Source organism: Streptomyces albidus (ex Kaewkla and Franco 2022) (genome assembly GCF_013870515.1).
Taxonomy (GTDB): Bacteria; Actinomycetota; Actinomycetes; order Streptomycetales; family Streptomycetaceae; genus Streptomyces; species Streptomyces albidus.
Genome location: NZ_JACBXA010000027.1, coordinates 1 through 42,456, shown reverse-complemented (window position 1 = coordinate 42,456; position 42,456 = coordinate 1). Strand labels below are relative to the sequence as shown.

The window sequence follows — 42,456 nt, the reverse complement described above, 5'->3', positions numbered from 1 at the left end:
CCCGCCCACCTCAAGGCGCGTGCCGAGGAGGCCGCGAGTCGCGAGGGCCTGTCGGTCAACGCGTGGCTGGTCCGGGCCGTGTCGGCGGCGGTCGACGGCGGCACGCGGCCGCGCACGACGCAGAAGACGCAGACCATCGGACAGAACTTCACGGGCTGGGTGCGCTGACCGCGCCTCGCCCGCACCACTTCACCCCACCACTTCACTCACACCACGTCCCACCAGCGGGGACGCCCTGAAGACCCATGAGGACGGGACAGCCATGCCTACTTTCGACACCCCCGAACCGATCTCGGCCACCGCGCATGTGGAGGCCGGTTCCATCCAGTTCACCGCGGGCGACCGCCTCGACACCGTCGTCGAGGTTCGGCCTCGCGACGCGAAGAAGGACCTTGACGTACGAGCGGCCGACCAGACCGAGGTCACCTGCGTGAGCGGCGTACTGAACGTCAGGACGCCCAAGGCCAATCTGCTCGGCCTCGGGCGCACCGGCACCGTCGACGTGACGGTCGAACTGCCCACGGGCTCGCGCATCGACATGACCGGTGCCTGGGCCCAGGTGCTCGGCGAGGGCCGGCTCGGAGAGGTCCGCGTGAAGACCTCGTCCGGCGACGTCCGCCTCGAGACGACAGGTCCGCTGCAGCTGAAGGCGTCGCACGGCTCGATCACCGTGGACCGGGTCGAGGGCACGGCGGAGATCACCACCAGCTCCGGCAGCCTGCGCGTCGGCCTCGTCGACGGGCCCGGCGTCCTGAAGAACTCGCACGGCACCACGACCGTCGGCGCCGCGACGGGCGAGCTGCGGGTGAGCGGTGCCAACGGCGACATCGCGATCGGGCGCGCCGAGGACTCGGTCACGGCCACCACCGCCCACGGCACCCTGCGCGTGGACGAAGTGGCCCGCGGCACCGTCCAGTTGGAGACCTCCTACGGCGCCATCGACGTCGGCATCCGCGAGGGCACGGCCGCCTGGCTGGACGTCAGCTCCACCTCCGGCCAGGTGCGCAACACGCTCACCGCGTCCGAGGCGCCGGAGGAGGCCGAGGACACCGTCAAGGTCCGCGCCCGTACGAGGCACGGCAACATCGACGTCCGCCGCGCCAAGGCCTGACCCCGGAGGCACTCGCCTCAACTCACTCCACTCCACTGCTGTTTCAGCCTTCGAATGGGAGGGCCCCATGCCTTCATCTGTCATGCCCACGTCCAGACTGGGCGACGGTCACCCGTCGCCGGCCGCGGTCTCCACCGTCGGTCTGCGCAAGTCGTACGGCGACAAGACCGTCCTCGACGGCATCGATCTGTGCATCCCGGCCGGTTCCGTGTTCGCGCTGCTCGGGCCGAACGGCGCCGGCAAGACCACCGCCGTGAACATCCTCTCCACCCTGATCAGTGCCGACGCCGGCGACATCCGCGTCGGCGGCCACGACCTGGCCACCGACCCGCAGGCGGTGCGCGCCGCGATCGGCGTCACCGGGCAGTTCTCCGCCGTCGACGGGCTGATCACCGGTGAGGAGAACATGCTCCTGATGGCGGACCTGCACCACCTGTCGAAGCGGGAGGGGCGGCGGGCCGCCGCCGAGCTGCTGGAGCGGTTCGACCTCGTCGAGGCCGCCAAGAAGCCGGCCCAGACCTACTCCGGCGGCATGAAGCGGCGCCTCGACATCGCCATGACGCTGGTCGGCAACCCCCGGATCATCTTCCTCGACGAGCCGACCACCGGTCTCGACCCGCGCAGCCGCCACAACATGTGGGGGATCATCCGCGAGTTGGTCTCCGACGGCGTCACCGTCTTCCTCACCACCCAGTACCTGGACGAGGCCGACGAGCTCGCCGACCGCATCGCCGTACTCAACGGCGGCAAGATCGTCGCCGAGGGCACCGCCGAGGAGCTGAAGCGGATGATCCCCGGCGGGCACGTCCGGCTCCGCTTCTCCGACCCGGCCGCGTACCAGAACGCCGCGTTCGCGCTGCGCGAGGTCACACGGGACGACGAGGCGCTGGCCCTGCAGATTCCGAGTGACGGCAGCCAGCGGGAGCTGCGCTCCATCCTCGACTGGCTGGACTCCGCCGGCATCGAGGCGGACGAACTGACCGTGCACACCCCCGACCTCGATGACGTGTTCTTCGCCCTGACCGGCGCCGACGACAGCGCCGGCACCCCGCCGAACCAGCCCAAGGAGGCTGTCCGATGAGTGCTCCCCTGGCTCCCGCCCGCCCGCTCCGTATCTCCCTCGCAGTGCGCGACTCCTCCACGATGCTGCGGCGGAACCTGCTGCACGCGCGGCGCTATCCGTCACTGACGCTGAATCTGCTGCTCACGCCGGTCATGCTGCTGCTGCTGTTCGTCTACATCTTCGGCGACGTGATGAGCGCCGGCATCGCGGACGGCGGGGCGGACCGGTCCGAGTACATCGCGTATCTCGTCCCGGGCATCCTCTTGCTGACCATCGGCGGCACCACGATCGGCAGCGCGGTGTCCGTCGCCGCGGACATGACCGAGGGCATCATCGCCCGCTTCCGTACGATGGCGATCGACCGGGGGTCGGTGCTCATCGGGCACGTCGTCGGCAGCGTGCTGCAGTGCGTGATGAGCGTGGTCCTCGTCGGGGCCGTGGCGGTGGCCATCGGGTTCCGGGCCACGGATGCCACCCCCCTGGAGTGGATCCTGGCGGTCGGGCTGCTGGGGCTCGTCTCCCTGGCGCTCACCTGGATCGCGGTCGGCATGGGCCTGTCGAGCCCGAACGCAGAGGCGGCCAGCAACAACGCCCTGCCGCTGATGGTCCTGCCGCTCCTCTCCAGCGCCTTCGTGCCGGTCGACGCGATGCCGGGCTGGTTCCAGCCGGTCGCCGAGTACCAGCCGTTCACCCCGGCCATCGAGACCCTGCGCGGCCTGCTGCTCGGGACCGAGATCGGCAACAGCGGGTGGCTGGCCGTGGGTTGGTGCCTTGGGCTGGCCGTGCTCGGCTACTTCTGGTCCAAGTCGCAGTTCAACCGCGACCCGAAGTAGGAGTCAGCAGTACGAGGGCCGGAGCCCGAAGCCCGTCCCGTCGCGAGGGCGGCGTACCCGACACCGCGTCGGCGTACGCCGCCCTGTCGGCGTTCTCCGCCGCCTGCCGGGCCCGTGCCGAGGACGGACACCGCCGGCTCGAACTCGCGCTGCACCCGCAGCCGTTCGCCCTGCGCAATCCGCGGCGTGGTGACGGCCCTGGTCTGACGGGCGCTGTTCGTGGTATCCAAACGCCGCGGCCGGCTCCGACGGGGAGGACGGTCGAGCCACGCACCAGGAGGCGCCGGTTCACCGTCGTGGTCGTCGCGTTGATCGAAACCGTCGTCCTGCTCTCGCCCTCGACCCCGGCCACGGATCGGGGGGCGCGCAATGACCGGGCGGCCATTCCTGTCCTGCCGTAGGAGCCCGCAGTGTCCATAGTCCACAACCTCCGCAACACCGTCCGCCCGGCTCGGCGCCGTCGCGGTGTGGACCTCAGCCATCCCGCCCGCTCACCCCTCGGCAGCTCCGTGGTGAACTGCGTGGTCTACATCGACGGCGTCCGTCAGGCCGGCCACAGCCCCACGGACGAGGCGGTCCAGCTGGTCCGTGAGAAGCAGGGCAACGGCTTCGTCTGGATCGGCCTTCACGAGCCCACTCAGGCGGAGTTCGCCGGAGTCGCCGAGCTCTTCGGTCTCCACCCGCTCGCGGTGGAGGACGCGGTCCTCGCTCACCAACGGCCCAAGCTCGACCGGTACGACGACACCTTGTTCACCGTCCTCAAGACCGTCCGCTACGTCGAGCACGACGAACTCACCGCCACCAGCGAGGTGGTGGAGACCGGCGAGATCATGGTCTTCACCGGGTCCGACTTCGTGATCACCGTCCGGCACGGAGGCCACGGCTCCCTGGGCCCGCTCCGCGAGGGCCTGGAAGCCATGCCCGACCACCTGGCCAAGGGCCCCGCCGCCGTGCTGCACGCCATCACCGACCACGTCGTCGACCACTATCTCGACGTCACCGCAGCCGTTCAGCACGACATCGACACCATCGAGACCGACGTCTTCTCCGACCACCGCGGACGAAGCTCCGACGCGAGCCGGATCTACCAGCTCAAGCGCGAACTTCTCGAACTGAAACGAGCGGTGGCCCCGCTGGCCGGCCCACTGGACCAACTCGCCAAGGAATCCACGCCGTTGGTCGACGAGTACATTCGCGCGTACTTCCGCGACGTCGCCGACCACCTCATGCGAGTCAGCGAACAGATCACCGGGTTCGATGCCCTGATCGACACGATCATGCAGGCCGGCGCAGCGCAGATCACCGTCACGCAGAACGAGGACATGCGCAGGATCAGCGCCTGGGTGGCCATCATCGCCGTCCCCACCATGATCTGCGGCGTCTACGGTATGAACTTCGACCACATGCCCGAGCTGCGCTGGACCTACAGCTATCCGGCCGTCCTCGCGGTCATCGCCGTGGCGTGCACCCTCATCCACCGCGGCTTCCGCCGTAACGGCTGGCTCTGACACACCAGCAGCCGCGCAGACGGCAGTTGGCCATCTTGGCCGTGCGCAACCACCAGGTGAGAACTGCGCCCTGCCCCGTGGGCGTCATGACGTGGCTGTCGCCGGAAGGTCGGGAGGCGCCGGCGAATGGCCGGCCGCGGGCCTCAGCGTGAGGACCATGGTGAAGCCGCCTCCGGGCGTGTCCTCAGCGGCCAACGTGCCGCCCATCGCCTCTGCGAAGCCCCGGGCGACGGCGAGCCCCAGGCCGACTCCCGTCCCGCGCGGTGCGTCACCGTGGCGCTGGAAGGGAGCGAAGATGCGGTCCTTCGCTTCGTCCGGGACTCCTGGCCCTCGGTCCACCACGCGCATCTCCACGCGGTCGGCGATGGCGCTGGCCGAGATCAGCACACGTCGGCCCTCGGGGCTGTACTTGACCGCGTTCTCAACGATGTTGGCGACAGCCCGCTCCAGGAGTCCCGCATCCACGGCGACCATCGGCAGGTCCTCGGGAACGTCCAACTCGACGCTGTCGTCGGGCAGTCCGCCGAGCGCCATGGGCACGACCTCGTCGAGGTCGATCTCGCGGATGAGCGGGGTGATCGTGCCCGTCTGCAGCCGGGACATGTCGAGGAGGTTGCCGACCAGGTTGTCGAGGCGGTCGGCTCCTTCCTCGATTCCGGCCAGCAGTTCGGCCTGGTCCTCCTCGGACCAGTCGACGTCGCCGGAACGCAATGACGTCACCGCCGCCTTGATCCCCGCGAGCGGGGTGCGCAGGTCGTGGCTCACTGCGGCGAGCAAGGCGGTGCGGATGCGGTTGCCCTCGGCGAGCTCGCGGGCCTGCGCGGCCTCGCCGACGAGGCGCTGGCGGTCGAGCACGACGGCTGACTGCGCGGCGAACGCGGAGAGCACACGGCGGTCTTCGGCGGGCAGGACGCGGCCGGTGAGGGCCAGCGCCATGCGCTCTCCGACCGGCACGTCCACGTCAGCGTCGTCGGGCCGTACGGGGGGAGGGGCGTTCCCCACGCTCCCTGTGCAGGTCCAGGGAGCGACGTCGCTCTCCCGCTCCAGGAGCGCGACGGAGTCCATGTTGAAGGTCTCGCGCACCCGGTCGAGAAGTGCCTCGAGTGTGGTTTCTCCGCGCAGCACGCTGCCGGCCAGGAGGGAGAGGATCTCGGATTCGGCGCGAAGACGGGCGGCCTGGTGAGTGCGCCTTGCCGCGAGGTCGACCACCGAGGCGACCGATACGGCCACCCCCACGAAGATCACGATGGCGACGATGTTGTCGGCGTCGTCAACGGTCAGCCCGTGCAGTGGGGGAGTGAAGTAGTAGTTCAGCAGCAGGGATCCGAAGGCCGCCGAGGCCAGCGCCGGCAGCAGACCGCCGGCCAGGGCGGCCGCCACGGTGAGTGCCAGGAAGAGAAGCATGTCGTTGGCGAGGCCGACGTCGGGGGCGACGCCCTTCAGAAGGAGGGTGAGCAGCACGGGGCCGGCGATGCCCACGAGCCATCCCCAGATGACCCGGGAGCGGCCGAGACGCGCGCCGCGGGCCACGGGGAGCCCGCGTCCCTTGGCGGCCTCCTCGTGAGTGACGATGTGGACATCCAGGTCGGGGCCCGATTCGCGTGCCACGGTCGCGCCCACGCCGGGGCCGAAGATGTTCTGCCAGGCCTTGCGGCGGCTGGAGCCGAGGACGATCTGAGTGGCGTTGACTCCGCGTGCGAACTCCAGCAGGGCGGACGGGGCGTCGTCCCCGACGACGTGGTGGAAGGTGCCGCCCAGGTCCTCCACGAGGGTTCGCTGGACGGCCAGTTCCTTGGGAGACGCGGAGGTCAGCCCGTCGCTCCGGGAGATGTAGACGGCCAGCACCTCGCCGCCGGCCCCCTTCTCGGCCAGCCGGGCGGCGCGGCGGATGAGGGTGAGCCCCTCGGGGCCGCCGGTGAGGCCTACGACGATGCGCTCGCGGGCCTGCCAAGTGGTGCGGATGTTGTGCTCGCCGCGGTATTCCTGGAGATACTCGTCGACCCGGTCGGCGACCCAGAGCAGCGCGAGCTCGCGCAGGGCGGTGAGGTTCCCGGGGCGGAAGTAGTTGGAGAGCGCCGCATCGATCCTGTCCGGCTTGTAGATGTTGCCGTGGGCCATGCGGCGGCGCAGCGCCTGCGGGGACATGTCGACCAGTTCGATCTGGTCCGCCCTGCGCACCACCTCGTCGGGGACGGTCTCTCGCTGCCTGACCCCGGTGATGGACTCGACGACGTCGCCCAGCGATTCGAGGTGCTGGATGTTCACTGTGGAGACGATGCTGATGCCGGCGCTGAGAAGCTCCTCGACGTCCTGCCACCGCTTGGCGTTGCGCGAGCCGGGGACATTGGTGTGTGCGAGCTCGTCGACGAGGGCGACGGCCGGCCGGCGCTCCAGGACCGCGTCCACGTCCATCTCGGTGAAGACCGTGTCCCGGTAGTCGATCTCCTGCCGCTGCACCTGCTCCAGGCCGTGCAGCATCACCTCGGTGCGCGGCCGGTCGTAGTGCTCGACGAAGGCGACGACGCAGTCCGTTCCGCGCTCCCTGCGGCGGTGTGCCTCGGAGAGCATCGCGTAGGTCTTGCCGACGCCCGGCGCCGCACCGAGGTAGATCCGAAGCTTGCCGCGTGCCATGGTTCCGGTCCTTGCGGTCGACGGGACGGTTACCGGGGTCGTCTTCTCATTCTGGGCAGCCTGCCAGGATGAGGAGATCTCACGGTTCGAAGCGGTAGCCCATCCCGGGCGCGGTGATGAGGTGGCGGGGGTGTGCGGGGTCGGCTTCGAGCTTTCGTCTGAGCTGAGCCATGTACACGCGGAGGTAGTTGGACTGCTTGCCGTAGGTGGGGCCCCACACCTCCTGCAGGAGGTGTTTCTGGCTGACCATTCGCCCACGGTGGTGGATCAGCACTTCCAGCAGGTGCCATTCGGTCGGGGTGAGGCGGACGTCGTGTCCGCCGCGCTCGACCGTCTTCGCCAGCAGGTCGACGGTGAATTCCTCGGTCGTGACGATCGCCGCGGGGTCGGTGGAGACCACGGTCGCCGTGCGGCGGGATGCGGCCCGCAGCCGGGCCAGCAGTTCGGCCATGGCGAAGGGCTTGGGAATGTAGTCGTCGGCTCCGGCGTCGAGTGCCTCGACCTTCTCGTCCGAGGTCTGACGTGCGGAGACCACCAGGATCGGCACGTGGGTCCAGCCGCGAAGTCCCTTGATCACTTCGATGCCGTCCATGTCGGGAAGGCCGAGGTCCAGCAGTACGACATCCGGGGGACGTGAGGCGGCGAGCCGGAGGGCCGATTCTCCGTCAGGGGCCGAGTCGACGTCGTACTTGCGTGCTTTCAGATTGATCTCGAGAGCCCGTGCGAGCTGTGCTTCGTCCTCCACCACCAGCACCCGGGTCATCGCTGTGCCGCCTTTCTGTCGTGCGCGAGACGCGTGTCGACCAGCTTGCCGGGAGCCGGAGGCCCCAGGCAGGTACCCGGGCCTCCGGTCGCCTTCCGCTGTTGCAACAACGGTCACTTCCCGGTGAGTTCCTTGAGTGCGACGTTGAGCTGAAGGACGTTCACCCTGGGCTCGCCCATGAAGCCGAGGGTCCGGCCGTCGGTGTGGTCCTCGACCAGATTGTTCACCTGCTTCACCTCGAGGTCGTTCTTCTCAGCGACGCGGCGAACCTGGAGATCCGCGTACTGGGGAGAAATGTGCGGGTCCAGGCCCGATCCGGAGGAGGTGACCGCGTCCGGCGGCACGTCGGAAGGCGCGGGTGTGTAGCCCTTCGCGTGGTTGTCCGCGATGACGGCCTTCCTGGCGCCCTCGACCCACTGGACGAGTTCGGGGTTGTCGGCGGATCGGTTGGTGGCTCCGGAGAGGACGATCGAGTACTGGGTGTTGACGCTGTTGGTGCCCAGGCCGTTCGACGGGCGCGGCTGGAACCACTTCAGGTCCGGCCGTGCGGCTTCCTCGGCGTCGGAGGGGTCCTTCTTCGGCAGGTCGTACGTCTGGCCGATGAGTTCGGAGCCGACGACCTTGCCGTCCGATGCGATCTCCGAGCCGTTGGCCTTGTCGTTGAAGACAGTTTGCGCGAAGCCGGTGACGGCGAGCGGGTAGAGGACGCCCACGACCACCGTCAGGACGAGGAGAGCGCGGAGACCGGCTCCGACGAGGCGCGCGGTGTTGCCCAGTGAGTTGTTCATGGCGATCAGCCGATTCCGGGGATGAGTGTGATGAGCAGGTCGATGATCTTGATGCCGATGAAGGGGGCGATCAGGCCGCCGAGACCGTAGATCCCGAGGTTGCGGCGGAGCATCTTGTCCGCGCTGGTGGGCCGGTAGCGCACTCCTCGCAGCGCGAGGGGCACGAGCGCGACGATGATCAGCGCGTTGAAGATGACAGCGGAGAGGATCGCCGACTGCGGGGAGGCCAGGGCCATGATGTTGAGCTTGTCCAGGCCCGGATGGACTACTGCGAACATCGCGGGAATGATCGCGAAGTACTTCGCGACGTCGTTGGCGATGGAGAAGGTGGTCAACGCGCCCCTGGTGATCAGGAGTTGCTTGCCGATCTCGACGACCTCGATCAGCTTGGTGGGGTTGGAGTCCAGGTCGACCATGTTCCCGGCCTCCTTGGCGGCCGAGGTGCCCGTGTTCATGGCGACGCCGACATCCGCCTGAGCCAGGGCCGGCGCGTCGTTCGTGCCGTCGCCTGTCATCGCCACGAGCTTGCCGCCGGCCTGCTCCCGCTTGATGAGGGCCATCTTGTCCTCGGGCGTGGCTTCGGCGAGGAAGTCGTCCACGCCGGCCTCGTCGGCGATGGCGTGAGCGGTCAGCGGGTTGTCACCCGTGATCATGACGGTCCTGATGCCCATCCGGCGCAGCTCGTCGAACCGCTCCCGCATGCCCTCCTTGACGACGTCCTTGAGATGGATGACGCCGAGAACGCGTGCACCGAGGTCGTCGTCCACCGCGACGAGAAGCGGGGTGCCTCCCGCCTCCGAGATCGCGTCGGCCGCTGCGGCCGCGTCGGCAGCCACCAGCCCTCCGCGCTCGGTGACCCAGCTGACGACGGAACCGGCCGCGCCCTTGCGGACCCTGCGTCCGTCCACGTCCACACCGGACATGCGGGTCTGAGCGGTGAAGGCCACCCACTCCGCGTGCACGAGTTCGCCCTGGTCGCGCTCCCGCAGGTGGTACTTCTCCTTGGCGAGGACCACGACCGAGCGGCCTTCGGGCGTCTCGTCGGCCAGCGACGAGAGCTGCGCCGCGTCCGCCAGTTCGGCCTCGGCGACGCCCTCGACCGGGACGAACTCGGCGGCCTGACGATTTCCGAGGGTGATGGTTCCGGTCTTGTCGAGCAGCAGCGTGGAGACGTCGCCTGCGGCCTCGACCGCGCGGCCCGACATCGCGAGCACGTTTCGCTGCACGAGCCGGTCCATGCCGGCGATGCCGATGGCGGAGAGCAGCGCGCCGATGGTGGTCGGGATCAGACAGACCAGAAGCGCGATCAGCACGATCATGGGCTGCTTCTGGCCGGCGTAGATCGCGAACGGCTGCAGCGTGACGACCGCGAGCAGGAAGACGATGGTGAGCGACGCCAGAAGGATGTTCAGCGCGATCTCATTGGGCGTCTTCTGCCGGGCAGCGCCCTCGACCAGTTTGATCATCCGGTCGATGAAGGTCTCGCCCGGCTTCGTTGTGATCTTGATGACGATGCGGTCGGACAAGACCCTGGTGCCGCCGGTGACGGCGCTGCGGTCCCCACCGGACTCGCGGATGACCGGTGCGGACTCGCCTGTGATTGCAGACTCGTCGACACTCGCGACCCCGTCGACGACATCGCCGTCGCCGGGAATGACGTCCCCGGCCTCGCACACCACCAGATCACCGATGCGCAGCTCGGTGCCGGGGACCTGCTCCTCGGTACTGTCACGCAGCCGCCGCGCGACGGTGTCGGTCTTGGCCTTGCGCAGGGTGTCGGCCTGAGCCTTGCCACGGCCCTCGGCCACCGCCTCCGCGAGATTGGCGAAGACCGTCGTCAGCCAGAGCCAGGCGGCGATCGCCCAGCCGAACCAGTCGGTGGGGTCCTTGAGCGCGAAGACCGCGGTCAGTACGGAGCCGATCAGCACCACGAACATCACGGGGGACTTGATCATCACCCGTGGATCGAGCTTGCGGACGGCTTCGGGGAACGACGTGATCAGCTGCCGGGGATCGAACAGGCCCCCGCCGACGCGGCCTTGCTCGGGCTTGTGTCCTGAGGGCACATCCTCGTGAGGCGCACGGGTCGGAGTGACGGTGGACATAACGCCGCGCTCCTCCTGCTTCTGTGTCGTGGTGGTCATGACGCCAGCCCTTCTGCGAGCGGCCCCAGCGCCAGTGCCGGGAAGTAGGTCAGACCGGCGATGATCATGATCGTTCCGACCAGCAGGCCGGTGAAGAGCGGCTTCTCGGTGCGCAGGGTGCCCGCGGTTGCGGGGACCTTCCTCTGCTCGGCGAATGAGCCGGCCAGCGCCAGTACGAACACCATCGGGAGGAACCGGCCGAGCAGCATGGCGAGCCCGATGGTGGTGTTGAACCACTGGGTGTCCGCGTTCAGGCCCGCGAAGGCCGAGCCGTTGTTGTTGGCGCCCGAGGTGAACGCGTAGAGGATCTCCGAGAACCCGTGCGCACCCGAGTTGGTCATCGAGTCTGCCGGAGTGGGCAGGGCCATCGACGCGGCGGTGAAGCAGAGCACCAGTGCCGGCGTGATGAGGATGTAGCAGGCCGCCAGCTTGATCTCACGGGTGCCGATCTTCTTGCCCAGGTACTCGGGCGTACGGCCGACCATCAGCCCCGCGATGAAGACCGCGATGATCGCCATGATCAGCATGCCGTAGAGCCCGGACCCCACCCCGCCGGGGGCGATCTCGCCGAGCTGCATGCCCAGCATCGTGATGCCGCCGCCGAAGCCGGTGTAGGAGGAGTGGAAGGAGTTGACCGCTCCGGTCGAGGTGAGCGTGGTGGCGACCGCGAAGATCGACGATCCGCCCACTCCGAAACGTGTCTCCTTGCCTTCCATCGCACCACCGGCGAGCTCCAACGCCGGGCCGCCGTGGTGGAATTCGGTCCACATCATCAGCGTGGTGAAGCCGAGCCAGATCGTCGCCATCGTGGCGAGGATCGCGTAGCCCTGCTTCAGCGAGCCGACCATCCTTCCGAAGGTGCGGGTCAGCGCCAACGGGATGACGAGGATCAGGAAGATCTCCAGCAGGTTCGAGAACGGGCTCGGGTTCTCGAAGGGGTGGGCGGAGTTGGCGTTGAAGTAGCCGCCGCCGTTGGTTCCGAGTTCCTTGATTGCCTCCTGGGAGGCGACCGCCCCTCCGTTCCACTGCTGGGCGCCGCCCGTGAACTGTCCGACTTCGTGGATGCCGGAGAAGTTCTGGACGGCGCCGCAGGCGACCAGGACGATGGCTGCGATCACCGATACGGGGAGCAGGATGCGGACGGTCCCGCGGACCAGGTCCGCCCAGAAGTTCCCCAGTTCGCCGTTGCGGGTCCGGGCGAAGCCTCGTATGAGAGCGACGGCGACGGCGATGCCCACGGCTGCCGAGACGAAGTTCTGCACGGCGAGACCGCCGGTCTGCACGACGTGGCCCATGGCCTGTTCGCCGTAGTACGACTGCCAGTTGGTGTTGGCGACGAAGGAGGCAGCCGTGTTGAACGCCTGGTCCGGGTCGATGGAGGAGAATCCGAGCGATCCCGGCAGGCTGCCCTGAAGGCGCTGCAGGAGATAGAGGAAGAGGACGCTCACCGCGGAGAACGCCAGGACACCGCGCAGATAGGCAGGCCAGCGCATTCCGATGTCGGGGTCGGCGCCGACGGCCTTGTAGATCCACTTCTCGACCCGAAGATGCTTCGTGGAGGAGTAGACGCCTGCCATGTGGTCGCCGAGGGGACGGTAGGCCAGAGCCAGCGCCGCGACCAGCGCGAGCAGCTGGAGCACACCGGCAAGGAAGGGGCTCATTTCAGGCTCAGAACCTCTCCGGGTGCAGCAGGGCGAAAGCGAGGTAGCCCAGCAGGGCGACGGCCACGACGAGACCGACGATGTTCTCGGTGGTCACAGCTTTGCCACCCCCCTGGCTATGACGGCCACCAGCGCGAAGACCGCGATCATGGTGACGACGAAGGCCACGTCGGCCATCGTGAGCTCCTGGAATAGGTCGGGAAACGCTTGGCTCCTCGATGAAAGCCCCGTCGCCGAACGGGAGCGCCTGGTCTTGACGGGTTCCATACGGCAGAAGGCGCCACTTTGACGCTTCTCTTACGCCGCTCTGCCGACCCGCCGCGACTCGAGCAGGACGGTCGCGTGGTCAAGGGGCCGGTGCGCTGCGATGTCGAGGTCGAGCGCCTCGGGCTGCCGGACGACGAGGTGGAGCTGCGTACGTTCGCAGGTGGCCTCTCCTACGGGCGCCGGCCGCCTTCCGCAGTGCCGGGTGGTTCAAGTCCCGCTGTCCGTATCATCGAATCCATGACCGCTGAGCCCACGGAACCAGTCAGCCGGAGCGTGGTGCGCGCTTCCCATGCGGATCGCGAAGCAGTGGTCGAGCAGCTCAAGGAGGCTGCTGCCGAAGGCCGACTCGACTTCACCGAGCTGGATTTGAGGCTGGAGCAGGCGCTGAGTGCCAAGACTCGCGCCGAGTTGGGGCTTCTCACCGCTGATCTGCCGCCCGAAGTCGTTCCGGATCCGGGAGAGCCATTGGTCCTCGAGGGAGGACTCCACGGCGCGAAGCGTGTCGGACGCTGGCAGGTGCCCGGGCACGTGACGGCGCACGGCGGGATGGGCGGAGTCACGCTCGATTTCACCCGGACCGCCTGCCGGCTGCCCGAGGTCGAGGTGGAAGTGCACGGGGAGTTGGCAGGCGTCACGGTCGTCATCCCCGACAGTTGGGCTGCGGAGACCGGTGGGATGGATCCGGGCTTCGGCGGTCTCAAGGACAAGACGACTCCCGACAGGCTGCCGGGCACACCGCTGATCCGCCTCACCGGCGCGGGCGGCCCGGCGGGTGTGGTCATCCGTCACCCCAACAAGTGGGAACGTCGCAGGTTGAAGCGCAACAAGCCGGAGTGAGCCCACGCACAGGGCCGCAGACGCGACCTCTCGCCTCACGGCAACTCCACCGGTGCTAGGGGGTGTCCGCGAAGTCCCGGCTGGGGCGCGGGGTCTGGCACGCACGCTCCCGGCGTTGTCGGTCGTCGGCGCAGCCCGCTGCGCTCTCCTCCTCCGCCTTGCGATCGCACGCGCCAGACCCCGCGCCCCCCGCCTTGCAGGCGGACGACGCTACTTCGCGGACACCCCCCACGACCCGTTGGGTTCCGGCTTGTGGAAGGTGATCGACCCGGAGGGGCAGACGCGGGCGGCCATCTGCGCGGCCGCGCGGTGGGCGGCGGGCGGCTCGGCTTGGAGCAGGAGCACGCGGCCGTCGTCGGGATCCTGGTCGAATACCTCGGGGGCGGTCAGCGCGCACATCCCGGCGCCGATGCAGCGTTCACGGTCGACGCTCAGGCGCGCCGGACTCATGACTCCTCCTTGTCCCAGGTGACCGGCATGCTCTTCACTCCGTAGATGTCCGCGGTCTCCGAGCGCAGGCCGACCTCTTCAGCCGGTACGGCCAGGCGCAGCGTGGGGAAGCGCTCGATCAGCGCGCGGAAGGCGACCCGCATCTCGACGCGGGCCAGTTGCTGACCCAGGCACTGGTGGATGCCGTGGCCGAAGGCGAGGTGCCCGCCTTGCTGCCTGCCGAGGTCGAGGACATGGGGGTCGGCGAAGCGCTCGGGGTCGCGGTTGGCGGTGTTGTACGAAAGGATCACCGGCGAACCGGACTTGATGGTCCGGCCGCCCAACTCGACGTCCTCCAGCGCCGTCCTCATGAACGTCTTGGCAACGCTGAGGTACCGCAGCAGTTCCTCCACGGCGCCGTCGATGAGCGCGGGATCGGCGCGCAGCGCGGCCAGTTGCTCCGGATTGCGCAGGAGCGCGAAGGTGCCCAGGGCCAGCATGTTCGCGGTGGTGTCGAGCCCGGCTGCCAGCAGGATCAAGGCGATCCCCTTGAGCTCCTCATCGGTCAGATCGCTGTCGGTGAGATCGCTGAGCACGTCGTCTGTGGGGTTCGCGCGTTTGGCTGCCACCAGCTCCGCGAGGTAGTTCTGCGTAGCGGTGTAGGCCGCCATCAGGTCCTCGTCGCTTGTCTCCCCGTTCATGAACGAGTCGACCTGCTCCTGGAAGGACCCCCGGTCCTGGTACGGAACGCCGAGGAGCTCGCAGATGATGACGGCGGGGATGGGCTTGGCGTACGCGGTCACCAGGTCCGTCGGCGGCCCGGTCTTCTCCATGGCGTCGAGGTGGTCGGCGGTGATCTGCTCGATGCGCTCGGAGAGCAGGCGCATCCGCCGCACGGTGAACTTGCCCATCAGCGGCTTTCGATAGCGGCTGTGCTGCGGCTCGTCCATGAGGAGGAACTCGCCGGGCGGCGCCGGCGGGACCTCGAAGTCTCCGTAGTCGATGGTCGGGTGGTGGCGCATGAGCTCCTTGCGCGAGCTGAACCGCGAATCGGCGAGGACCGACCTGACGAGGTCGTATCCGGTGATCAGCCAGCCTGGCTTTCCGCCGGGGAAGGTGTAGCGGCTGATGGGGCCGTGCCGGCGGGCGTCGATCAGCTCCGCCGGGGGGTCGAAGGGGCAGCCGGACTGACGCGCCGTCGGCATCGTCGTGACGGTGTGGACCGATTCACCCATGACCATCTCTCATCTCGCGATAGTACGCGTTTATCACTTCCCGAAAGCTACGGCGCATTCCGAATCGAGTCAATCGACAATGGATCGCTTACGCAGGTCAGCGACGTAAAACAGGTGCAATGGCGCTGCCGTCGAATGCAATGCACCGTTGCAATGAATGAGCTTGAAGGCAATACTGGCGGCATGCCAGGAGGACGGTTGACCCAGCAGGAGCGCCAGCGCATCGCGGCCGGACTCGCCCACGGGCTCTCCTATGCGGAGATCGCCAGGCGGCTCGATCGGCCGACCTCGACGATCAGCCGGGAGGTCGCACGCAACGGCGGCCCCGGTGGCTACCGGCCCGAGCAAGCACATCGGGAGACGGTCCAGCGGGCGCGGCGTGGCACACCGGTGCCCCCGCGCGCGGCCGAAGCGCCGGGCAGCACGGTGGAAGCCGAGATCATCGAGCTGGCGGTCAGGACGGGGCTACCGAGGATGACAGCGCGCGTGCACCTCGACCTGTTGTTGTCCGAGGACGGCAGGCGCACTGCGGCCGAGCTGACCCGCAGGCTGAGGGTCAGTCCCGCATCCGTCTCCGTGGCCGTGAACTACCTGGTCCAGCACGGGTATGTCCGGCGCGAGCGCGATCCGCAGCGGCGTCGCGACATCTACGTGATCGATGACGACGCCTGGTACCACTCGATCGTCATCAGCTCGCGGCAGACGCTCGATTCGGCGCAGGCAGCGATCGCGGGGGCGGAGACGCTCGGGCTCGACAGCCCCGTCGGGCAGCGGCTGACCAGGGCAGGGACGTTCCTGGAGCGGATCAGCCTCGACATGATGGAGTCGGCCGACCGCTGGCGCTCCCTCCTGGCGTGACGAGTCTCCTGGCCCTCTGCCGGGGCGGTGCATGAACGCCGCGATGTCCCGGGTGTGATGGGAGGTCACCGCGTTCGTGAGCACAGGGCTGACGTGGGTCGTTCGCCTGTGCGCTCGTACTGTTCGCGGGCCGAGGTGAACATCCTGCACCCCGCCGAGCCGTCGCCCTTCGCATGACGCGGACCGCCGGCCACCCAGCCACCCTCTACCACTGCGCGGTGAGGAGCGAGTGGCCGCGAACAACTTCCCTTGTCGCGGGCCGCGTTGCGTGCTCTCACCGCGGAAGGGGCAGGGGTGGAACCCCTGTGCCTCACTCGGCACCACCCGCAGAGCCGGCAAGAGACACTGCTGTCCCGGGTGATCAGGTCAGTAGGTGGCTGAGGTGGGAGGCGCGGCGGGCGGCGTCCAGCAGGGCTCGTATCCCGGAGCCGGCTTGGTCGGCGTTCTTCGCGAGTGTCGTGAACGGCAGTCGGGCATCCCGGTGGCCGTCGGGATACTCAAGGCGCAACGTGACGCCGTACCCGTCCAGCGCCACCGGAACAGCGCGCACCAGACCCTTGTCCGGCAGCGGTCGCACGAGGCGCAGCAACAGGGCAACGTCTTCACCGTGGGCGTCCACGAGATGCGTGAGCATGCTCGCTTCGCAGGCGGCCAGGGGGTCGGGCGGCGTGGCCTGCAGTTCGTCCAGTGTCACGTACGAACGCCCGCCGGCGTCCTCGAGGACCGCCTGGCCGAACTCCATGCAGGTGCTCTCCTCGGCGTCCGGGTCGTACGGGGCCGCGAGCACTCCGGCCAGTGTGACTCGGGCCCGCAGCCGGTCCCGTACCGGTGTGGGTGCGATGTCGGTCAGCTCCAGCCTCACCGGGATGCGTGTCCCGCCCGTGGCGAGAGCGGCTTCGGTAGGTGCGTGAAGGTGGAAGTCACCCACCGCCTCCCTTCCGGAGAGCCGGTGCACTTCGGAGTGAAGCCCGTCGCTCACGACCGTCATCGAATGGGCCGCGGCCAAGATCGACCGCACGCGTTCGGCGGGCGTCGGCTCTGTGACGCGGGCACGGAAGGGACGCATCCAAGTTCTCCAAAGGCAGCGGTCTCAGAGGCATGGCCACACTCACGTGGCTTGATTAGGTTAGGCTAACCTAACATTCACGTCGTGGAGTCACGTCAAGGGGCGGCGCACGGCGCGAGTTCCGAAGACACAGCCGTCAACGCGCGGCGGTGACGACTGCGGCGATGGGGGAGCACCAGACCTGCCGTGCTTCGATGGATCCTGAGCCCAGCAGCGTGTCCGGATGTGTCAGTCGGCGGTGGTCGACCCCCCCCGCCGCGCGGTCTCACGCCGGACGGGTTCCGGAGGTCTCCGAGCAGGGAGCCGATCCTGGACAACCTGTCCGCCCACAAGGGCGCCGAGATCCGCCGCTGGGCGATGAAAAACAAGGTCGAGTTGTGCTTCACCCCGACCTACGCCTCGTGGGCGAACCCAATCGAAGCCCACTTCGGACCGCTGAGGCAGTTCACCATCGCCAACTCCCACCACCCCAACCAGACCGTGCAGGCCCGGGCCCTGCACGCCTACCTGCGCTGGCGCAACGCCAACGCCCGCCACCGCGACGTCCTGGCCGCCGAACGCAAGGAACGCGCCCGCATCCGCAGCGAGAAAGGCATTCGCTGGGGCGGGCGCCCCCTCAAGACAGCAGCCTGAACCAATCAGGCGAACCAATGCGGCGGTCACGGCCCTAGGTTGGCGGTATGAGCCTCGACATTCCTGACCAGGTCCGCAAGACGGTCATAGCCGAAGGGAACGAATCCTGGCTGGACGAGCTGCCAGGCGTGCTCGACTCGCTGGCCCAGGAGTGGTCTCTGATGATCGGGTCCAGCTTCGCGGGCGGTCATGCCGCCCTGGTCGTCGAGGTGACGCTTGTTGACGGGACTCCGGCGGCCCTCAAGATCGGTGTGCCAGGTCGGGACGTCGGGCAGGAGGCCATGGCGTTGCGCCTGGCGAACGGAGGGGGATGCGCCAAGCTGTTGGGCGAAGACGTGGGTCGACAAGCCCTTCTGCTGGAGCGCCTTGGGGCTCCTATGTACGACACCGTCGCCGACCCTGCAAGCCGCCACAACTTGCTGTGCGAAGTGGCGGTTCGCCTGTGGCGTCCGATCGGTCCCGACATTGACCTTCCAACCGGTGCGAAGCTGGCTGAGCAGTACGCCGATCGGTTGCCAAAACTATGGGAGCAGGCGGGGCGACCGTGTTCGCCAGCCACTGTGGCGGACGCGCTGAATTGCATGAATCGTCGTCGCCTTGCTCACGACGATCGGTCCGCGGTTCTGGTCCACGGTGATGTCCACGAGATGAACGCCCTGCAGGCGAGCGACGGCAGCTACAAGCTCATCGATCCAGCCGGGCTGCGGGCCGAACCGGCGTGCGATCTCGGCACCATCGTGCGTTGCAACCCGGACCTCGGCGATGACCTCTGGGCGCGGACTGAGCAACTGGCTTCTCGCACGGGCGTGGATGCCACCGCCATCTGGGAATGGGGAACCATCCACCGAGTCGTCAGCGGCGTCTACGCCTGCAGCATTGGCTTTCAGCCCTTTGGCGATCTGCTGCTGGCCGAAGCGGACCGGCTCACGGCGTAGTCACCACACATCCATCCGTCACGACGACCAACCCGGCGAACCTGTGCGGTCGCAGCACCAGACCGGCCGGCTGATGCTCAGCCGGACGGGCGGCGGCCCCAGGCCGAGATCATCGGCGAGGTCGCGAGGTCGAGCCGCCCGGCAGCCACGTTGGCGAGGTGCCGCTCGATCTCCTCGTCCGTGGCGAGGCCCGCGGTGGTGAGCTTGTCACGCACCTGGTGGACGGTGGCCGCTTCGAGGACGTCGCACTGGGGCGAGGCGATGGGGAAACAGGCGTCGGCCTCGACCTCGGCGAGGCCGAACTCGCGTAGCAGCCGCGGCAGTTTGCGTCCGTAAGAGAGGTCCGCGCCGCGCTGCTGCAGCAGTTGGCGGAAACCGCGGCGCAGCCGGTTGGCGAGCTCCTGCTCCGGGCCGTACTCGTCGGGGCAGATCAGCGGCTGCAGAGCGGGATCGGCGTCCTCGATCAGCAGCCGGCCGCCGGGACGCAGCGCCCCGATCATGGAGCGCAGCGCGGCATCCCGGTCCGCGACGTGAACGAGGACCAGGCGGGCGTGGATCAGGTCGAAGGGCCCGGCGGGAGGTTCGTCGAGGGCGACGTCGTGACGGAGTACCTCGGCCCCTCCGGCGGCGGCCGCCTCGGTCCAGGACACGTCGATGTCGGTGGCGAGCACGCGCCCGGAGGGGCCGACGCGTTCGGCGAGCCAGGCGGGGACGGTCGGCCCACCGGCGCCGACCTCCCAGCACTGCCATCCCTCGTCGATTCCGAGCAATTCGAAGTGACGGAACGTGGAGGCATCGAAGAGGGCAGACAGTGCGTCGAAACGTGCACCCGCCTCGACCTGCCGGTTGTCCAGCAGATATCCCTTGTCCTGGGCCATGAGCCGATCATTTCACGGCAGAACGACGGTGCGACGGCGTAGTTCGCGCCAGAGGCGCGTGTCCGGATCCGGGCCTACGCCTCGCGCCGTGCCTTGTCGGCGGCTGCCTGCGCCCGATCCAGGTACTCGGCCATGGTCACGGCGTGGTGGCTCAGTTACAGGCTCGTCGCGCCCCGTGCATAGAGGGCGGCCCCCACGACCCCGAGCGGCACGGACACCGCCAGCATGAGCATCAGCTCCGACCAGACCGCCCATTCCACGGTTTCCGCGGCCCCGTACCCCGTGGCGATCAAGGCCTTGGTGTCCGCGGTGAGCAGGCGCACCAGCACCCAACCCCAGCACACGGCGGCCAGCGACAGCAGCCACAGCCCGATCGACCTCCATCGCCGCGCGAGTCCGGAGAACTCGCTCTGCAACCTGCGCCGGTCCGCATCGATGCTGCGCCGCACATTGTCAGGTGCCCCCACCGGTGACCCACCCCCCTGAATCCGACCGCCGTGGTCAGCCGAGCATACGAGACCGTCAACGCCGGGCGCGCGTCAGGAGGTTGGGCCGGCTGCTCGGTGGCCGGAGCGCAGGCGACGGGCCGTCAGTGGGGCTTGCAGGGCCGTGGCCCTCCGGCGATCGGGATTCCGGTGCGGCGGGCCTGGGCGACGGACGCGGGGGAGTCCTCGCTGCGGGCGGCCTCCGTCGGGATCTCGGCGTCGACCGGGACCGTCGGGCGGTCCGCCGGCGGGGTGTAACCCTCCAGGCGGGCCGTGCCCCACACGTAGGGGTCGGCCTGAGCGCTGCCGAACGGCGACCACGCGAGCCGGGTCTGACCGGTCTTGTCCTGGGTGTCGGAGTCGTAGACGAGAATGTTCGCCGCGAACCGCTCGGGATCCGCCGCGGCAGGCAGTTCCCCGAGAGGGATCTTCGCCTCGACGGTGTAGCCCCGGAACGGCTCGCTGACCTCGGCGGCGACGCGCATGCCGGGCGCGGTCTTCTCAGCGGGGCCCTGACGGTTGTCGGCGTCCCGCTCCGCGGCCGGGCCGCCGTCTCCGGCCGTGAACGGGAAGATCCCGGTCTTGAACGTGACCGCGGTGTCGTCGCCGTTGCCGCGGGGATCGAGCGCGATCTCGACGGAGTCGGTTCGCCAGTGCCTCTTGGCGTCCTCCTTGTCCAGGCGGGTCCCCTCCCGGTCGTCCGTGACAGTGACCAGTACGAAGAGGTCGTCGCCGTGCCGGGACATCTTCGCCGTCGCCGAGCAGTCGGCGTCGCCCACCTCGTCACCCTCCCAGTGCCGCAGGCGCAACTCCGGGCCGGGGTACTCGCCTTCGCCTTCGACGCCGTTCAGCACGGGTGCCACGTCGACTTCGGGAACGGTGGTGGACGGCGCGCCCGGGTAGTCGGGCTGAGAGTTGTTGGCCAGCCAGGGCAGCCCCACCTGACGCGTCCACTCGCGGAACTCGGCGTACACGGGCCGCAGTTCACCCTGGTCCCGCACTCGAGCCTTGACGATCCGGCCCCTTTCCGCCAGCACGCTGAACCAGTCCGAACCGAGCTTCTCCGGGTCCGTGGGAACCTCGGGCGGCATCGCGGCCCAGCCCTGGGTGCGGTACATGCGGCTCGCGTCCCGTTCGACCTGCGCCCAGGACTTCCCGTGCTCGCGCGAGGTGTGCCCTGACCAGACGCCGACGACGGGCAGGCCCGTGTCCGGGTCGGTGTGGCGCTCCTTGGCCGCGTCCGGGCCGAGAAGATCCGAGAAGCCGTAGTTCTGGGCCAGCAGCCGCCGCGGGCGCCACGGCTTCAGCCCCTCGCATGTCAACTGGTCGGGGAAGGCCTCGTGGTCGCCCGCCAGGAAGAACGCCTCGATCGCCAGCCGCGCCGACATCTGGTGCCCGCCGTGCTGGTTGAACGGACGCGGGTCCATCGTCACGACGGTGTGCGGCGTGGTCATGCGGAAGAGCCGGACCATGCGCTCCAACGTGTCCTGCTCGTGCCAGATCCGCTCGGTGAGGGGGGCGGACAGGGTGTACCAGAAGTCCGGCTTGTCGAGGTAGAAGACGTTCTCGATCCCCGCGAGCGCGATCGCGGAGCGCTCCTCGTCCTCACGCAGCATGCCGAGAGGCGCGCCCTCCTCCGGGCCGACAGCGTTGCCGCCTCCCTCTCCCCGGGTGATCGTGACGACACCTGTGCGAAGTCCACGGCGTTCACGCCACAAGCCGAAGGTGGACAGGTTTCCGGCCTCGTCGTCCGGGTGCGCGCTCACGAACAGCACGTCGTGGTGGGCGGGGTGGCGGCGGCCTGTGGCCGTGTGCCGTTCGGCGGCCCTCGCGGCGGGCATCCCGGCCGTGTACACCGCGCCCACCAGGCCGGAGGCCATGACGGCGGTCACGCGCCGCCGAGAGGGCCCCGCCGCGCTTGCTTCCTCGCTCGACTCGACCACGATGCAAACCGCCTCTTCTTCAACCCGCGGACCGTACCGGCCGCAACTCTTGGGCAATCCCCGCTCCACGGCAACCTTCTTACGCGCCGCATCCGTCAACTCGCCAGAGCGCACGCCGAGATCGATCGTCCGGGAAGTTCGGTCCCGCTGACCGATGAGAGACGCCGCCGCGCCGGGTCTGTACCGATTGAATCCAGTTCGATCGAGGCCTCAGGAGGTCGAAGTGTCTGCATCGGTTCTCTACATGTCGGTGTCTCTGGACGGTTTCATCGCCGACCCCGACGACTACCTCGGCGGTGACGACGGCCACCGGCTGCACAACTGGTTCGCTCCGGGCGGGCAGTTCGCCGAGCTGACCGGGCCGGCCGCGGAGCTGATCGACGAAGCGAAAGCCTGCGGTGCCGTCCTCGCGGGACGGCGGACCGCCGAGCTGATGGACCATTGGGGCGGTGATCACAACGGCCTCCCGATCTTCGTTCCCAGTCACCGGCCGCCGGGTCCGGCCGCGCGTTGGGGCTATCCGCTGGTGACGTACGTGACCAGCGGGATCGCCGACGCGATGAAGCAGGCGAAGGCGGCCGCGGGGGAGCGGAACGTGTTCGTGATCGGCGGGTACACGGCCCGGCGGGCGCTGGAGGCCGGCGTGCTGGACGAGTTGCAGATCCATCAGGTCCCGGTGCTGCTCGGTCGTGGCCGTCGGCTGTTCGAGGACCTGCCGTCGCAGATCGAGTTGGACGTCCTCCGGGTGATCGACACGCCGGAGGCCACGCACATCCGCTACCGCGTCCGTCGCTGAGCGGCCGGCCACCGGCGCTCCGTCGGGATCCAACTGCCGTCAAGCGGACGGCAGTTAACCGTTGAAGCCCGACTCCGCCACCTCGGCTTGTACGTTCTTGGGATGTCGCTTAGGTTAGGCTCGCCTAAGTAGATGGCAGCGACGTCCTGCACCCACGTCAAGGAGGCGACGCATGGCGCGAGTTCCGAAGGTCCTCGCCGAGTACGCGCAGCGACGCGGGTTCACCACGAAGGTGACGTCCGTGGAACGCCCCTCTCCCTCGCTCCTGCGCGTCACCTTTCACAGCCCTGCGTTGAGAGCTCGGAGCATCTCGCCGTGCGACGTCACCGCGTTCCGTGTGTGCGACAACGACTTCCGCCACTACACGACCGAGTCACACGACCCTGATGCCGGCACGGCGACGGTCCTGTTCCACGACCACGGCCGTACCGATGCCCCCGGACTCGCCCTGATCGAATCACTCGTCCCGGGCAGCGACATCGTCTGGTGCGGGCTGGACTCCGCGAGGAGCTTCCGCTGGACCTCCCCCCGTACGACGCTCGCCATGGGGGACGCGAGCACGCTGGGGCTGATGGCGGCGCTGACCGAACGCGCGAACGCGGAGGGCGCACGCCTGCTCGTCGCCGTCGAGATCGAGCCGTCGGACTGTGACTACGTCCGCACGCTTCTCCCCGATGCAGTCGTCCTGGCCGCAAGCGATGAGCACGGTGCCGCCCTTGACGAGTGGCTGGTCGACGCCGACGGTCAGATCCGCACACTCGCACCGCAGACCGTTCACCTCGCCGGGCACGGCGGCTCGATACAGCGGCAGCGCGACGCGTTGCGTACACGGCACGGCCTCGACCGACGTGCCATCCGCACTCAGCCGTACTGGGCGACCGGCCGAACCGGACTCTGAACATGCCGCCGCCCGTCGACCGCCCTCCGGTGCGGGGCCGGGCAGCGGTCAGCCGGCGGTGTCGGTCTCGCGCGGGTGGAGGAAGCGGAACCCGGGCGGGGGGTGCATCAGGAAGTCATGGTGGGAGATGTTCCACGCGTACGCCCCTGCCAGCGCGAACACAGCCCTGTCGCCCGCCCGGATTCCGGGCGCCGGCACGTCGCGTGCCAGCACGTCCTTCGGGGTGCACAACTGCCCGGTGAACGTGACGCGGGAGCCCTGCGCGACGGGCCGGGGCAGCGGATGGGGCCAGCGCTCCACCGCCAGGACCTCGGCCGGCTGCTCGTGCCCCTTCGCCGCAGGCGTGCGCAGATGGTGGGTGCCGCCGCGGACCACCGCGAAGTCCTCGCCGTGGCTGCGCTTCACGTCCAGCACCTCGGTCGCGTACCAGCCGCAGTACGCCGTCAGCGCCCGCCCCGGCTCGATCCGCAGGACCGGGCCGGGATGCCGCTCGGCGATGCGGGCCATCCCGGCCCCGAAGGAAGACCAGTCGAAGCGTTCCGCCGGGCGCGAGTAGTCGACGCCCATGCCGCCTCCGACCGTGAGCTCGCGCAGCCGGACGCCGCACCGCGCGGCCAGACGCATGGCTTCGGCGACGACCTCTTCGGCGAGTGCGAGCTGCGCCTCGGCGCCCAGTCCGCTCGCCAAGTGGGCGTGGAGGCCGACCAGTTCGAGCTCAGGCAGCTCGCCGTCGACGAACAGGCTCAGGGCCTGCGCCGCCTGTGCGGGGTCCATGCCGAAGGGCGTGGGCCGGCCTCCCATGGCCAGGGCGCTGCCGTGAAGCGCGCTCGCGGTGACCGGTGGGTTGAACCTGATCAGGACTCGGGGCCGCGTCGCGCTCCCCACGTGATGGCGGGATGCCGCCCGGGCCAGTAGCCGGAGTTCGTGGAGACTCTCCACGTGGAAGCGCTCCACACCGGCGGTCAGCGCTGCCACGATCTCGTCCGGGGTCTTGCCGGGGCCGCCGAAGGCGAGCGGTCCCTGAACGGCGCTGCGGACATGGGCCAGTTCGCCGCCGGAGGAGACCTCGAATCCGTCCGTGAACGGGGCCAGTGTCCGCAGGATCTCCGGCTCCGGGTTGGCCTTGGCCGCGTAGTACAGCTCCACCGCCTGCGGAAGCGCTGCTCGGATCGCGGTCACGTGCTGCCGCAGCGCGCTCAAGTCGTAGATGTAGCACGGGAGTTCATCGGGAGCGAGGGCGAGAGCGGCGTCTCGCGCGGCTGGGGTGAGCAGGCTCAACTCACGGGTCCGTTCGTCACGTTCTCGTCGGTCAGGGGGGAGGGCAGCCGGACGTAACCGGCCTCACGGTCCGGCGAACGCTGCCAGCGCGTGAGCAGATTGGCCTTGGCGGGCAGCGCTTCCCCGGCGAGCAGCGAGCGCAGCAGCGGCGGGTCGCCCAGGTTTCCGGCGCACCGTGCGAGTGTGTGCCGGACGCGCCCCCACAGTGCCGGTTCCGTCTCCGGGTGCAGGTCTGCGACGGCCGAGAGCATGTCGGAGAGGTGGTTGACGAGCAGGCAGTACACGACGCGGTCCCAGCCACGACGGACGTCGTAGGTGAGCATGTGGGCCACTTCGTCGGGCAGTTCGGCCAGCGCTTCGCGGTGCGTCCCGGATACCAGCTTGGTGCCCTCCAGATCGCGGAAGACCATACGCACAGGTGAGCCGTCCCCGTCGACGCAGACGACGACGTTCTGCAAGTGCGGTTCGAGGATGAGCCCGTGGCGGAAGAACGCGGACAGCACGGGCGGGACGACGAGGTCCACGTATCTGCCCCACCAGTCGACGGCGGCGGACGGGCCCGCACCGTCCAGCAGTTCGGCGACGCGCCCCGGCCCGGTGGGGTACTCGTCCGCAACGGCGGCCGCCAGCAGGGGCGTTGCTCCGGCGGGCACGTACGGGCCGAGCCCTTCCCTGATGATCACCCCGAAGCCTTCCAGCAGCGTTCGGTCCACACGGCCGTCGGGGGTGCGCAACGCGAGACTGCGGTAGGCGGGCTCGCGGAGCACGGACGCGTCGGGATGGCGCACAGCCAGATCATCGAGCGTGTGCTTGAGCAGCCGGGTGAGGGCCACGGCACCGGTGAGCTCGTAATGCGCGTTCTTGCGAAGGCAGTTGGTGATGCGCACGTCGAGACTGAACTTCAGGAACGTCTCGCCGTCGTACACGGTCCGCACCGACGCGGTCGGAGTCACCGGAGCGGTTCCTTTGCCCAGGTCGCGCACAGCGCCCGACGAGACGGCAGCGGCGAAAACCGGGTGGCGGTGCAGCAGTTGGAACTGCCAGGGATGTGCGGGCAGTAACCGGAACCCGGGAGGGGCCTCGCCGAGCCGGTCCAGCAGCGAGAGCGCACCGCGCTGCGCGGAGTCCTGTGTGACGAGGTCCTCGCGTACGGCGAGCAGGCGCAGCGGGAAACGGGCGCCCTCCTCGGGCGAGTAGGCGGCCCAGGTTCCCGGGTCGGCGCCGTGGGCCTTGGGGGTGGGGTGGAACCGGTGCCCGAGCAGGAGCGACTGCTCGCTGTCGAGATAGGCGGCCGGGCCGTCGGCGGATTGCGGCAGACGGCAGTACGGCCTCCCGCGGCGGGCGAGCGCGCTGCTGACGGCCCGGTGGCTCGCCGCGACCTGGCCGAGGAACTCGTCGTTCCGGGAGCTGGTGCGCAGAGTGAGTTCGGCGTGCACCTGATCGGCCAGCCGGTGCCAGCCGATCGGAGTCCAGCCCTCGGCCGTGTGTTCGTGCACCGGCCCGGTGAAGCGGTGGGCCCCGATCAAGGACGTGCGGCGCAGCGCCACCCGAAGCTCCACACCTGAGAACGGCAGCCGCAGCAGGAGCCGGCCGTCGACGACCCGGCGTGTGTCCTCGTCCGTCACCTCGCGCAGCACGCAGTTGAGGAGGGTGTGGGCGACGGCCTCGTCGGCGGTGGGCAGCACAGCGGGGACAGGGACCGGCGGGTGGGCCGTGGTGGTGCCGGGCATGGGTGGTCAAGCCCTCCGCAACAGGTAGTTGGGGCCAGTGGTGTAGTGCTTGTTGACGTCGGTGGCGCCGGACCGTGCTTTCGTCAGCAGGGTTCCGGCCGTCACCATGGCTTTGACGGGCAGTTCGGGCGCCTCCAGCACCTTGGAGCGCAGCACGTCGGCGGCCGTACGGTGCTGACCGGCGAGCCGGTCCACGGATTCGGCAAGCCGCCTCCGCACCAGGCCGATCAGGGCCTCACGCGTCGAGGAGCCGTCCCGGCCGAGGCTGAACGCCCAGGCGCCCGCGCACAGGTGCACGGTGACGGTGGTGAACAGGTCGGCGACGGGCCCGTCCTCGGCGACGCGGATACGCGGATCGTCGAAGCCGAGCCCGTCGGCGTCCGCGTCTGCCTCGCTCAGTGCCCTGCGCAGACGGACGGTGTTGATGCGCGGTCCGTCGTTGTCCTTGAACAGAAGCCGAGGTGTGGGGCCGCCGGAGCCCCCGAGGACGAGGGAGACGTTCTGCTGGTGCGACTCCAGGGCGATCCCGTAACCGAAGAGTGTGGTCTGCCAGTCCAGCAGCAGCATCAGGAACGCGTCGATGAGGGCGGCGACGTCTCCGCCGTAGAAGCGGCGTGCCAGCGAGTCGATGACCGGGCGGCCGTCCGGCGCCCGGGCCGCCAGCGCGGCCAGCGGGACGACGACGCAGTCGTCCGGCAGCGGCGGCTGACGACGGATCAGCGCACTCAGCAGTTCATGACCCGCCGTGGCATGGCGGGTCTCGTCAGCGAGCAGCACCCGGCCGCGGAACCGCGGCTCGCGTTCGATCACCCGCTCCAGCAGCCGCTGGCATGCGGCTCCGTCGAGCAGTGTGCCCGGCTGTATCGAGCGACGGTTCAGCCGGCCCAGCGTGGAGGTGGGCAGGGGCAGTTTGACGTGGGTCCCGGGGTGATCGGCCAGAGCGACGGTCCGCATCGAGAGAGTGGGTACCGCCTCCAGATACGGCTCCTCCAGCAGCACTGCCCGCCCGGTCAGGCCGGTGGTGGCCAGGGCCTCCTTCAGCGGACGCCCGACGGTGAGCGGATGCACCGGCAGCAGCACATGGGTCCGTCGCCACCCCTGAGGGAGTTCCGCGTCCCACGGGCCGTTCGGACCGGCCGGGACAGGCAGCCCGAGTGCCCGGGTGCCGCCAGGCCAGGACACGGCGACGTCCGCGGTCGGCAGCGCGAGCCATCGGAGCCGGAAGCGCGGATGGAACTCCGGTGCCCAGGAACGTAGTTGATGCTCCGTCATACCGGGACGGGCACGAGAAGCGGGGTACACCGGGTGATCGGTGCGAGCCGCGAGACTGTCGAAGGCGAGTGACGCGGCAAGACCCTGCCAGCGCGCGGGGTCCGGCCCATGGCGGGCCGTGAGCCGTTCGTATAGTTCGTCGCGGGTCGCAGCGTGCAGGCGGCGCGCCAGGATGTCCGCGCGGCACTCGTCGGCGAAGGCGTCGAAGCCGGGCCGGTCGGCCGGGTCTGCCACAGCGGCGAGTGCGGTCAGCACGTCGGTGACCGTGGTCAGGTCGGTGCCCTCCGCCTCCCGGCGCAGCAGCGGGAGACGGGCCGCCAGCGTGCACTGGAATCCGTCGTGACGTACCGGGATGAGCAGGGAGCCATGGCGGCTGTCCTGGAGCCGGAGCCAGAGTCCGTCTGGAGCGTTGAGCTCGGCCGAACGGGTGCGCAGCCCTGAGACGTCCTCACGCAACAGGGTGCTCAACACCCTCAGCAGCAGCTCCTGTTCCGCCGGGTGAGTGCGCGTCACGGGCGCAGGCCCGGCGGTCACGGGGTGATCTCCCACCGATGCTCGGCGAGGAAGTCCTCAGCGGCCCGGTCCACGGACTGCTGGTCTGGGCCGGTGGTCCGCAGGGCACCAAGGTAGTCGCGGTTGGTGTGGTGGAGGTCGTGGCGTTCTCCCACGTCCCGCAACGGCCGGTACGTCAGCCGCACCCCTCCTGCTGCGTGCACGTCGGAGGCGCTGGGCGCGGCGGTGAGGGTGCCTCCGCGGTCGGCGCACGGCCAGTCGATGCGTGCCGCCCCGCCTGCCCGCGTGGGCAGCTGTGAGGGCAGGAGATCACCCAGGTGAGCGCCGAGTATGTGGTCGAAGAGCGGGACGTCGAGCAGATCCGCGAGCAGCAGATCGCACTGGTCGCCGATGGCGCGGTAGTTGACCTCGATGATGCGTGCGCGACCGTCGTGGACCACGAACTCGGTGTGGCAGGCGCCGAGTCCGACACCTAGCACGCGGAGCTGGGCGAGGACCGCCTCCGTCATCTGCGCAGGGTGCCGGTGCGTGTACGTCATGCGCTGCTCGATGAAGCAGGGCGGCGGCGAGAGCGTGGTACGGAAGCCCCCGAGGTCGTGCAGACGGCTGGCGTCGCCCACGGTCTCGAGGCTGAACAACTCGCCGGGAAGGTACTCCTCCACCACGAGTGCCGCGCCCGGGCGCCGCGCCCGTATCTCCTCGCTCCTCCGGGCCAGTTCCGTGGCGTCCTCGGCGAGGAAGACGTCCTCACTGGCCACTCCCTCACGCGGCTTGACGACGCAGGGGAACGGGGCTTCGAGCGCCGGCAGACGGGATGCCAGGTCGTCCTCGGCGGCGATCTCGGCGGCCCATACGGTGTCGGCGCCTGCCGCGGCGAGGTGGCGGCGCATCTCCGCCTTGTCCTTGGTCCTGAACGCGGCGCGCCAGTCCTTGGCCGGCAGCCCGAAGTAGTCCGCGGCCAGCGCGGCGTGCAACTGCAGATGATCACTGTTGGTGAAGACGGCGTCGGGGGAGCGGTGACCGGAGATCCGGGCGATCACCGACCCGACGTCCCTCACGTCGCAGCCCAGCACCTCGACCTGGGCAGCCCCCGGACCGTCCCCGAGGGAGTGGGTGTGCTCCTGCGGACGGTCGGTGAGCAGCGTGACATGGACCCCCCGCCGTCGGGCTGCCGGTAGGAAGCCGCAGGTGACCGAGTCGGTCGGGTTCAGGGCGAGCAGGTACAGCTGCATGTCGGAACCCTTCCGGCGCTGTTCGACGCGAGCCGGAGCTGAGCTTAAGTTAGGTAATCCTAAATCCGCCAACTCGCCGAGGGGGGTGGAGGGTTCAGGCGGGACTGTGTGAGTAAGGTTCGCCTTACCTGTTGGCGCGGGGTGCTCGTACGCCCGCGCCCGGCATGAACGGCAAGAACTGCAAGGAGCCCCGTTGAACCTGGCCCCGACGTCGGCCTCCGCACGAGGCGTCGAGAGCTGCTTCACGCTGCTCACCTCGACCTACCAGCGCCTGGGTGCTCTGAGCCCCACGCTGAACCTCCACGTCGCACCCCCCGCTTCCGCGGCCGGACAGGACTGGGCGGACCTCGGCGAAGCGGCCCGTCACCCGCAGGTTCTCGAAGCCCTCCTTGAGGCGGAGACGGCCCGGTACGCGACACCACCACGCCCGGACGTGGTGGCCTCCCGCGTTCTGCACCGCCTCCTGTGGTGCACCTGTCTGCTGCTGAGCGGGCCCTGGTACCTCGAGCGCCGAGTGCCGCGTCTGCGCCCGGAAGACGTGCGGATCAGCCGCCGGGACGAAGCCTGGCAAGTGGTCCCCGGAGGCTTTGCGTGCCTGCCGGACGACCCCGCGGCATCGCTCCCCGGAGCTGTCCCCGTTGCGGGCGCGGACGCGCTGAACCACGAACTGCGCACCGCCGCGGCCGACCAGGCGCGACCTCTGATCGCCGCTCTCGGTCCTCGGCTCCGGCGCGGGCCGAGGGCGCTGTGGGGGATGGTCGAGGACGACCTCGTCTCCGGGATCTGGCATCTGGGCCGCGCCACAGGGGAGGAGGAGAATGCGGTCGCCGCCGCCGGTGAGCTGCTGCCTTCTCCGGTCCCGCCGTTCCCCGCGGGTGCCGGGTTCCGCCGTCTGCGAGGCGGCGACGGGACGTCGTATCCGACCCGTACCCGTGCCGGATGCTGCCTCTACTACGCCATCTCGCCCGACGAGGCGTGCGCCACCTGCCCGCGCACCGGGGACGCGGAGCGGCTGGCGCGCATCGACGCCGGATAGCTCAGCCGGGCGCCGCTCTTCGGGCTGGCTGCGGCGGGAGACGGCGACAAGGGATCTTGTTCGTTGGAGCTGGTGTGGTGCGCTGCTTGGACTGGGTGCCGGGTGATTTCGCCATTGCGCCGCCCGGTGAGTAAGTCCGGTCTCTTTCGGCCGCGGAAGCTTCGCCGAATCCCCGAACATTGCCGGTCGGCCGGGAACGGTCGGCGGCGCAAAGCCTGGTTTCAGGTTCTCCGGGGCCGGGGACGGTTCGGACCATTTCCTGCGTTCGAATTCTGCGCCGGACGGCGCGTGACGGAACAGGCGAGGGACACCCATGGGTTGGACACGCACACGTCGAGTGGCCGCGTCGGTCGTTCTCGCAGGAGTGATCGCCGTCGCCCCGGCGGCTCTGCCGTCGGCAGGCGCCGAGACACGGAGCGGGAACACATCGTCGTCCGAGAGCGCGGCTGCGGAGCGGCCCGGCTCGAAGACGCCGCGGCCGCCTCTCCTTCCGCGGAACTTCCGAGGGAAGGGCAAGTGGATCGTCAGGGATCTGGGCATCACGGTCCCGTTCACCTGGCAGGGAAAGAACGGCGACAGCCAGATGGTCGCCGGCGGCCCGCAGTACCCGATCTGGTTCACGAACCTGATCTACCGCGGCTCGCTCTACACGCTGACCTACAAGTGGCCCGGTCTGAACGAGCACTCGTGCTCGAGGATTCCGGGCTTCGACCTCGACGATGTGAACCAGGCGTTCAAGGGTTCGCGGTTCGTCGGGAGGGAGACCCTGGAGCGGAACCCGAGACGGCACGTGAATCACTGGCGGGTCGGTGTCGTCCTTCCGAAGCTGCCTCCCGGGAAATTCCTGCGGTTCCCGCTCGCGCTCGGCGACATCTACGTCGATCAGAACAACCGGAGTACGTTCTGGCAGGTGCTGCAATTCGGCGTCCAGAATCTCTACGACCCCGAGTTGGACGAGTGGCTCGTGATGGACACCTTCGAGCACAAGCCCGGAAAGGTCACGCTTCCCCCGCGGTGCCAGTCGCCGTCGTGACCCGGGGTCCGTCGTCGAACGGATCCCTCCCCTGAACATCGGCAAGACGAGACCGCTGCCTCTCAGGAGGGAGCGGTCTCGTCGTGAGCGGGGACAGGTGTGGCCCCGTCAGTGACCGGCCGCTGTCGACGTGACGGGCAACGGCTCCACCACCGCACGCTCACCCGGCACCGCCCGCTCCCTGACCCGGGCCCGCTTCGGGCCGGAAGGCCATTCACGGAACCGCCGGAAGCGCATCGGCACGCCGCGTGCGACGGACAGATCGGAGCTGTCCATGGCCTGGATGTGCACGTGCGGCTGGGTCGAGTTGCCGGAGTTGCCGCAGCTCCCGAGGTGCTGGCCTTCCACCACCGACTGGCCTGCGGAGACACGGATGGAGCCCGCCTGGAAGTGCGCCAGAGCGACGAAGGTGCCGCTCTCGCGGAGCGAGATGATCACGTGGTTCCCTGCCATGGCGGCCACGCCCCGGCGGAGCCGTGCGGCCTGGCCCAGCGCGTACGGCACCAAGGCCACTTGCGACCGCCGCCCTTCGTGATCGGGCTCGCCCTCGTGCACGGCGACGACGGTGCCGCTCGCGGGGGCCAGGACGGGCCGGCCGAAGGCGAAGAAGATCTCCGGCGGTTCGGTGGCGAGGAAGGTCCGCCAGCTACGGCTGCCGGCTGTCCGGTGGCGCTCGTCCACGCCGGTGAAGTCGATGGCGTAGCGCCCGCCGAACAGGTCGGTTCCATGACTGGGCACGCGCCGGGCCGGGCTGTTCTCGGTGCGCCAGAGGCCCGTGAAAGGCAGCGAGACCTCGATTCCCCGGGGCTCCGAGCTTCGTGAAGGCGACTCTGCGGCCATGGCGTCAGCATAGGCGAGCGCTGCGGCGGGCGGCGGGTGAAGCCAACTCACGTACGACAAACGGCCGTTGGGGCAAGGGAGGGGCCTCGGTCGTCTCGTGCATCTGTAGCGCGGGCGGACGGTCCAGCAGCGCGCGGCAACGTCCTCAATGCGGCGACGGGGGTTGCCCCCTGACTGGACATGCTACATCCTGCTGACGTGACGATGCTTTGCCGTGGACTAACGGTTGACCTCGGAGAGAAGGGCAAGAGCGGATGACGACCATTGATGGACGCCTCGGAGCCGCACCCGAGCCCACCGGCCCGGTGAGCAGGATCGACTACAGCGAGCGGATCCCCAACAACGTCGACCTGGCCGGTGACCGCAAACTCCAGAGGGCGCTGGAGCGTTGGCAGCCGAAGTTCATCGAGTGGTGGAAGAGCCTCGGGCCGCAGGTGCCGACCAAGGAGGTCTACCTGCGCACCGCCGTGGCCATCGACCGGGACGGCTGGGCGGTATACGACTTCGTGCCCATGGAGGAGTACCGCTGGGGGATCTTCCTCGCCGAGACCGACCCGGACCGCGAGATCAGCTTCGGCCAGCACAAGGGCGAGAAGGCCTGGAAGGAAGTCCCCGGCGAGTACCGCGCCGAGCTGCAGCGGCTCATCGTCATCCAGGGCGACACCGAGCCGGCCAGCGTGGAGCAGCAGCGCCAACTCGGCGCCACCGCACCGAGCTTGTACGACATGCGCAACCTCTTCCAGATCAACGTGGAGGAGGGCAGGCACCTCTGGGCGATGGTGTACCTGCTGCAGGCGTACTTCGGACGTGAGGGGCGCCAGGAGGCGGAGGAGCTGCTGCGCCGCAACAGCGGCGACTACGACAACCCGCGCATCCTCGGGGCCTTCAACGAGGACACGTCCGACTGGCTGAACTTCTTCATGTTCACCTACTTCACGGACCGGGACGGCAAGTACCAACTGGGCACGCTGAAGGAGAGCGGCTTCGATCCGCTCGCCCGCACCTGCGAGTTCATGCTGAAGGAAGAGGCCCACCACATGTTCGTGGGCACCACCGGCATCCAGCGGGTCGTCGAGCGGACCGCGGAGCTGATGAAGGAGCACGGCACCGACGACATCCTGGAGCACGGCGGGATCCCGTTCGCCGTCATCCAGAAGTACCTCAACCAGCAGTTCTCGGTGTCCATGGACCTGTTCGGTTCGGAGCTCTCCTCGAACGCCGCGGCGTACTACACCGCAGGACTGAAGGGCCGCTGGCAGGAGCGCCGGCGTAAGGACGACCACTCCCTGCAGGACCAGACGCGGGAGATGACCAAGGTCGAGACCGGCCAACTCGTCACCGAGACCGTGCCGCTGCTGAACGCGCTCAACCTCGATCTGCGTGACGAGTACGTCGCCGACTGCGAGAACGGCGTCCGCCGCTGGAACCAGGCGCTGGAGGACGCCGGGCTGCCGCACCGGCTGACCCTGCCGCACGAGGGCTTCAACCGCGAGGTCGGTGTGTACTCCGACGCGCACGTGAGCCCCGAGGGTGAAGTGCTCACCCAGGACGAGTGGGACGCCCGGGTCCACCAGTGGCTCCCCTCGGAACAGGACCTGGCCGACGTGCGGTCGCTGATGAAGCCCGAGTACGAGCCGGGCAGGTTCGCCGGCTGGATCGCGCCGCCAGCCCAGGGCGTCAACAAGCTGGGCGTGGAGTTCGACTACGTGCGCTTCTGGCAGGAGGACAACTGAGAGCCCGTCACCGTCGCACGGCGCCCGGTCCCTCGGCGGACCGGGCGCCGGTCTGTCGTCGTCAGGACCGGTCGTCGGCGCCCGTGCACAGGCGCTGCCAGTACGCCTGGGCCCTTCGGTGCCAGCGCTCATGGCAGCGGTGGAAGACCGTGGCCGCGTCCGGGCCCGGCCAGTCCTGGTCGAGCAGCTCCCCGGGCAGTGCCGGGTCCAGGGCTGGGAAGCGCCGCCAAGCGTGCACCAGGTGCACCTGGGCCACGAACGCCTCCTGCTGGTCGCCTACCTGCACGCTGTTGAACTGCTCGACGAATTCGCCGTAGGCCGTCTCGATCTTGTTCAGCGGCCAGGCGGCCGAGACGACGTCCTGGGGGTCGCCGATCCCGGCCGAGGGCCCCGTCCACGACATGGTGCTGTGCTCGATGCCGAGCTCCCGCACGATGGCCCGGACTTCCTCGGCCCGCCCGGCGTCGGGCACCACCCACAGGCCAGGTGCGGGCGATCCCATCCCCGCCCAGGTCAGGCGGGTGCGCAGCTTGTGCCGCAGCCTTCGCTGGGTCTCCGGCACCGTCACCGCGAGCACGAGCCAACGGCCGTCCCAGCGTTGCGTGTGCCGCATGAACGTGTAGATCCGCTCGGTGCCTTCCTCGAGCAGCTGTTCTCCGTCCGGCGTGAGGCTCCATCGCGTACGGCGGCCGACCCGGTCCGACACCAGCAGGCCTTCGGTGGAGGACCGCGCAAGCGCCTGCCGTGCCGCCTTCTCCTCGATGCCGAGGGATTCCAGCGCCCCGAGCAGGGCGCCCGTCCAGACCGGTTCCCGCCTCGGCAGAACGAACTCGCCGAGCACGGTCAGCAGCAGGGAGCGCGCACTCGACGAGCCCGGCCAGGCCTGCCGCGGGCTCGGTGCACTTTCCACAGGCGTACCGGCAGCGGCCACGTGTCGAGTCCTCTCGAAGGGGGCGGGAACACCCGGAATTCTAGTCCGCGCCCACAGCGGTCCCGGGCGTTCGCAGGGAAAAACATACTACGTGCTGTTGACGACTCACCATGCCAATGTAGAGTCATCGCTCAAGACGCATCGAGCGCTTGGAGGAGTGCGATGACCGCCGCGGTCGAGACCAGCACCCAGATCCCCGGCAGTGACACCGGCGCCGGGCACCTCGAGGCGGCTGAGGGTGCCGACGGCGTACCTTCCGTCTCGTTCGACACCTCGCCCGACCGCTACCGGCACTGGAAGCTCGACGTCGACGGCGAGGTCGCGACGCTCACGCTGCTGGTCGACCAGGACGGCGGGATCGTCCCCGGCTACCAGCTCAAGAGCAACTCATACGACCTCGGGGTCGACATCGAGCTCTACGACGCCGTGCAGCGGCTGCGCTTCGAGCACCCCGAGGTCAAGTCCGTCGTGGTCACCGGCGGGTTGGAGCGGATGTTCTGCGCCGGCGCGAACATCAAGATGCTCGCCCAGTCCACGCACGCCTGGAAGGTGAACTTCTGCAAGTTCACCAACGAGACCCGCAACGGCTTCGAGGACGCGACGCAGCACTCCGGACAGACCTACATCGCCGCGGTCAACGGCACCTCCGCCGGCGGAGGTTACGAACTCGCCCTGGCCTGCGACCAGATCGTCCTCGTCGACGACGGCTCGTCGGCGGTCGCGCTTCCGGAGGTGCCGCTTCTGGGCGTGCTGCCCGGCACCGGCGGCCTGACCCGGGTGGTGGACAAGCGGCACGTCCGCAAGGACCGGGCCGACATCTTCGCCACCAAGAGCGAGGGCATCAAGGGAACGACCGCCGTGGAGTGGCGACTTGTCGATGCCGCGGTCTCCCGGGGCCGGTTCGACGCCGAGGTCCGCACGCGGGCCGAGGAAGCAGCACGGCGCTCGCACCGTCCGACCGGCGAGCAGGGGGTCGCGCTGACTCCGCTGAACCGCGCGGAGACCGACGTGGCGATCACCTACCCGCACGTCGAGGCGCAGCTGCTGCGCGACCAGCGGCGCGTCGAGATCACGGTTCAGGCGCCCGCCGAGGCTCCGCCCGCGGACGCCGCGGCCGTGCACGAGCAGGGTGCCCGCTACTGGCCGCTCGCGCTGGCACGGGAACTCGACGACCTGATCCTGCGGCTGCGCACCAACGAACTCGAGCTCGGCACCTGGGTGTTCCGCACCAAGGGCGACGCCGGGACGGTGCTGGCCCACGACGCACAACTGGACGCACTTGCCGACGACTGGTTCGTCAACGAGGTCCGGCACTACCTCAAGCGGACGTTCAAGCGCCTGGACGTCACCAGCCGCAGCCTCGTCGCGCTGATCGAGCCGGGCAGCTGCTTCGCCGGAACGCTGCTGGAACTCGCGCTGGCCGGCGACAGGCAGTACATGCTGGCGGGCGTCTTCGAGGACGTCGACCCCGAGGCCGACCCGGCCTCCCTGGTCATCGGCGGCGCCAACCAGGGCGCGTATCCGATGGGCAACGGGCTGACCCGGCTGGAGTCGCGGTTCCACGCGGCCGAGGAGGAACTGCAGGCGGCGCTGGCCCGCTCGGGAGCCCCGCTCGAAGCCGACGAGGCCGCCGCACTCGGGCTGGTCACCATGGCGCTCGACGACATCGACTACGAGGACGAACTGCGCATCGTGCTGGAGGAGCGCGCCTCGCTGTCGCCCGACGCGTTGACCGGGATGGAGGCCAACCACCGTTTCGTGGGGCCCGAGTCGATGGAGACCAAGATCTTCGGGCGGCTGACCGCCTGGCAGAACTGGATCTTCAACCGTCCCAACGCATCCGGCCCGGAAGGCGCGCTGCGCCGCTACGGCACCGGTAAGCGAGCCGACTTCGACGTCAAGCGGGTCTGACACAGCCGACTGCTGCTGAGGAAGAAGGAGGCGAAGAACTCATGCCCACGCCGTCACGGTCTTTCAACGCCGCCACCTACCTTGTCGACCGGCACCTCGAGCGCGGCCGCGGCGGGCATCCCGCCGTGCGCCACGCCGGGGGCGACATCACCTACGCCCAGCTGTACGACGACGTGGCCCGCGTGGCCGGTGCGCTGCGGCGGCTGGGCATGCACCGCGACGAGCGGGTCATGTGCTGCATGTCCGACACCCCGGAGCTGCTGACCACGATCCTGGGCGCGTTCCGTGCGGGGCTGGTCGCCGTGCCGGTCAGCACGATGCTCACCGGCAGGGAGCTCGGTTCGATCCTGGCCGACTGCGGCGCACGAGTGCTCGTCTGCACGGCGGAGTTCGCCGACGCCTGCGCCGAAGCGGTCCGCGCGTCACCGGACGTGACCCACCTCGTCGTGGTGGGCGACGCCGAACCAGCAGTACCGGCAGGGGTGTTGCGCCTGCCGTGGGCGGAGGCCCTCGACGGTGTCACGGCAGACGACGGCGAGGCCGCAGCCACCGGTGAGGACACGCCTGCGTTGTGGCTCTACACCTCCGGCACGACCGGGATGCCGAAGGCCGCCATGCACCGGCACGCCAACATCCGCCACGTGTGCGAGACGTACGGGGACCAGGTGCTGGGGATCCGTCCGGATGACCGGTGCCTGTCGGTCGCGAAGCTCTTCTTCGCCTACGGGATCGGCAACTCCGCGTTCTTTCCGCTCTCGGCGGGCGCCACCACGATTCTCGAGCCACGCCGTCCCACACCCGAGGTCGTCGCCGAGAGGGTGCGCGCCGACCGGCCCACTCTCTTCTTCGGCGTCCCCACCTTCTACGCCGGGATGCTGGCCGCGGAGCTGCCGGCGGACCTGATGGCGTCGGTACGACTCGGGGTCTCCGCCGGTGAGGCCCTGCCCGCCCCGCTCCTGGAGCGCTGGCGGGGCCACTTCGGCGTCGGGATCATCGACGGTCTGGGCTCCACGGAGGCGTTGCACATATTCCTCTCCAACCGGCCCGACGACATCGGCCCGGGGACCAGCGGACACCCGGTGCCCGGGTACGAGCTCCAGATCCGCGACGAGCACGGCGCCGTACGGCCGCCCGGCGAGGCGGGGTCGCTGTACGTCAAGGGCGAGTCGATCGCGACCGGTTACTGGTGCCGCACCGAGACCAGCCGCCACGTCTTCCAGGGTGACTGGCTGGCCACCGGCGACACCTACGTGCAGGATGACGAGGGCCGATACACCTGCCTCGGGCGGTCCAACGACATGCTGAAGGCGGGCGGCATCTGGGTCTCGCCGGCCGAGGTCGAGAGCCGGCTGATCGAGCACGAGGACATCCTCGAGGCCGCCGTCGTGGGCGTCCCGGACGCGGAGGGCCTGGACAAGCCCGTGGGTTACGTGGTGCTCAAGGACGGCGCCACCGCCGACGCGGAGGAGCTGATCGGCTTCTGCCGGGACGGCCTCGCCCACTTCAAGGCCCCCCGTCGAGTGGTGTGCGTGGACGAGCTGCCGCGTACGGCCAGCGGCAAGTTGCAGCGCTTCAAGATCCGTCGGATGGCCGCCGAGGACGGCAGCGCGGATGGTCCCGCAGAGGGCACGCCGGCAGGCCCTGACCGGACGTCTGCCGAGCCCGAGGCCGTCGTCTGACCGCGAGCACGTGCAGGAGGAGCAGATGACCAGTGGAGAGCAGCACCAGGCCGGCGAACGGTACGAGGTGGACCTCGTACTCGTGGGAGCCGGGCCGGTCGGCCTCTACGGCGCCTACTACGCCGGCGTCCGCGGGCTACGCGTCGCGTTGGTGGACTCGCTGCCCGAGCCGGGCGGCCAGGTGACCGCGATGTATCCGGAGAAGCCCATCTACGACATCGCCGGCTTCCCGAGTGTCCGCGGGCGCGACCTCGTCGGCAATCTCGTCGAACAGGCCGGACGGTACGGCCCGTTGTACCTGCTCGGCCAGCAGGCGCAGTCGCTGGAGCGCGTCCCCGTCGAGGGCGGTCCCGACCGCTTCAGCCTGAGGACCTCCAGCGGCGCGGTGATCGACTGCGGTGCAGTGGTGGTGACGGGCGGCATCGGGACCTTCACCCCCCGGCCGCTGCCCGCCGGTGAGGAGTTCCTGGGACGCGGGCTGTCCTACTTCGTGCCGTCGCAGGCCGACTTCGCGGGCACCGACGTGGTCGTGGTCGGCGGTGGCGACAGCGCGTGCGACTGGGTGCTCGCGCTGAAGCCGGTGGCCCGGTCGGTGACGCTCGTACACCGGCGGACGGCATTCCGGGCGCATGCGGCCACCGTCGAGGCGGTGCTGTCCTGCGGCGCCACGGTGGTGACCGATGCGCAGGTGACCCGGATCGAGGGGAACGGGGCCGTCGAGAAGGTCGAAGTCACCTGCAAGAACCAGGAACCCGTCGTGCTGGAGGCCCAACGCGTCGTCGCCGCACTCGGCTTCCTCGCCGATCTCGGACCGATGCGCGACTGGGGATTCGAACTGCACGACAACCGGCACCTCCTGGTGGATTCGAGGATGGCGACCGACGTTCCCGGGGTCTACGCGGCGGGAGACATCTCGGAGTATCCCGGCAAGGTACGCCTGATCTCCGTCGGCTTCGGCGAGGTGGCCACCGCGGTCAACAACGCCGCGGTGCACCTCGATCCCGGCGAGTCGTTGTTCCCCGGCCACAGCACCGACGCGGCGCCCGTCGTCGCGGCCGTGGCCTGAGTACGAGGAGAAGCACCGTGCCCTACGTGATCATGTCGGACTGCATCGACATCACCGACCAGTCCTGCGTCGAGGAGTGCCCGGTCGACTGCATCTACGTCGGCGAGCGCAAGCTGTACATCAACGGCAAGGAGTGCATCGACTGCGGCGCATGCGAGCCTGTGTGCCCCGTCGAAGCCATATCCCAGGACCGCCGGGTGCCCGAGGATCAGCAGGAGTTCATCGAGGACAACAAGACCTTCTTCAACGAGGTGCTGCCCGGCAGGGAGGAACCCGTCGGCACGCCCGGCGGTTCACGGCTGACGGGTGACATCGGCGTCGACACGACGCTGGTGTCGAATCACTCAGGCAACTAGGGGTTCATACGATGTTGGACGGTCACCTGCTGGTCGACGCCCATGTGCACGTGCCGCTTCTGCCGAGCATCGCCCCGGCCTGGTCGCAGTGGGCCCTCGACTTCGGGCGGGAGGGCGTGCTGGAAGACGTCTGGGACGCCGACGGCAGGCCTGATCCGGCGAAGCTGGACCGTCTGTTCGCGGCCGAAGGCGTCGACGTGGCGCTGCTGTTCTGCGAATACAGCCCGAAGGCGACGGGCTACCAGCGGTTCGACGACCTGCTGCCCCTGATCGAGCACAACCCGCGGCGCTTCCGTCCGGTGGCCAACGTCAACCCGCATCTGCACTTCCCGGTCGACAAGGAGCTGCGGCGGCAGCTCGACCTCGGGGCGGCGGCGCTCAAACTGCACCCCGTGCACGGCGGGTTCCGCCTGGACGATCCGGCGCTGTATCCGGCGTACTCGCTGCTCGTCGAGCGGAACGTCCCACTCGTGACGCACTGCGGGACGTCGTCCTTCCCGGGCTCGATGAACGAGCTCGCGGATCCGACGCAGCTCTACCCGGTGCTGAGGCAGTTCCCGAACCTCAAGGTCGTGCTAGCCCACGGAGGGAGGGGGTGGTGGTACGACGCCGCGGCCTTCCTCGCCCTCTCCCACGACAACGTGTGGATCGAGCTGTCCGGACTGCCTCCCAAGCGCCTGACGACGTACTACGCGCGGCACGACCTGAACAGGCTCGCCCGCAAGTGGATCTTCGGCACCGACTGGCCCGGGGTGCCCGGCACCGCCGTCAACGCCCGCGCGGTGGCAGGGTTGGGCCTGGCCGACGACACCGTGCCGATGGTGCTCGCCGAGAACGCCATGCGCGTCTACCACGGCCTTGCGCGCGAGAAGGAGTGAACACCCCATGCCGGTCTACGCGTTCGACGGGATTCGCCCACAGGTGAGTGCCGACGCCTACATCCATCCCGATGCGGTGCTCATCGGCCGAGTCAGCGTGGGCGCCCAGTCGTCGGTGTGGCCGGGGGCCGTCCTGCGCGGCGATCACGGCCGGATCGAGGTCGGCTCGCGCACGTCCGTGCAGGACGGCACGGTCGTTCACACGACAGAGCAGTGGCCCACCCTCATCGGGGACGAGTGCGTCGTCGGGCACAACGCCCACCTGGAGGGCTGCACGGTCGAGAACCGCTGCCTGATCGGTTCGATGTCGGTGGTCCTCAACCGGGCCCACGTCCACGGCGGTTCCGTCGTCGGGGCCGGCGCGGTGGTGCCGGAAGGGCTCGTCGTGCCCGAACGGTCGATGGTGCTCGGAGTCCCGGGCCGGGTGAAGCCCTTGCCGGACGGAAAGCACGACGACTTCGTCGGTTACGGAGTGGACGTCTACGTCGGATTCGCCCGTCGCTACCCCCAGGCCATGACCCGCGTCGACCTCGCCGACTGCCGGGTGGACTGACGACGAGGCTCCCGTCCCCTTGCGCGGAGAGACGAGCAACTGGTCGGTTGGCCGTGCACGTCACCGCCTCCTGCCGAACGCGGGTCCCGTCTGCCGGACACCGGCGTCGTGGCCACGAAAGGGCCCTCCGGGCACGGCCGGAGAGCGGACGGAGCGAGGCATCGGCGGCGGAGATGCGGGTTTCGTCGCGGGCGGGTGGGACTGCCGCTTCCGCGGCGGACAAGCGGCAGGTAAGGGGTCAATGTGCATTCCGAGAACGCAGAGTTGGTCACTCACATCGACGAGTGCATGGGTGCCGTCTCGGCGGCCCGCGCCGGAATCGCGGGAGGGCCCGGGCAGTCGGGCGCGAGCCCCGACGTCCTGCCGTGGCAGCTCTCGGCGTCCCTGGAGGCACTGCGTACGGGACGCCGGCACCTCGACGTGGCGTACTCGATGCTCCTCGAACGGGCGTTGAACGAGGAGCCGAGCCACGAAGGCCTCGGGCTCTACCGGGAGGAGGAGGCCTGAGCAGCCCCTGCCGCGGGCAGCAGCAGAGGGCTCACCACCCGGTGTCGGCGGGAGCCTGCACGGGGAGAAGCTGCGGGCGCTTGGCCGTACGTCCGTCTCCGGATGACCGGCCGCGCAGACGCCTGCCGATCCACGGCCCGAGGAAG

38 protein-coding genes and 2 pseudogenes are annotated in these 42,456 nt (G+C 69.3%); 20 read left to right on the top strand and 20 right to left on the bottom strand.

Translation table 11 applies throughout. The features are described 5' to 3' along the window. Positions 1–262 precede the first annotated feature (262 nt). From H5J26_RS07485 to H5J26_RS07470, 4 genes are all read left to right on the top strand, one after another. On the top strand, positions 263–1,111 hold the full coding sequence (locus H5J26_RS07485) for a DUF4097 family beta strand repeat-containing protein (protein WP_181764927.1): 849 nt from the start codon (positions 263–265) through the stop codon (positions 1,109–1,111). A gap of 82 nt (positions 1,112–1,193) precedes the next feature. Continuing rightward, complete coding sequence (locus H5J26_RS07480) at positions 1,194–2,192, top strand: ATP-binding cassette domain-containing protein (protein WP_235980467.1); 999 nt, start codon at positions 1,194–1,196, stop codon at positions 2,190–2,192. Then, positions 2,189–3,007, top strand: coding sequence for an ABC transporter permease (locus H5J26_RS07475; RefSeq protein WP_181764925.1), 819 nt, complete (start codon positions 2,189–2,191; stop codon positions 3,005–3,007). The genes H5J26_RS07480 and H5J26_RS07475 overlap by 4 nt, the downstream gene beginning before the upstream one ends. A 416-nt stretch (positions 3,008–3,423) precedes the next feature. Further along, positions 3,424–4,515 carry a magnesium and cobalt transport protein CorA gene (locus tag H5J26_RS07470; protein ID WP_181764931.1) on the top strand — a complete coding sequence of 364 codons (1,092 nt, stop codon included), beginning with the start codon at positions 3,424–3,426 and terminating at the stop codon, positions 4,513–4,515. A gap of 84 nt (positions 4,516–4,599) precedes the next feature. Here H5J26_RS07470 and H5J26_RS07465 read toward each other — a convergent pair whose 3' ends face one another. From H5J26_RS07465 to H5J26_RS07435, 7 genes are all read right to left on the bottom strand, one after another. Next, positions 4,600–7,146: a sensor histidine kinase gene (locus H5J26_RS07465; protein ID WP_181764924.1), complete on the bottom strand. Its 2,547-nt coding sequence runs from the start codon at positions 7,144–7,146 to the stop codon at positions 4,600–4,602. 79 nt (positions 7,147–7,225) lie between these two features. Then, entirely contained in the window at positions 7,226–7,909 is a 684-nt protein-coding gene (locus tag H5J26_RS07460) for a response regulator (protein WP_181764923.1), read from the bottom strand. A 113-nt stretch (positions 7,910–8,022) separates the two neighbouring features. Further along, on the bottom strand, positions 8,023–8,697 hold the full coding sequence (locus H5J26_RS07455; RefSeq protein WP_181764922.1) for a potassium-transporting ATPase subunit C: 675 nt from the start codon (positions 8,695–8,697) through the stop codon (positions 8,023–8,025). A 5-nt stretch (positions 8,698–8,702) separates the two neighbouring features. Beyond that, positions 8,703–10,841, bottom strand: coding sequence for a potassium-transporting ATPase subunit KdpB (gene kdpB / locus H5J26_RS07450; protein WP_181764921.1), 2,139 nt, complete (start codon positions 10,839–10,841; stop codon positions 8,703–8,705). Then, positions 10,838–12,502 carry a potassium-transporting ATPase subunit KdpA gene (gene kdpA / locus H5J26_RS07445; protein WP_181764920.1) on the bottom strand — a complete coding sequence of 555 codons (1,665 nt, stop codon included), beginning with the start codon at positions 12,500–12,502 and terminating at the stop codon, positions 10,838–10,840. The genes kdpB and kdpA overlap by 4 nt, the downstream gene beginning before the upstream one ends. A 7-nt stretch (positions 12,503–12,509) precedes the next feature. Then, positions 12,510–12,599: a K(+)-transporting ATPase subunit F gene (kdpF, locus tag H5J26_RS31345; RefSeq protein WP_181764919.1), complete on the bottom strand. Its 90-nt coding sequence runs from the start codon at positions 12,597–12,599 to the stop codon at positions 12,510–12,512. Then, a complete protein-coding gene (locus H5J26_RS07435; protein WP_181764932.1) occupies positions 12,596–12,769 on the bottom strand; it encodes a hypothetical protein in 174 nt (57 codons plus the stop codon). Before H5J26_RS07435 ends, kdpF begins: the two co-directional genes overlap by 4 nt. A gap of 237 nt (positions 12,770–13,006) precedes the next feature. Here H5J26_RS07435 and H5J26_RS07430 point away from each other — a divergent pair, with 237 nt between their 5' ends. Next, positions 13,007–13,606, top strand: a complete 600-nt coding sequence (locus H5J26_RS07430) for a DUF1707 SHOCT-like domain-containing protein (protein WP_181764918.1) — start codon at positions 13,007–13,009, stop codon at positions 13,604–13,606. A 210-nt stretch (positions 13,607–13,816) separates the two neighbouring features. Here the strand turns inward: H5J26_RS07430 and H5J26_RS07425 are convergent, their stop codons facing one another. Together H5J26_RS07425 and H5J26_RS07420 are read right to left on the bottom strand one after the other, a co-directional pair. Then, the gene (locus tag H5J26_RS07425) at positions 13,817–14,056 is read right to left on the bottom strand and encodes a ferredoxin (RefSeq protein ID WP_181764917.1); all 240 of its coding nucleotides are present in this window, start codon (positions 14,054–14,056) and stop codon (positions 13,817–13,819) included. After that, a complete protein-coding gene (locus tag H5J26_RS07420; protein WP_181764916.1) occupies positions 14,053–15,270 on the bottom strand; it encodes a cytochrome P450 in 1,218 nt (405 codons plus the stop codon). The genes H5J26_RS07425 and H5J26_RS07420 overlap by 4 nt, the downstream gene beginning before the upstream one ends. A 183-nt stretch (positions 15,271–15,453) precedes the next feature. Between H5J26_RS07420 and H5J26_RS32390 the strand changes: the two genes are divergently transcribed. Further along, positions 15,454–16,128, top strand: coding sequence for a MarR family transcriptional regulator (locus H5J26_RS32390; RefSeq protein WP_181764915.1), 675 nt, complete (start codon positions 15,454–15,456; stop codon positions 16,126–16,128). A 361-nt stretch (positions 16,129–16,489) separates the two neighbouring features. Here the strand turns inward: H5J26_RS32390 and H5J26_RS07410 are convergent, their stop codons facing one another. Beyond that, positions 16,490–17,194 (bottom strand): DUF2470 domain-containing protein, encoded by a 705-nt coding sequence (locus H5J26_RS07410; protein ID WP_181764914.1) that lies wholly within the window; start codon positions 17,192–17,194, stop codon positions 16,490–16,492. A gap of 306 nt (positions 17,195–17,500) precedes the next feature. On the opposite strand from H5J26_RS07410, the pseudogene H5J26_RS07405 reads away from it, so the two are divergent. Together H5J26_RS07405 and H5J26_RS07400 are read left to right on the top strand one after the other, a co-directional pair. Then, positions 17,501–17,827, top strand: a pseudogene (locus H5J26_RS07405) (transposase); the annotation flags it as partial. Positions 17,828–17,874: 47 nt separating this feature from the next. Beyond that, complete coding sequence (locus H5J26_RS07400) at positions 17,875–18,762, top strand: aminoglycoside phosphotransferase family protein (protein WP_181764913.1); 888 nt, start codon at positions 17,875–17,877, stop codon at positions 18,760–18,762. A gap of 77 nt (positions 18,763–18,839) precedes the next feature. Here H5J26_RS07400 and H5J26_RS07395 read toward each other — a convergent pair whose 3' ends face one another. From H5J26_RS07395 to H5J26_RS07385, 3 genes are all read right to left on the bottom strand, one after another. After that, positions 18,840–19,640, bottom strand: coding sequence for a class I SAM-dependent methyltransferase (locus tag H5J26_RS07395; protein WP_181764912.1), 801 nt, complete (start codon positions 19,638–19,640; stop codon positions 18,840–18,842). Positions 19,641–19,795: 155 nt separating this feature from the next. Further along, positions 19,796–20,107 carry a hypothetical protein gene (locus H5J26_RS07390; RefSeq protein ID WP_181764911.1) on the bottom strand — a complete coding sequence of 104 codons (312 nt, stop codon included), beginning with the start codon at positions 20,105–20,107 and terminating at the stop codon, positions 19,796–19,798. 122 nt (positions 20,108–20,229) lie between these two features. Further along, entirely contained in the window at positions 20,230–22,068 is a 1,839-nt protein-coding gene (locus tag H5J26_RS07385) for a sugar-binding protein (RefSeq protein WP_309237818.1), read from the bottom strand. A gap of 223 nt (positions 22,069–22,291) precedes the next feature. Here H5J26_RS07385 and H5J26_RS07380 point away from each other — a divergent pair, with 223 nt between their 5' ends. Together H5J26_RS07380 and H5J26_RS07375 are read left to right on the top strand one after the other, a co-directional pair. Further along, positions 22,292–22,864, top strand: a complete 573-nt coding sequence (locus H5J26_RS07380; RefSeq protein WP_309237817.1) for a dihydrofolate reductase family protein — start codon at positions 22,292–22,294, stop codon at positions 22,862–22,864. 172 nt (positions 22,865–23,036) lie between these two features. After that, positions 23,037–23,762, top strand: coding sequence for an SIP domain-containing protein (locus tag H5J26_RS07375; RefSeq protein ID WP_181764910.1), 726 nt, complete (start codon positions 23,037–23,039; stop codon positions 23,760–23,762). A 48-nt stretch (positions 23,763–23,810) separates the two neighbouring features. Here the strand turns inward: H5J26_RS07375 and H5J26_RS07370 are convergent, their stop codons facing one another. Genes H5J26_RS07370 through H5J26_RS07355 form a run of 4 tightly spaced genes read right to left on the bottom strand, consistent with a single transcriptional unit; the run spans position 23,811 to position 29,787 of the window. Next, positions 23,811–25,040: a type III PLP-dependent enzyme gene (locus tag H5J26_RS07370; RefSeq protein WP_181764909.1), complete on the bottom strand. Its 1,230-nt coding sequence runs from the start codon at positions 25,038–25,040 to the stop codon at positions 23,811–23,813. Continuing rightward, complete coding sequence (locus tag H5J26_RS07365; protein ID WP_181764908.1) at positions 25,037–26,770, bottom strand: IucA/IucC family protein; 1,734 nt, start codon at positions 26,768–26,770, stop codon at positions 25,037–25,039. Before H5J26_RS07365 ends, H5J26_RS07370 begins: the two co-directional genes overlap by 4 nt. A gap of 6 nt (positions 26,771–26,776) precedes the next feature. Beyond that, positions 26,777–28,555, bottom strand: a complete 1,779-nt coding sequence (locus H5J26_RS07360) for an IucA/IucC family protein (RefSeq protein WP_309237816.1) — start codon at positions 28,553–28,555, stop codon at positions 26,777–26,779. Between the two features lie 17 nt (positions 28,556–28,572). Further along, a complete protein-coding gene (locus tag H5J26_RS07355) occupies positions 28,573–29,787 on the bottom strand; it encodes an ATP-grasp domain-containing protein (RefSeq protein WP_181764906.1) in 1,215 nt (404 codons plus the stop codon). A gap of 193 nt (positions 29,788–29,980) precedes the next feature. Here H5J26_RS07355 and H5J26_RS07350 point away from each other — a divergent pair, with 193 nt between their 5' ends. Together H5J26_RS07350 and H5J26_RS07345 are read left to right on the top strand one after the other, a co-directional pair. After that, positions 29,981–30,823, top strand: coding sequence for a (2Fe-2S)-binding protein (locus H5J26_RS07350; protein ID WP_181764905.1), 843 nt, complete (start codon positions 29,981–29,983; stop codon positions 30,821–30,823). A 313-nt stretch (positions 30,824–31,136) separates the two neighbouring features. After that, a complete protein-coding gene (locus H5J26_RS07345) occupies positions 31,137–31,856 on the top strand; it encodes a hypothetical protein (protein ID WP_181764904.1) in 720 nt (239 codons plus the stop codon). A gap of 108 nt (positions 31,857–31,964) precedes the next feature. Here H5J26_RS07345 and H5J26_RS07340 read toward each other — a convergent pair whose 3' ends face one another. Continuing rightward, positions 31,965–32,696, bottom strand: coding sequence for a M23 family metallopeptidase (locus H5J26_RS07340; protein WP_181764903.1), 732 nt, complete (start codon positions 32,694–32,696; stop codon positions 31,965–31,967). 254 nt (positions 32,697–32,950) lie between these two features. On the opposite strand from H5J26_RS07340, the gene boxB reads away from it, so the two are divergent. Then, on the top strand, positions 32,951–34,429 hold the full coding sequence (gene boxB / locus H5J26_RS07335; RefSeq protein WP_181764902.1) for a benzoyl-CoA 2,3-epoxidase subunit BoxB: 1,479 nt from the start codon (positions 32,951–32,953) through the stop codon (positions 34,427–34,429). Positions 34,430–34,490: 61 nt separating this feature from the next. On the opposite strand, the gene H5J26_RS07330 is transcribed toward boxB, so the two are convergent. Beyond that, positions 34,491–35,339 (bottom strand): PaaX family transcriptional regulator C-terminal domain-containing protein, encoded by an 849-nt coding sequence (locus H5J26_RS07330; protein WP_210771094.1) that lies wholly within the window; start codon positions 35,337–35,339, stop codon positions 34,491–34,493. 183 nt (positions 35,340–35,522) lie between these two features. Here H5J26_RS07330 and boxC point away from each other — a divergent pair, with 183 nt between their 5' ends. The 7 genes from boxC (at position 35,523) to H5J26_RS07295 (ending at position 42,310) form a co-directional block, all read left to right on the top strand. Further along, on the top strand, positions 35,523–37,271 hold the full coding sequence (boxC, locus tag H5J26_RS07325; protein ID WP_181764901.1) for a 2,3-epoxybenzoyl-CoA dihydrolase: 1,749 nt from the start codon (positions 35,523–35,525) through the stop codon (positions 37,269–37,271). A 41-nt stretch (positions 37,272–37,312) separates the two neighbouring features. Then, entirely contained in the window at positions 37,313–38,950 is a 1,638-nt protein-coding gene (locus H5J26_RS07320) for a benzoate-CoA ligase family protein (RefSeq protein ID WP_181764900.1), read from the top strand. Between the two features lie 25 nt (positions 38,951–38,975). Further along, positions 38,976–40,016, top strand: a complete 1,041-nt coding sequence (locus H5J26_RS07315; RefSeq protein ID WP_181764899.1) for an NAD(P)/FAD-dependent oxidoreductase — start codon at positions 38,976–38,978, stop codon at positions 40,014–40,016. Positions 40,017–40,033: 17 nt separating this feature from the next. After that, on the top strand, positions 40,034–40,372 hold the full coding sequence (gene fdxA / locus H5J26_RS07310) for a ferredoxin (RefSeq protein WP_181764898.1): 339 nt from the start codon (positions 40,034–40,036) through the stop codon (positions 40,370–40,372). Positions 40,373–40,383: 11 nt separating this feature from the next. Continuing rightward, complete coding sequence (locus H5J26_RS07305) at positions 40,384–41,250, top strand: amidohydrolase family protein (protein WP_181764897.1); 867 nt, start codon at positions 40,384–40,386, stop codon at positions 41,248–41,250. 7 nt (positions 41,251–41,257) lie between these two features. Continuing rightward, complete coding sequence (locus H5J26_RS07300; protein ID WP_181764896.1) at positions 41,258–41,803, top strand: gamma carbonic anhydrase family protein; 546 nt, start codon at positions 41,258–41,260, stop codon at positions 41,801–41,803. Between the two features lie 243 nt (positions 41,804–42,046). Continuing rightward, positions 42,047–42,310, top strand: coding sequence for a hypothetical protein (locus tag H5J26_RS07295; RefSeq protein WP_181764895.1), 264 nt, complete (start codon positions 42,047–42,049; stop codon positions 42,308–42,310). A 31-nt stretch (positions 42,311–42,341) separates the two neighbouring features. Here H5J26_RS07295 and H5J26_RS31330 read toward each other — a convergent pair. Then, a pseudogene (locus H5J26_RS31330) lies at positions 42,342–42,456 on the bottom strand (SGNH/GDSL hydrolase family protein); the annotation flags it as partial.

Bases quoted from the DNA above. Each gene is read 5' to 3' on its own strand.
- H5J26_RS07485 (WP_181764927.1), top strand. From the start codon at position 263: ATGCCTACTTTCGACACCCCCGAACCGATCTCGGCCACCGCGCATGTG.
- H5J26_RS07480 (WP_235980467.1), top strand. From the start codon at position 1,194: ATGCCCACGTCCAGACTGGGCGACGGTCACCCGTCGCCGGCCGCGGTC.
- H5J26_RS07475 (WP_181764925.1), top strand. From the start codon at position 2,189: ATGAGTGCTCCCCTGGCTCCCGCCCGCCCGCTCCGTATCTCCCTCGCA.
- H5J26_RS07465 (WP_181764924.1), bottom strand. From the start codon at position 7,146: ATGGCACGCGGCAAGCTTCGGATCTACCTCGGTGCGGCGCCGGGCGTC.
- H5J26_RS07460 (WP_181764923.1), bottom strand. From the start codon at position 7,909: ATGACCCGGGTGCTGGTGGTGGAGGACGAAGCACAGCTCGCACGGGCT.
- H5J26_RS07455 (WP_181764922.1), bottom strand. From the start codon at position 8,697: ATGAACAACTCACTGGGCAACACCGCGCGCCTCGTCGGAGCCGGTCTC.
- kdpB (WP_181764921.1), bottom strand. From the start codon at position 10,841: ATGACCACCACGACACAGAAGCAGGAGGAGCGCGGCGTTATGTCCACC.
- kdpA (WP_181764920.1), bottom strand. From the start codon at position 12,502: ATGAGCCCCTTCCTTGCCGGTGTGCTCCAGCTGCTCGCGCTGGTCGCG.
- H5J26_RS07435 (WP_181764932.1), bottom strand. From the start codon at position 12,769: ATGGAACCCGTCAAGACCAGGCGCTCCCGTTCGGCGACGGGGCTTTCA.
- H5J26_RS07430 (WP_181764918.1), top strand. From the start codon at position 13,007: ATGACCGCTGAGCCCACGGAACCAGTCAGCCGGAGCGTGGTGCGCGCT.
- H5J26_RS07425 (WP_181764917.1), bottom strand. From the start codon at position 14,056: ATGAGTCCGGCGCGCCTGAGCGTCGACCGTGAACGCTGCATCGGCGCC.
- H5J26_RS07420 (WP_181764916.1), bottom strand. From the start codon at position 15,270: ATGGGTGAATCGGTCCACACCGTCACGACGATGCCGACGGCGCGTCAG.
- H5J26_RS32390 (WP_181764915.1), top strand. From the start codon at position 15,454: ATGCCAGGAGGACGGTTGACCCAGCAGGAGCGCCAGCGCATCGCGGCC.
- H5J26_RS07410 (WP_181764914.1), bottom strand. From the start codon at position 17,194: ATGCGTCCCTTCCGTGCCCGCGTCACAGAGCCGACGCCCGCCGAACGC.
- H5J26_RS07400 (WP_181764913.1), top strand. From the start codon at position 17,875: ATGAGCCTCGACATTCCTGACCAGGTCCGCAAGACGGTCATAGCCGAA.
- H5J26_RS07395 (WP_181764912.1), bottom strand. From the start codon at position 19,640: ATGGCCCAGGACAAGGGATATCTGCTGGACAACCGGCAGGTCGAGGCG.
- H5J26_RS07375 (WP_181764910.1), top strand. From the start codon at position 23,037: ATGGCGCGAGTTCCGAAGGTCCTCGCCGAGTACGCGCAGCGACGCGGG.
- H5J26_RS07365 (WP_181764908.1), bottom strand. From the start codon at position 26,770: ATGCCCGGCACCACCACGGCCCACCCGCCGGTCCCTGTCCCCGCTGTG.
- H5J26_RS07355 (WP_181764906.1), bottom strand. From the start codon at position 29,787: ATGCAGCTGTACCTGCTCGCCCTGAACCCGACCGACTCGGTCACCTGC.
- H5J26_RS07345 (WP_181764904.1), top strand. From the start codon at position 31,137: ATGGGTTGGACACGCACACGTCGAGTGGCCGCGTCGGTCGTTCTCGCA.
- H5J26_RS07340 (WP_181764903.1), bottom strand. From the start codon at position 32,696: ATGGCCGCAGAGTCGCCTTCACGAAGCTCGGAGCCCCGGGGAATCGAG.
- boxB (WP_181764902.1), top strand. From the start codon at position 32,951: ATGACGACCATTGATGGACGCCTCGGAGCCGCACCCGAGCCCACCGGC.
- boxC (WP_181764901.1), top strand. From the start codon at position 35,523: ATGACCGCCGCGGTCGAGACCAGCACCCAGATCCCCGGCAGTGACACC.
- H5J26_RS07320 (WP_181764900.1), top strand. From the start codon at position 37,313: ATGCCCACGCCGTCACGGTCTTTCAACGCCGCCACCTACCTTGTCGAC.
- H5J26_RS07315 (WP_181764899.1), top strand. From the start codon at position 38,976: ATGACCAGTGGAGAGCAGCACCAGGCCGGCGAACGGTACGAGGTGGAC.
- H5J26_RS07305 (WP_181764897.1), top strand. From the start codon at position 40,384: ATGTTGGACGGTCACCTGCTGGTCGACGCCCATGTGCACGTGCCGCTT.
- H5J26_RS07300 (WP_181764896.1), top strand. From the start codon at position 41,258: ATGCCGGTCTACGCGTTCGACGGGATTCGCCCACAGGTGAGTGCCGAC.